The organism is Aeromonas sp. 600774 (genome assembly GCF_049175075.1).
Lineage (GTDB): Bacteria > Pseudomonadota > Gammaproteobacteria > Enterobacterales > Aeromonadaceae > Aeromonas > Aeromonas veronii_A.
The window spans coordinates 1-57,128 of sequence record NZ_JAAKUJ010000020.1; the positions used below are offsets into that span (position 1 = coordinate 1).

The window sequence follows — 57,128 nt, forward strand, 5'->3', positions numbered from 1 at the left end:
TTCTGACCATCTTCCACGTTGCTGGTCGTGCCCTTGAGCTCAACCGCCTTGGCTTCCGCCACCGACAGGTTGCCATCACCAATCGCCGCCAGGTTGATGCCCGGCAGGTCAGTATCCACCTGATAGCCTTCCTTGTCGGTCGCAGTGGCGCTGTTGCCCGCCACGTCGGTGCTGGTCACGCTGGCATCGATGGTGCGGTCGCCATCGGTCGCCAGGTCGCTGCCCGCCACCAGGATGGTGAAGCGGCCATCGGCATCCACAGGACCGGTGAACGATTTACCGTTGACGGTCAGGGTGACGATGTCCCCTGCCTTGAACTCGCCCGTCACGGTGCCGCTGACCGGGATCTGCTGACCCGCTTCGGCGGCGTTGATGACGTCGTCGGCGGTGATGTCGGCATCTAGGGTGATGGCCAGGTCAGGGGCCTTGCTATCAACACTACCATCGTCGGTAGAGGTACCTGTGTTGCCGGCCGGATCGGTGATGCTGGCCGTCACCTTATAGCTGCCTTCGGCCAGCGGAGTAGTGACATCTACGCTGTAGCTGCCACCAGGTTGTACCGTGGCGGTCAAATTTTGCTGGTTACCATTGGCATCGGTCACGACCAGAGTGACCGTGCTGCCAGCAGGTGCATCCGTAGTACCCGTGATGGTCGGGGTGGTGTCATTGGTATTGTCAGGTGCATCAACAGTAATCACTGGAGCGGTTACATCCACACTGCCATCATCAGTTGCACTGCCGGTATTCCCCGCAGGATCGGTCACTGTGGCGGTGACGGTATAAGAACCCTCGGCCAATGGGGTGACCACATCCACGGTGAAGGTGCCATTAGGTGTGACAATAGCGGTCAGGGTCTGCTGATTGCCGTTAGCATCGGTCACCACCAGGGTCACCGTGCTGCCAGCAGGCGCATCCGTGGTTCCGGTCAGGGTCGGTGTGGTGTCATTAGTGTTATCTGGCGCAACAACGGAAATGGTGGGTGGAGTCAGGTCAAATACTTCATCCTCGCCAGCAGCACCAAGCGGTGGCTCGCCATTGGTGTTGTAAGTGGTATCGAAGGTCGCTTCGGCAATGGTTGCGGAGCCGGTACGGTCGATGGTGACAAAACCGCCGTTGCCACTGGCTCCGGCGACACCACCAACCCCGCCACCACCGGCAGCAGGTGCACCGCCTGCGGCGGAGGCTTCAAAGGCCCGGGTCGGGTCAGCGCCACCCAAAATGGCTTCTTGCAGGGCACTGATATCATCGGGTGTGCCTGCGGCACTGTTTTGCGCCAGCTGGGAAGCATCTTCCTCTTCGGCAGGCTCACTCTGTTCGCTGGCCGGTTGCACATTGAAAGAGTGTCCGCCGCCCATGAAACTGGCGCCATCCGGCGACATGATCACCGCCCCTTTCGGCAGCACATCCCCTTCCACCAGCAACTTGCGGCTACCATCTGCAGCCACCTGATAAACTTGACCTTTGAGCTGGGTGACGGTTACGCCCTGTTCCAGAGTAACGGAATTGGTAATCATGTTCTCTCCTGAATCCTGATTTGCATGCAAAAAGCCACAGCCTACTCTGCACAGAGAGAGAGCAAATAACCAGTTCGAAAATTCGAAAGAATAGACTGATTTGAGGCTGGACCGTTCAGCCAGGCTGAAGGGTGGCGAGGGGATTACCGAAAAATAAAAACTAAAATTATCAATACATTACATTATCATGACAGGAGCATGACAAGGCATGCTCCTGTCCGGTTTAACCCTATGCACCGGCCCAGAGGATGATGGCCAGCAGTTGCGGCGAGATGATCCGCAAGAACATCACCAGCGGGTAGACAGTGGCATAGGAGAGCGCACTGGCACCACTGGTCGGGTGCATGGCGTTGGCAAAGGCCAGCGCGGGAGGATCTGTCATGGAGCCGGCCAGCAAGCCGCACAGGGTCAGATAGTTCATCTTGCCATAGAGACGTGCCAGCACCCCGACCACCAGCAAGGGGATCAGGGTAATGGCTGCCCCATAGAGCATCCAGGAGGGGCCATCACCGTTGATCAGGGTATCAACGAAACCCGCCCCCGACTTGAAGCCGACCACCGCCAGAAACAGCACGATGCCGATCTCCCGCAGCGCCAGGTTGGCACTGGGGGGCATGAACCAGTAGAGCTTGCCGATGCTGCCGATCCGCGACAGGATCAGCGCCACCACCAGCGGCCCACCCGCCAAGCCGAGCTTGAGCGCGGCCGGGAAGCCCGGCAGATAGAAGGGGATGGAGCCAAGCAGCACGCCAAGACCGATCCCGATAAATACCGGCAACATCTGCACCTGTTGCAGTTTTTGCTGCACGTTGCCGACCACATTGGTCACCGCTTCGATGGCATCGAGGCGCCCAACCAGGTTGAGAATATCGCCAAACTGCAGGCTGGTCTGGCTGGTCGGCACCAGTTCGATACCGGCCCGGTTGAGGCGCGAGATCACCACGTCATAGCGCTGTTTGATGTCAAGATCGCGGATCTTCTTGCCCAGCACCTGCTCGTTGGTCACCACGACCCGCTCCACCCTCAGGTCGGTACCGCGAGTCGATAGGGAAGTGTCGACCTCTTCACCCAGCACCAGCAACACCTTGTGCAGTGCATGGCGCTCACCAACTAGGTGCAGCAGGTCGCCCAGCTCGATACGGGAATCAGGGCGCGGCACCATCAGCTCGTCGCCACGCTTGAGGCGTGAGCAGATGACATCAGACTCGTCGAGACTCGGGATCTCGCTCAGCATCAAGCCATGCATGTTGGGGTTGCGTACCGCGATGTTGATGGTCTGCAAGCTCTCCTTGGTTTTACCTGTCTGCAACTCGAACTGGGCGGCTTCATCGTCGATCTTGATGCGAAAGAAGACCCTGACCAGCCACATGGTGAGCAAAATGCCGCAGATGCCGAATGGATAGGCCACTGCGTATCCCATCCCCATCAGCCCGGTTGAACCATGGGGAGCTCCCAGCTCCGCCAGGATCTGCTGACCCGCACCAAGAGATGGGGTATTGGTCACGGCACCGGAGAAGACCCCGAGGATCACCGGTAGCGGCACATCAAACAGTTGATGAAGTGCCGCCGCAACGATGCACCCCAGGATAACCAGCAAAGCAGCAAAGGCATTGAGCTTGAGTCCGGAGCTGCGCAATGACGAGAAAAAACCGGGGCCGACCTGAATGCCGATGGTATAGACAAACAGGATCAGGCCAAACTCTTGAATAAAATGGAGTGTTTGCTCATCGAGCGCCAGCTCTGACACCCCGGCAAAGTGACCCACTATGATGCCGCCGAACAGCACCCCACCGATCCCTAACCCAACGCCATAGACTCGCCAGTTTCCAAGCCAGAGTCCCAGCACTGCCACCAGCGACAACATGCTGATGGAAAGCGCGATTTCACTCATTTCGTGCATCCTTTGCGAATTGAACTGGCCCTAGCTTGTCAGCAAACGCTGATGCCAACTGTGTGATACCGCACGAATTTATCCTTTTACGCGCCAAAAATACCAATTAAGGGCTAGTTACAAGACGTTAGGCGACGTAGCCGTAAATGGCCATAAAGTGACAAACGCTGCCACCCAGCACAAAGAGATGCCAGATGGCGTGGTTATAGGGGATCTGCTTGGCCACATAGAAGATGACCCCGAGGCTGTAGATAAGGCCGCCAAGCCCGAGCAGCAGCAGCCCCTCACCGGCCAGATGGATATAGAGCTGGTAGATGACCACCAGCGACAACCAGCCCAACATCAGGTAGGTAAAGAGCGACAACTTCTTGAAGCGGTTGATAAATACCAACTTGAACACCACGCCAGCCAGCGCCAGGGCCCAGATCACCACCATCAACCCCTTTGCCAGCGGCGTGTCGAGTGCAACCAGCAGGAAGGGAGTATAAGTACCGGCAATCAGCAGATAGATGGCACAGTGATCAAACACCTTGCACCAGCGTCTGGCCCGCCCTTCCGCCATGCTGTGGTAGAGGGTCGAGGCAAGATAGAGTAGCACCAGACTGCCGCCATAAAGGCTGTAGCTCACCAGCGCCTGCGTACCCTGTCCCCATCCCTTGATGAGCAACAGCACCAGCCCGACAATCCCCAGCAACAATCCCGCACCGTGACTCAGCCGGTTTGCCAGCTCCTCCCGGGGGGAGTAATCCATCACACCACTCATAACATCGACTCCACAATAACTGTGGCTCACTCTACCCAGCACCATTTCGGAGTACAAGTGTTCGCTTAAAAAATGGGGTGGCTGTCACCCGCCCCCCTTTGGTGTATGCTCTGCCGCCGATGCCCGAGACAAGCGGCATAGACACCTAACCCGGTGACCTGGTCTGGAGAACCTGATGAAGTTGACTGAGTTGTTTGCACAAGCGGATCCCGCCTTTGGCGAGGCGATGAACACCTTGCTGGAGAGCTTCCACCACTCCGACGACAGTCAGGCCCCCTATCAGCGCGACCTGTTCACCCACCAGCTCGATCAATCCCGCATGCCTGCAGTCGGCCAACCTATCGAGGAGTATCTGGCACGGCTGGCTACTCTGGTGCCCGGCGCCTCGCACCTCACCTCGCCACGCTACATGGGCCACATGACGGCGCCCCTGCCGGCCTATACCGCCGAGCTGTCGCGCCTGCTGGTGATGCTCAACCAGAATCCGATGAAGATGGAGTCCTCCCGCCTGCTCAGCTTTCTGGAGCGGGAGGTGCTGGCCAAGCTGCACCGCCTCATCTATGGCAGGGACGATGCCTTCTACGGCGAGCAGATGCATGCCAAGGATGCCGCCCTCGGCGTCATGACCAGCGGCGGCACCATCGCCAACGTCACAGCTCTCTGGCTGGCCCGCAACCGCGCCTGCGGCGACAACCTGTTCGCGCTCTATGAGCAAGGCTATCGCGGTGCAGTCATTCTGGGCACCCGGCTGATGCACTACTCCTTCGACAAGGGGATGGATCTGCTGGGACTGGGCGCCCGCAGCGTCTGGCGCCTCGAGACCGACGAGCAGAACCGGCTCAGTCTGGCTGCGCTGGAACAGGCGCTGATCCAGTGCAAAGAGCAGAAATTGAAAGTACTGGCATTGGTCGGCGTGGCAGGCAGTACCGACTTTGGCTCCATCGATCCCCTGCCTGAGCTGGCGGCCATTGCCGAACGAGAGCAGATCCACTTCCACGTGGATGCTGCCTGGGGTGGCCCGACCCTCTTCTCCCCCCGCTATCAAGGTCTGCTAGCCGGAATAGAGCAGGCCGACACCGTCACCCTGGATGGTCACAAGCAACTTCTGGTGCCGCTCGGTACCGGCATGCTGCTCTGCCGCCAGCCCGACCTGATGATGGCGGTCAAGCGGGAGGCGCCCTATGCCATTCGCGCCACCTCGTTCGATCAGGGTCGCTTTACCCTGGAGGGCACCCGCCCGGCCAACGCCCTCTATCTGGATGCCGCCTTCCAGCTCTTCGGCCAGCAAGGCTATGCCGAGCTTATCGAAGCCAACTACGACCGGGCCCGGCTGATGGCCGAGCTTATTACCAGCAATCCGGCCTTCGAGTTGATGTCTGCTCCGGTGATGAACCTGCTCTCCTATCGCTGCATCCCGCCCCATCTGCAGGGCAAGGTGCTGGATGAGACGGCCAATGCGCAGATCAACGACTTCAACGTGTCCCTGCAAAAAGCCCAGCGGGCCGAGGGGCACAGCTTTGTCTCCCGCACCCAACGAGCGGTGGTACGCTACGGTGCCCAACCGCTCACCCTGCTGCGCGCCGTGCTGCTCAACCCTCTGATTGAAGAGCGCCATATCCGCGACCTGCTGGCCGATCAGCAGCGACTGGGGATATCCATTGCACGCCAACTGTTTGGCGACGGCACGGAACCGGCGTAAAAATGAGCGGTCTTATTCATTTGCCGTTGTCCGCCATGCAGGTAGACTGGGCGAAATTTGCAGGCCATCTTTGAGGACTAGGCGCCAGACATGAAGCAATTTATTGAATTTATTCCACTTATCGTTTTCTTCGCGGTCTACAAGTTCTACGACATCTACATGGCTACCGGCGCACTGGTGGTGGTCACCGGTCTGCAGCTCGCCTATAGCTGGATCCGCTATCGCAAAGTCGAGAAGATGCAGCTCTTTACCTTCCTGCTGGTCGGCTTCTTCGGCGGCCTCACCGTCTTCTTCCACGATGACACCTTCATCAAGTGGAAAGTGACCGTCATCAACGTGCTGTTCGCACTGGGTCTGCTCATCAGCCGCTACGGCTTTGGCAAGAATCTGATCAAACAGATGTTGGCCAAGGAACTGCAGGCACCCGATGCAGTCTGGGACAAGGTCAATCTCGGCTGGGTCGGCTTCTTTACCGTCTGTGGCCTGCTCAACCTCTATGTGGCATTCAACATGCCGCAAGAGATGTGGGTCAACTTCAAGGTGTTCGGCCTGCTGGGGATGACGCTGGTCTTTACCCTGCTGAGCGGCGTCTACCTCTACCGCCACATCCCTGCCGAGCAGTTGTCCCAGCAAAAAGACGAACTCAAAAAGTAACCCTCATCAGAAAAGGATTGTCTCATGTGGTATCTCATCTACTCCGAAGATGTCCCCGATAGCCTGCCACTGCGCAAGCAAGTTCGCCCTGCCCATCTGGCTCGCCTGCAAGCCCTGCAGGATGAAGGGCGCCTGCTGACCGCCGGCCCCAACCCGGCTATCGATGCAGAGGATCCGGCCGATGCAGGCTTTACCGGCAGCACTGTCATCGCCGAGTTTGCCTCGCAAGCGGACGCCCAGGCCTGGGCCGATGCCGATCCCTATGTTGTAGCTGGCGTCTATGCCAAAGTGACCATCAAGCCGTTCAAGAAAGTCTTTTAAAACTGCGTCAAATACAAAGAGGCCGGAACGGATGTACAACCCGCTCCGGCCTCTTTTTATTGCGCGATGCTCAGCGCACCAACAAGGTCACGCTCTGGCGACAAACCAGGGATTGAGGATATCGGGCTTGTTGTAGGCAAGGGGTGAGCCATCGAGCTGGGTGACGCTGCCACCCGCCCCCTCCAGCACCGCCTGTGCAGCGCCGGTATCCCACTCGCAGGTAGGTGCGAGGCGCGGATAGAGCTCGGCGCCCCCCTCGGCAATGATGCAGAACTTCAGCGAACTGCCCATGGAAACCAGCTCGATCTCGCCAAAAGGAGCCAAGAAATCGAGGGTTTCCTGCGACAGGTGGTTGCGACTGCCCACCACTCGCCACGCCTCGCCTTCACGATGAGGCCGGGTCTGGATAGGCTCGCGCTTGCCATCGGCGATGCGCCAGGCACCGAGACCCTTTCCGCCATACCAGAGCTTGTCCAGCACAGGGGCATAGACCAGCCCCCAGCGCGGCGCCCCCCCTTCAATCAGCGCGATATTGACGGTGAACTCGCCGTTGCGGGAGACAAACTCCTTGGTGCCGTCGAGGGGATCCACCAGCCAGTAGCGGGACCAGCCGTGGCGTGCAGCCATCACCTCGGGCCCTGACTCCTCCGACAATACGGGAATATCCGGAGTCAGCCGCGCCAACCCCTGAACGATCACCTCATGAGCACCCTTGTCGGCCGCGGTCAGGGGACTCTCGTCGCTCTTGTACTCCACCGCGAAGGGCTGGCTGTAGATAGCCATGATGGCCGCTCCCGCCGCGCGAGCGACAGGTTCAAGTTCAGTGATATCGGGGTGGTACATAACAGGCTCGATCAGTGAGTGAGAAACCCAGTCTATCGCGTTTGTCATCAACCGCTTATAGCTGATTGCACTGGATTATATTGCCCCTGCTTCTCCTGCCCCTTGCCGCCATCGGCCGGTACCAGCAGCACTTCGATACCGGCATTGCGCAAACCGGAAAGGATATCGGCAGGCACGGCATCGTCGGTGATCAGGGTGTGAATACGCAGGGTATCGATGATCTTGTGCAGGCTGCGCCGGCCAAACTTGCTGGAGTCGGTGACCACCACAATCCGCTCGGCTACCTGACACATGCAGCGGTTGAGGCGCGCTTCGTCCTCATGATGGGTGCTGACGCCGCGCTCCAGATCGATGCCATCCACCCCGAGAAACAGCATGTCAAAGTGGTAGTTTTGCAGGGACTGCTCCGCTTGCGCACCGTAGAAGGAGAGCGACTTGCGGCGCAGATGTCCGCCCGTCATCAGCAGCTCCACCCCTTCTGCTTCGAGCAGTTCATTCGCCACATTCATGCCGTTGGTCATCACCAGGATCTCCTGATGTCCCTTCAGATGTCGGGCTACCTCCAGTGTTGTCGTCCCCGAATCGAGGATAAGGCGACAACCTGAGGGCACCAGGGTCGCCGCCAGCGCGCCGATCCGCTGTTTCACGGGAGTATTGAGCACACTCTTGTCGGCAATGGTGCGCTCCGGCACCGTCTGGCCCGGTTCACACAGCAGGGCGCCGCCGTAAGCGCGCACGGCCACCCCCTGCTTCTCCAGAAAGGCCAGATCGTTGCGGATGGTCACGGTAGAGACCTGATAATGAGTCGCCAACTCGTTGACCTGAACGCTGCCATTGCTGCGCAGCTGCTGAATAATCCGCTCCCGCCGCTCGCTGGTTCCGAGCGCACCTTTTTCGCTTGTTTGCATAGTTCTTCTGCCGGAATGCTGTAGTGAAAGATCGCTTTCACTTCGTTACGTTTGCATATTAACGCTCAGCGAAGGTGCCAAATCAAGCCTTCATTACGCTTTATCACCACGCTCTCCATCTTTACCCATCATCTAGGGCCTTTCGATATCTTTCTTTTTGTGATCCCTTTCAAGATCTGACGACTCTTTTGTTTCGTTTTGTTTTCTTCGCCACTACCGTAAAGAAAAGAAATCGAAAGAACCTTTCCATACGCAGCAACCAAGGAACATCAAAATGAAATCCATGCTGGCACTGGTCGAAAGACATAAACAGGGAGAACAGACCGGGATCTGCGCAGTCTGCTCCGCTCACCCGCTGGTGCTGGAGGCCGCGCTGCGGCTGGCCGCCGAAGGGGATGAGCTGCTGCTGGTCGAGGCCACATCCAATCAGGTGGATCAGTTTGGCGGCTATACCGGCATGACCCCCGCCGACTTTCGCGATCGTCTCTACAAGCTGGCGGCACAATGTCACTTTCCGGCACAGCGCCTCATTCTGGGGGGCGACCATCTGGGCCCCAACCGCTGGCAGGGGAAACCGGCCGAGCAGGCCATGGCCCATGCCGAAGATCTCATCGCCAGCTATGTCGTTGCCGGGTTCAAGAAGATCCACCTCGACTGCAGCATGTCCTGTCAGGGCGATCCCGTTCCCCTGACCGATGAGCTGGTCGCAGAGCGAGCCGCACGGCTGGCGCAGATCGCCGAGCAAACCTGTCTGGCCACTTTTGGCGAGAGCGATCTGGTCTATGTGATTGGCACCGAGGTGCCGGTGCCGGGCGGTGCCCATGAAGATCTGGCCGATCTGGCGGTCACCACGCCGGAGGCGGCGCGCCATACCCTCAAGGCCCATCAAGAGGCCTTCAACAAGGCGGGGCTGGCCCATATCTGGCCGAGGGTGATCGGTCTGGTGGTGCAACCCGGCGTCGAGTTTGACCATACCCGCGTCATCGATTACCGGCCCGAAAAAGCGGCCCCTCTTAGCCGGATGATCGAAGCCTATCCCCATATGGTGTTTGAGGCTCACTCCACCGATTACCAGACTCCTGAAGCTTATCGCCAGCTGGTACGCGACCACTTTGCCATTCTCAAAGTCGGTCCCGCCCTCACCTTCGCTCTGCGCGAAGCGCTGTTTGCCCTTGCCGCCATCGAGGAGGAGCTGGTGGTTGCCAAGGCCTGTTCAGGTCTGCGCAAGGTGATGGAAGAGACCATGCTGGAGCGCCCCGACTTCTGGCGCAGCCACTATCAGGGCAGTGCCAACGAGTGCCGGCTGGCCCGTGGTTACAGCTATTCGGATCGCATTCGCTACTACTGGCCCGATAGCCGGGTCGATGAGTGCTACGCCAGATTGCTGGCCAATCTGGCGGCGGAGCCCATCCCGCTCCCCCTGCTGAGCCAGCATCTGCCCTTGCAGTATCGCAAGGTACGTCATGGCTCGCTCTCGGCCAATCCCCATGACCTCATTCTCGATCAGGTGCAGGAGGTGCTGCGGCACTACGCCAGCGCCTGCACTGCGGCCTCTCGCCGCCATTCCCAGCTCGACCCCGTTGTATAAGGAGTTGCAGACATGATCCTTGGTTATCCAGAAGAGATGTTGCGCAGTGCCAATGGCCTGGCGACTGCCCGTGAAATTCGCCAGCAACCCGCCACCTGGCGCGAGACCCTCGCCATGGTCGAGGAGTGCCGTCCAGCATTGACCCGTTTTCTGGCCCCCCTGCTCGCCCGGCAAGAGCTGCGCATTATCCTGACCGGGGCTGGCACCTCCGCCTTTGCCGGTCGGGCGCTCGCCCCCTATCTCTCGGCCCACCTGCATGCCCGGGTCGAGGCGATCGCCACCACGGATATCGTCACCGATCCGGCCGAGTATCTGGCCGAAGATTGCCCGACCCTGCTTATCTCCTTTGCTCGCTCCGGCAACAGCCCCGAGAGCGTGGCGGCGGTCGAACTGGCCAGCCAGCTGCTCAGCCACTGCCACCATCTAGTGCTGACCTGCAACGGTGAAGGGGCGCTCTATCGCCGCTGCCAGCAAGATGCCCACTCTCTGGCCCTGCTGATGCCGCCCCAGACCAATGATCGCAGCTTCGCCATGACCAGCAGCCTGACCAGCATGATGCTGAGCTGTCTGGCTCTCTTTCTGCCAGAGCGGTTCAACCGCCAGCACTGCGAGCAGCTGGTCGCTACCAGCGACGCCATTCTGGAGCAGGTTGTGCAGCGCGTACCGGCCTGGAACGAGCCGTTGCCCGAGCGGGTCATCTATCTTGGCAGCGGCAGTCTGCAAGGGGTGGCGCAAGAGGCGGCACTCAAGCTGCTGGAGCTGACAGCCGGCCGTCTGGTCGCCATGTTCGACTCCCCCACCGGCTTTCGCCACGGTCCGAAATCGGTCGTCAACGAACAGACGCTCATCGTGCTGCTCATCTCCAACGACCCTTACACCCGGCAATACGATCTGGATCTGCTGCGCGAGCTGCGAAGCGATGGCAAGGCCGCCCGGGTGGTCGCCATCGCCGACCAGCGCCATCCCGCCATCGAGGAGGGGGAGTACATCTATTTGCCCGCCACCCTGCATGGCGACGATGCCCAGCTCGCCTTCTGCTACCTGCTCTATGCCCAGTACTACGCCTTCCATACCTCGCTGGGACTGGGGATCAGCCCGGACAATCCCTGCCCCACCGGTCAGGTCAACCGGGTCGTACAGGGGGTCAATATCTATCCGTTCCACCAAGAAGGAGTGCTGTGATGCCCAATATCGTATTGAGCCGGATCGATGAGCGTCTGATCCACGGTCAGGTCGGCGTCCAGTGGGTCGGCTTTGCCGGTGCCAATCTGGTGCTGGTCGCCAACGACGAGGTGGCAGAGGACCCCATCCAGCAGAACCTGATGGAGATGGTGCTGGCCGAAGGCATTGCGGTGCGGTTCTGGCCGCTCCAGAAGGTGATCGACAACATCCACAAGGCGGCAGATCGCCAGAAGATCCTGCTGGTCTGCAAAAACCCGACCGATTTCAACACCCTGGTTCAGGGAGGTGTCCCCATCTCCCGGATCAACGTCGGCAACATGCATTACGCCGACGGCAAGCGTCAAATCCACAAGACCGTATCCGTGGACGAACAGGACATCACCGCATTTCGCGCCCTGCGGGACGCCCGTGTCGAGTGCTATGTCCAGGGCGTGCCGACCGAACCGGCACAGGACATTTTCAATTTGCTCTGATTAAGGACAATTGTGATGGAAATCAGTTTGTTACAAGGTCTGCTGCTTGGCATCCTGGCGTTCTTCGCCGGACTCGACCTGTTCAACGGTCTGACCCACTTCCACCGTCCCGTGGTGCTGGGGCCGCTGGTTGGCCTCATCCTCGGCGACCTGCCTACCGGTATTCTGGTGGGCGGTACTCTGGAGCTGGTCTGGATGGGGTTGGCCCCGCTGGCGGGGGCGCAACCGCCCAACGTCATTATCGGCACCATAGTCGGCGCCACCTTCGCCATCACCACCGGGGTCAAGCCGGATGTGGCGGTAGGGGTTGCCGTTCCCTTCGCCGTTGCCGTGCAGATGGGGATCACCTTCCTCTTCTCGGTGATGTCGGGGGTGATGTCCCGCTGCGATCGCATGGCCGAAGCGGCTGACGTGCGCGGTATCGAGCGGGTCAACTACCTGGCACTGCTGGCGCTGGGCACTTTCTACTTCCTCTGTGCCTTCCTGCCCACCTACTTCGGGGCCGAACATGCCAAGGCGGCCATCGACGTGCTACCTGCCCGCCTCATCGACGGCCTCGGCGTTGCTGGCGGCATCATGCCCGCCATCGGTTTTGCCGTGCTGCTCAAGATCATGATGAAGAACGTCTATATCCCCTACTTCATCCTCGGTTTCGTCGCTGCCGCCTGGCTCCAGTTGCCGGTACTGGCCATCGCCGCCGCCGCGCTGGCCATGGCCCTGATCGACTTCATGCGCACCACCCCCCCGCAAGCTCGTCCTGTTCAGGAGGAAACCGAAGATGGCATCTAACAACACAGCTGCGCGGATCATCTCCAGCGCCGAACCGCACAATACCCGGCCACAATCCGACGATACCTATGAAGATCAGCAGCTTGGCGCAGAGCTGACCAAGCAGGATATCAACCGCTTTGCCTGGCGCTCCCTGCTGCTGCAGGCCTCCTTCAACTATGAACGGATGCAGGCCTCGGGCTGGCTCTATGGCCTGCTGCCGGCACTGCAGAAGATCCACACCAATCCGCGGGATCTCTCTCGGGCGATGAAAGGGCACATGGGCTTCTTCAACACTCACCCCTTCCTGGTCACCTTCGTGATGGGGATCGTGCTGGCGATGGAGCGCTCCAAGCAGAACGTCAATAGCATTCAGAGCACCAAGATCGCAGTCGGCGCACCGCTCGGCGGGATTGGCGATGCCATGTTCTGGCTCACCCTGCTCCCCATCTGTGGTGGCATAGGGGCAGATCTGGCGCTGCAAGGCTCCATCATGGGTGCCGTGGTCTTCTTCCTGCTGTTCAACGTGGTCCACTTCGGCCTGCGTTTTGGTCTGGCGCACTACGCCTACCGCATGGGGGTAGCGGCCATTCCGGTCATCAAGGCCAACACCCGCAAGGTGGGCCATGCCGCATCCATCGTCGGTATGACGGTGATCGGCGCGCTGGTCGCCACCTATGTGCGTCTTGGCACCACGCTGGAGATCACTGCCGGTGATGCAGTCGTCAAACTGCAGGCGGATGTGCTCGACAAGCTGATGCCCGCCTTCCTGCCGCTGCTCTACACCCTGGCGATGTACGCCCTGATCCGCAAAGGCTGGAGCCCGCTGCGCCTCATCGTCATCACGGTGGTACTCGGTATCGTCGGCAAGTTCGCCGGTTTCCTCTAATCCGGAGCCGGCAGCAAGCCGGCCCCCTTTGCAGTAAAGGAACAGACTATGTTGGGCATCATTATTTGTGGTCATGGCGGTTTCGCCAGCGGTCTGGAGCGCGCCATGCTGCAGATCCTCGGCGAACAGAAAGCGGTTATCGCCATCGACTTTCCCGAGAGCTCCACCACCGCCCTGCTGCAGGCACAGTGCGAAGCGGCGCTGGCAGAGGTCGACAAGGGGGATGGCGTGGTCTTCCTGACCGACCTGCTCGGCGGCACCCCGTTTCGGGTCGCCTCTACCCTCTCACTGCACCAGCCAGAGCGGGAGGTCATTACCGGTACCAACTTGCAGCTGCTACTGGAGATGGTGCTGGAGCGCGATGGCCTCAGCGCCCGTGAATTCCGCCGGCAGGCCCTTGATTGCGGCCACCGGGGTCTCACCTCGCTGGCAGATGAGATAGGTAAAGAGCGTCAGGCAGATGCCGCTCTCGTCGAGGAGGGCATCTGATGGCCTCACGGATCCGTGCCCGTCGCCTGCTGACCGAACAGGGTTGGCTGGAACATCAGGAGCTGACCCATGAAGGGGGCATCATCACCGCCATCGCTCCCATCACGGATGGCGATCCGGCGCGGGATGTCGATCTGCTGGTGCCTGCGCTGATCGATGGTCATGTCCACGGCGGTGCAGGTGTCGATGTCATGGATAGCGAGGACAATGCCTTGGCAACCTTGTCGATGGCCAAGGCGACAGAAGGGGTCGGCGCTTTTCTTGCCACCACGGTCACCGCCCCACTCCCCGAGATAGAGCAAGCTCTTGCCCGCATTGCCGATGGCGTTGCCCGTGGCATGCCGGGCGCAGAGCTGCTCGGCTGCTATCTGGAAGGGCCCTACTTCACACCGGACAACAAGGGCGCCCACGATCAGGCGCTGTTTCGGGAGCTGGATATTGCCGAGCTGAACCACCTGCAACAGCTGGCGCGCGGCACCCTGAAGGTGGTCGCGCTGGCACCGGAAAAGCCCAACGCCATCGCGTCCATTCACCATCTTGCCGCAAACGGCGTGCGGGTAATGCTGGGCCACTCGGCGGCGGATCACAATACCACCATGGCGGCGCTGGCAGCGGGCGCCTCCGGGCTGGTGCACTGCTTCAATGGCATGCGCGGCCTGCACCACCGCGAACCCGGCATGGTCGGTGCAGGTCTTGTCCATCCCGCAGCTTGGCTGGAGCTGATCGCCGATGGCAATCATCTCCACCCGAGCGTGCTCAAGCTCTGTCACTGCTGCGCCGGCCAGCGCCTGCTCTTGATCACCGATGCGATGCGCGCCGCCGGTATGCCCGACGGTCACTATCTGCTTGGCAACTATCGGGTCGAGATGAAGAACGGCGTGGTACGCACCGACACCGGCGGTCTGGCGGGCAGCACTCTCACCCTGCTTGGCGCCGTACGCAACATGGTGCAGCTGGCGGATGTGCCGCTCGATGAGGCCATCACAATGGCCTCGCTGGCACCCGCAAAGATGCTCGGCATTGCCGATCGCCTCGGTTCACTGGCAGTTGGCAAACAGGCCAATCTGCTCGCCCTCACCACTGAACTCAATCAACAACACATCTGGGTGGCTGGCCGGGAGATAAATCCGACCAACCTTTCCTCCCTTTTCTCAGGATCTCGCGTCAATCAGGACGCTCAGGAGTCACTATGTATCTGATCTCTTCCCATGAAATGCTCAAAGATGCCCAGCGCCGTGGCTACGCCGTACCGGCTTTCAACATCCACAACCTGGAAACCGTGCAGGTGGTGGCTCGCACCGCCGCTCGCATGCGCTCTCCGGTGATCTTGGCTGGCACCCCGGGCACCTATCGCCATGCCGGGGTCGAATATCTGGTCTCCATCTGTCAGGCAGCTGCTCATGAGTACCGCATCCCGCTGGTGCTGCATCTGGATCACCACGAAGACGAGCAGGACATCCACAACAAGGTCGAAGCGGGCATTCGCTCGGCCATGATCGATGCCTCGCACTTTCCGTTTGAAGAGAACATCGAGAAAGTACGCAGTGTGGTCACTTTCTGCCATCGCATGGGCGCCAGCGTTGAAGCGGAACTGGGCCAGCTGGGTGGTCAGGAAGATGACCTCATTGTCGATGCCGCAAATGCCAAATTTACCGATCCGCTGAAGGCTGCCGAGTTTGTCCGCCGTACCGGTATCGACTCGCTGGCCGTGGCCATCGGTACCGCACACGGCCTCTACAAGGAGGAGCCCCGTCTGGACTTTGCACGCCTCGCCGCCATTCGCGAGCAGGTAGATATTCCGCTGGTGCTGCACGGCGCCTCCGGCGTACCGGAGGCCGATGTGCGCCGCTGCATCGAACTCGGGATCTGCAAGGTCAACGTTGCGACCGAACTGAAGATAGCCTTCGCCGATGCAATGAAAGCCTTCCTTGGCTCTCATCCGGATGCCAGCGACCCGCGCCAGTATCTGGTACCCGCCATGGCCGCCATGGAGGAAGTTGTCGAGGCGAAAATCCGTATGTGCATGAGTAATAACAAGATTTGATAACAATAAAATTACGGTAACAGGTCTGGGAGATAATAATGATGGCTCGCGCATCCTTGCGAAATAAGGTATGGGAATTTGCCCAGAGTTTGGGGAAAACATTCATGTTTCCCGTCTCTTTGATGGCATTCATGGGACTACTGCTGGGGGTGGGGTCATCCATTACCAGCCCCTCCACCATAGATAATTTTCCTTTTCTTGGTGGAGAATATACCCAGCTCGTCTTCAATCTGGTGGCAACCGTAGGCAGCTTCGGCTTCACCTATCTGCCCATCATGTTTGCCATCGGTATTCCGATGGGATTGACCGAAAAGAACAAGGGTGTCGCGGCCTATTCCGGTTTCGTCGGCTATATGGCGATGAATATCGGGATCAACTTCTATCTCGCCAGTACCAGCCAACTGGCTTCGCCGGAAAATATCAAACTGGCGGGGCAAGCCATGGTGATGGGGGTTCAGACCCTCTCCATGGGTGTGCTGGGTGGCATAGTGTCGGGGATCGTAACCTACTTCATCCATCGCCGTTTTTATAACCTCAAACTGCACGACGCCTTCTCGTTCTTCAGCGGCCTGCGCTCCGTGCCCATCATCACCGTGCTGGTCATGTCGCTGATAGGTCTCGCCATGCCGCTCTTCTGGCACTATGTGGCGCTCGGTATTACTGCGGTCGGCAACATGATCATCTCTGCCGGCTCTTTTGGTGCCTTCCTCTACGGAGTGGCCATCAACCTGCTCAAACCGCTCGGTCTGCACCACATCATGCTGGCCATGGTGCGCTTTACCCCGGCAGGCGGTACCGAGCTGGTCAATGGCGAAACCATTTCCGGCGCGCTCAATATCTTCTTCGCCCAGTTGAAAGCGGGTGAACCTATCAGCCCGGCAGCAACCGCCTTCCTGTCGCAAGGGTTTATGCCGACCTTTATATTCGGTCTGCCTGCTGCAGCGTTGGCCATGTATATGGCAGCCACGCCCGGCAATCGAACCAGAATCAAGAGCCTGATTATCTCCGGGGTACTGGTCTCTATCGTGACCGGTATTTCCGAGCCCATCGAATTCCTGTTCCTGTTTGTCGCGCCGGTACTCTATCTGTTCCATGTCTTTATGACCGGCGCCGCGCTCTTTGTGGTGGCCATGTGTGGCGTCACCATCGGCAATACCGATGGCAGTGCACTCGACCTGCTTATTTTCGGCATCATGCAGGGCTGGCAAACCAAGTGGTATCTGATAATTCCCATTGGCCTTATCTGGTCTGCCATCTATTTCACCGTCTTCTACTGGTACATCAAGAAATATGACATCAAGACCCCCGGCAGGGATGAGGTCGATGATATCCAGATTGCGAAACACGACCCGGCCGTGATCCTGAGTGCCCTCGGTGGCAAGGAGAATATCGTCAGCCTGGACAACTGCGTCACACGGCTGAGACTGGTGGTACACGATATGGGCAAGCTGCAGGAGAAGATCCTGAAACAGGCTGGCGCCCTCTCCGTCGTCAAGATCGACGAGCACAGCGTGCAGGTCATCATTGGCGCTCAGGTTCAAACCGTGAAGGATAATCTCGATGCTCTCCTGTAAAGATCGGGAGGCCCTGCGCCTCCCAACCCCCTCTGCCGACTTGCAATCCTCCCGTTTCGACGAGCTGGCAGATCGCATCAGCGACAAATGCCGCAAGTGGGATATGAAAGTGATCGAGAGCCGCTTTGGCCCCGTTCCCGCCGACAGCATTCCCATGTGGATTGCCGATATGGATTTCAAATCGCCGCCGGCTGTGGCTCGCAAGTTCAGCGAAATCATCAGCTGGGGCACCTTCAGCTACACCCACTGCATCGATGATTTCTACGAGGCGGTCATCAACTTCCAGGCCCGCCACCACAAGGTCGCGGTGGAACGGGAGTGGATCACCCTCTCCTATGGTACCGTCTCCACCCTGCACTACACGGTGCAGGCATTCTGCCAGCCGGGTGACAGCATCATCATGAACACCCCTGTCTATGATCCCTTTGCCAAGGCGGCCGAAAGGCAGGGGGTCAAGGTTGTCGCCAACCCGTTAGCCCTGAACAAAGGACGATACCGGATCGATCTGGCGAAGCTGGAGGAGCAGATCATTAGCCACAAGCCCAAAATCTATTTTCTCTGCTCGCCCCATAACCCGTCGGGCAGGATCTGGAGTCAGGCCGAGCTGGAAGCCGTTGCCGACATCTGCCTGCGCCATCAGGTGTTGATGATGGTCGATGAAGTGCATGCAGAGCACATCATCCATGGCGAGTTCGTCTCCTTTCTGGCACTGGAGGAGCGTTACTGCAACAACATGATGCTGATGAGCTCGCCCAACAAGGCATTCAATCTGGGCGGATTGAAAACCTCCTACAGCATCATTCCAAATCCGCAGATAAGAAACCGCTTCAGAGCGCGCCTTGAGCAGAACTCCATCACCTCTCCCAATGTGTTCGGGCTCTGGGGAATTATCACCGCCTATAACGAGTGCGATGCATGGCTGGCCGAATTGAATCTCTATCTGAGAGAGAACTACGCCCTGCTGGCGCGCTACTTCAGGGAGAATCTGCCCGACTTCCAAGTCATGCCGATGGATGCCTCCTATCTGGTCTGGGTCAATACCAAAGGGAGCGGAATGAGCGCAAGCGAGGTGACCCGCAGGTGGGCAGTCGAAGCGGGGGTCATCATCGAAGATGGCTCCCACTACGTCAGCGATGGCGAAGAGTATGTGCGGATCAACATAGGCACCTCCCGCCAGCTGCTCGGCGAGGCGCTGCAACGTCTGGGAAGATGGGCGCAGCAGCAGGTCTGACGACTGCGATATTCCCATCGGCAGAAACAACAAAAGGGACGCCATGGAGTCCCTTTTGTTTCATATGGCCACTGTGCGTTGCCAGTGCCCGAAGCATCAGATCCCCTGACGAGCTTCCTGCATCAGCAGGCGCATGTCGCTCACGGCTTTGGCCAAACCATCGAAGGCGGCGCGGCCGATGATGGCGTGGCCGATGTTGAGCTCATAGAGCTCGGGGATGGCGGCGATGGCCTTGACGTTGTGGTAGTGCAGGCCGTGACCGGCATTGACCTTCAAGCCCTTGCCAGCGGCATAGGAGGCGCCGGCGGCGATACGCTTGAACTCGGCGTTGCGCTCAGCATCGGTGGTGGCATCGGCGTAACGGCCGGTATGGATCTCGATAAAGGGGGCGCCACTCTCGGCAGCCGCATCGATCTGGATGGGATCGGCGTCGATAAAGAGGGATACCTGGGTACCCACAGCAGAGAGGCGGGCAACGGCGTCAGTCACCTTGTCCAGCTGACCGGCCACGTCCAGACCGCCCTCGGTGGTCACTTCGGTGCGCTTCTCCGGCACCAGACAGACGAAGTGGGGCTTGATGCGGCAGGCGATGCCGATCATCTCTTCGGTCACCGCCATCTCCAGGTTCATTCTGGTCTGGATAGTCTGGCGCAGGATCTCCACATCGCGGTCGGTGATGTGGCGGCGATCTTCACGCAGATGCACGGTAATGCCATCGGCCCCGGCCTGCTCGGCCACGAACGCGGCCTGTACCGGATCCGGATACTGGGTGCCACGGGCGTTGCGCAGGGTGGCGATATGGTCGATGTTCACACCCAGATAGATTTCACTCATTGAGAACTCCTTGAAAGGCTTCATCTGTTGACTGCGCGGTCAGCGAATCACACCGCGCCAATATCCGTATGTCTGTAATCTGTGTCAGCCTTGCATACTGGCTTTGCGTTTTAAAAACAGCTCCCGGCTCTTTAGCTGGCGCTTGCCCAGATAGGGTTGCAGTGCCAATCGGCTGAAACGTTTGGCCGCCTGCAGCAAGGGAGGTGTATCGAAACGTCCCTCGGCAAAGGCGAGCAGGTGGGCACCGAGAAACAGGGTACGGGGATCCGGCGCCCGCTCGCAAGCAACAAAGCCCAATTCACGCTCGAAGCCATAGAGCAAGTTCGGCTCGATGGGCGACTCGTCGTCCGCCGTGTATTCGAAATCCACCGCATAGCCGAGCGCCTGCAACAGCAGGAACTCGAAGCGACGCAGCGGCAGCTCCGGCGTCTCGCCATCGGCCAGCGCCATGATGGCACGGGCATAGGCATCGAATACTTCGGGGAACGGGGTGTGCGCTTCCAGCAGGTAGTAAACCAGCTCGTTGAGATAGAGGCCGTAGAAGAGGCGATCGCCACCGAGTCGCAGGGAGTGATCCGGGCATTCGACCTGGGTGAGATTCTTGAGATCCCCCTTGCCTCGCCAGGCGATGGTGAGCAGGGTAAAGGGCTGCAACAGCCCCTTGAGAGGGGAGCGTGGCCCGCGAGAACCGCGAGCCACCAGGGTAAATCGGCCACTATCCTGGGTGAAGACCTCGACCAGCTGGCTGGTCTCCCGATAGGGCCGACTGTGGATGACGAAAGCCGGGGTCAGCAATCAGTCGTCGCCATACCCGAGGCTACGCAGGGCGCGCTCATCATCAGCCCAGCCCGACTTGACCTTGACCCACAGCTCGAGGTGCACCTTGTTCTGGAACAGACGTTCCATGTCGAGGCGCGCCTCGGTGCCGATGGTCTTGATCTTCTCGCCCTTGTTGCCGATGACCATCTTCTTCTGGCCATCGCGCTCGACCAGGATCAGGCCGTGGATATGGTAGAGGCCGTTCTCTTCCACCTTGAAGCGCTCTATCTCCACCGTCACCGAGTAGGGCAGCTCCTCACCGGTGAAGCGCATCAGCTTCTCGCGGATGATTTCGGAGGCCATAAAGCGGGAGGAGCGGTCGGTCACGTAATCTTCCGGGAAGAAGTGGACGTTTTCCGGCAGCAGATCCTTGGCCCACTCGCGGATCTTCTCCACGTTGGTGCCCTTTTCGGCACTGATGGGCAGAATATGGGCGAAGTTCATCTGTTGTCCCAGCCACTCGAGGTGGGGCAGCAGATCTTCTTTCTCCTTGACGTTGTCGATCTTGTTGACCGCCAGCACCACAGGGCACTTGAGATTGCGCAACTTGCCCAACACCATCTCGTCGTCTTTGGTCCAGTGGGTACCGTCGACCATGAACACCACCATGGCCACATCACCCAGCGAACTGGTGGCGGCACGGTTCATCAGGCGGTTGATGGCCCGTTTCTCTTCAATGTGCAGACCCGGGGTATCTACATAGATGGTCTGGTAGTTATCCTCGGTGTCGATCCCCAAAATCCGGTGACGGGTGGTCTGGGGCTTCTTCGAGGTGATGCTGACCTTCTGGCCAAGCAGCTTGTTGAGCAGGGTGGACTTGCCCACGTTGGGGCGGCCCACGATGGCGACAAAGCCGCAATAGGTGGTATCTGTCATGACAGTTTTTCCAATGCTTGCTGCGCCGCGGCCTGTTCGGCCTTGCGACGGCTGGTGCCGACCCCGACGAGGGGACCATCCAGACCTTCCACGTCACACTGGACGGTGAACTCCTGGTTGTGGGCCTCGCCCTTGACGTTGGTCACGGTGTAGGTCGGCAGGGATTTGCGGCTTCCCTGCAAAATTTCTTGCAGACGGGTCTTGGGATCTTTCTGCTCGATGCCCGGCTTGATCTCTTCCAGGCGGCTGGCATACCAGCTCAGCAGCAGTGTCCGCACCGTCTCAAGATTGGTATCCAGATAGACGGCACCGATCACCGCCTCGACCGTGTCGGCCAGGATGGATTCGCGGCGAAAACCGCCGCTCTTGAGTTCGCCGGGACCGAGGATCAAGTGATCCCCGAGGTCGAACTCCCGGCCCAGTTCGGCCAGGGTCTTCTCGCGCACCAGGGTGGCGCGCATCCGGCTGAGATCCCCTTCCGCCGCTTGCGGGAAGCGGTGGAACAGATCGTCGGCAATCACCAGACTCAAAATCGAGTCACCCAGAAATTCCAGTCGTTCATTGTGACGAGAGCCGGCGCTGCGGTGAGTCAGCGCCCGGGTCAGCAGTTCCAGATCCGCAAAGACATGCCCGAGACGGGACTGCAGTCTGTTCATCTTGATATTCATTTACTTGATTCCGCCAATGCGGTTGAAGCGCACACCTGTCGGTACCCAACTTGGCAGCAGGGAGCCTTCTTCGCGCTCGAATTCAAAACTTATCCAGATAGCGACCGCCTTGCCGACCAGATTCTGCTCGGGCACAAAGCCCCAGAAGCGGCTGTCGGTGCTGTTGTCGCGGTTGTCGCCCATCACGAAATACTGGCCTTCCGGTACGACCCATTCGTCGGGGTAGGTGCCGGGCTGGCGATAGTAACGGCCAACCATATCGGGCATCAGCGGATTGCGCAGGGTCTCGTGGGAGACATCACCCAACTGCTCGGTATAGCGGTCAAGGGGGATCCCCATCTGGGTAAATTCGCCTCTTTGTTCAAACTTGACGTCGAGCTTCTTGAAGCCCGGGCACGTTTTCCCTTCCTGCTCTTCGCACTTGGGCCGGATCATCAGCTCCTTGTTGCGATAGATGACCCGATCACCCGGCATGCCGACCACCCGCTTGATGTAGTCAACGCGCGGTTCAAGGGGATACTTGAACACCACCACATCGCCGCGCTTGGGCTCACCGGTCTCGAGGAACTTGGTGTTGGTCACCGGGTCCCGCAGACCATAGGCAAATTTTTCCACCAGGATGAAGTCGCCCACCAGCAGGGTGGGCATCATGGAACCTGACGGGATCTGGAACGGTTCAAAAATGAACGAACGCAGGATCAGCACAAAGGTGATGACCGGGAAGACCCCGGCGGTCTGCTCAATCCAGACCGGCACGGGGGCGACCTTGGCCAGGGTCTTCTCATCCAGGTGGGCACCGCCATGGGCACGAGCCACGGCAATCTTGGCGGCGCGCTGCTTGGACCAAATCATCTTGTCCAGACACCAGATAACACCGGTGATCGCGCAGACCACCACCAGGATCAGGGAAAACGTGCTTGCCATCTATTAATCCTTTCCGACGTGGAGAATCGCGAGGAAGGCTTCCTGCGGCACGTCGACACGGCCGAGGGACTTCATCCGCTTCTTACCTTCTTTCTGCTTGTTCAGCAGTTTCTTCTTACGACTCACGTCACCACCGTAGCACTTGGCGGTTACGTCTTTACGCAGAGCCTTGACGGTGCTGCGTGCGATGATCTGGTTGCCGATGGCCGCCTGAATGGCGATATCGAACATCTGGCGCGGGATCAGCTCGCGCATCTTCTCCACCACCTGACGACCGCGATACTGGGCGTTGTCCTTGTGGGTGATGATGGCCAGGGCATCGACGCGCTCACCGTTGATCATGATGTCCAGACGGACCATGTCGGAGGTTTCGAAACGCTTGAAGCCGTAGTCCAGCGAGGCGTAACCGCGACTGGTGGACTTCAGACGGTCGAAGAAGTCGAGCACCACTTCCGCCATCGGGATTTCATAGGTCAGTGCCACCTGTTTGCCGTGATAGACCATGTTGGTCTGCACGCCACGCTTCTCGATACAGAGGGTGATCACGTTGCCCATGTACTCCTGCGGCAGCAGGATATGACACTCGGCGATCGGCTCGCGCATCTCCTTGATGCTGGTGATGGCAGGCATCTGGGCCGGGCTGTCGATATGGATGGTGGAGCCGTCGGTCAGCTCGATCTCGTAGACTACGGTCGGCGCCGTGGTGATCAGATCCAGATCGTATTCACGCTCCAGACGCTCCTGAATGATCTCCATGTGCAGCATGCCGAGGAAGCCACAACGGAAGCCGAAGCCCAGCGCAGTGGAGCTCTCCGGTTCGAAGAACAGGGAGGCATCGTTCAGGGAGAGCTTGTCGAGGGCGTCACGGAACGACTCGTAGTCATCGCTGGAGATGGGGAACAGACCCGCATAAACCTGCGGCTTCACCTTCTTGAAGCCAGCCAGCGCCTTGTCGGCACCATTCTTGGCCTGAGTCAGGGTATCGCCCACCGGCGCGCCGTGGATGTCCTTGATACCGCAGACAACCCAACCTACCTCGCCACAGCCCAGCCCCTGGGTATCCACCTGCTTGGGCGTGAAGATACCGATACGATCGACACCCCACACCTGACCGGTGCTCATCACCTTGATCTTGTCGTTCTTCTTCAGGGAACCGTTCTTGATCCGCACCAAAGAGACAACGCCCAGATAGGAGTCGAACCAGGAGTCGATGATCAGCGCCTGCAGCGGGGCATCTGGGTCACCTTCCGGCGCCGGGATCTTGGCGACGATCTCTTCCAGCACTAGGTCAACACCCAGGCCGGTCTTGGCGGAGCAGCGCACCGCATCGACCGCGTCGATACCGACGATGTCTTCGATCTCCTCGGCAACCCGCTCGGGTTCTGCAGCCGGCAGGTCAATCTTGTTCAGCACCGGCACCACTTCCAGATCCATTTCCATGGCGGTATAGCAGTTGGCCAGAGTCTGTGCCTCAACCCCCTGGCCGGCATCCACCACCAGCAGCGCCCCTTCACAGGCCGCCAAAGAGCGGGAGACCTCGTAGGAGAAATCCACGTGGCCCGGGGTGTCGATAAAGTTCAGCTGGTAGGTGTTACCGTCTTGTGCCTGGTAGTTCAGGGTCACACTCTGTGCTTTGATGGTAATGCCGCGCTCGCGCTCCAGATCCATGGAGTCAAGCACCTGAGCCTGCATCTCGCGGTCGGACAAGCCACCGCAAGTCTGGATCAGACGGTCCGACAGGGTCGATTTACCGTGGTCGATGTGCGCAATAATCGAAAAGTTACGAATGTGTTTCATCGAGCAAGAGTCACTCAAAATTAGTTAAGGTCAGTTATGGAGGCGCGATTTTACTGGATAACCCGGCTGACGGCCATTCTTTAGTCGCCAGCGCCAGTGAAATAGCGCCTGTTCGGTCAGGGGAGGATGCGGACAGGGACTACCACGCCGAGCATCTGCGGGCCGTAGCGCCCCTGATCCAGGCGGTTGGAAAAGTAACGAACCAGTAAAAAGCCCAGCACGCCCCCCAGCAGGCAGCAGAGAATGGTGATCCCCTCCCCGCCCGAGAGCAGCGGCGCCAGCCAGAGCTGCCCCAGCAAGGCGCCGGCCAACAGACAGAACAGCGGCAGCACATAGACCAGCGCAGCCCCGCGCAGCAGACTCTCCTGCGGGATACCGAGCCTCACTTGTTGGCCAACCCGCACCTCGGCGGTCAGCCTGACTCGCAAGCGGGGAGCTTTCAGGGGAAACGCCTTGGCCACGGTGCCGGTACCGCAGTTGGATTGCTGCTGACAACCACTGCAGGCGGAGCGACGCTCGCACTCCACCCAGGCATGGTCACCCTCAATGGCCACCACGGTCGCCAGCTCTTCACTCATCTCATTCACGGCAACACCTCGGGTTCACACAATCAGGGGATCTGACCACGACTCGCCACGCTCGGCAAGCGGGAAACAACCCCGCATCCCCCGTTACTGCACCGCTTCGTTGCGAGCCAGCGGCTGGACCGACTCGGCGATGCGCTTGGCGGTCTCGGCAGGCACCTCGCCGACCACGGTGATCTCGACCCCCACCTCATTGACATAGCTCACCAGCGAGGTCGCCCCTTGGCGGATCAGCTGCTGGCGCACCGCCTGCTTGGGATCGACCCGGGAGACATAGACCGAGAGATCCACCAGCCCGTCGGAGAGCATCATGTAATCCACCGGCATACTGGTGGTCACCAGCTGGTGCCGGTCTTGCGACAGCACCTTGAAGCCATCGGGCAACCAGGTGATCTGCCAGTTCAACTGCTGTTGCGGTGCTGGATAGGCATCCTCCAGTGCAAGCGCAGGAGGCTGCTTGCTGTTTGCCAGCCTAACCAACCAGGGGGACGGTTTCTGTTGCAATTGCAAATCAACTCCCAGCACCTGCTCCACCAAACTGCCCTCCCGCTCCACCATATCGACTCGCAGCAACAGGTGACTACGCTCGTCAATCCAGAGTACAAAACCATATTTGTCAGCTTCTTTGGGCACTAATCTGACGACTTGAGTGACCTCGCCAGCCACCCGGCTACGGCCAGCCAGCACAGGATCATAACTCTCCAGCACCTGTGCCAGCGGCATCTTTACCAACGTCGACCAGATACCGGGGAAGCGGGCATCCTTCAAGGTGTAGGGGTCATGGCTGTTCTCGAAAAAGGTGAACTCGTTCTGACGCTGGAGATACTCGATGGCCTTGCCGTCAAGGTAACTGAGGTGGGCTACCTCCTTACCATCAATCACGGCATGGCTGATCCGGATCGGCTCAAGACGCCCCTGACGGGCCTTGACCATAGACAACTCGAAATTCTGTTGCTGCACGGCACTCTGCATCTGCTGCAACAAGGCCTCGGCCGACTTGTCGTCGGCCGAGGCCTTGGCGCTGATCAGCAGGAGAGAGGCCAGCAAAATACGGCTGTACTGGCGCACGTTTATATCCCTGACAACTTGTTATTGTTGGATCTGTCTGTCTTGCAACAGGCGCTGCTGTAACTGGTGATCACGCAGGAAGGCGTTGATACGTTCACGCTGCTCCTGCATCTGCTGTTCGGTCATTCCCTGTTGCGGCCGAACGCGGTTACCCTCTTGCGGATAGTGGACGCTCACTGGCGCAGCACTGCCACCGATAGGTATGGTATTGAGCACAGGGTTGTTCGGTACGCCGTCCTGACCCTGGTACTGTTGCACCCCGAAAATCACGGCCGCGGCCACAGAGGCTGCGATGGCATATTGTCCCAGCTGCTGGCCGACCCGACGAAACAGGGGCACCACATTGTTGGAATCTGTCTTGATCGGTGCAACGACCGGTTGTACCACCGACGCAGTCTCAACCGGCTTGGGTGCCAGTATGGTGGGCTCATCTTCCAGTGCAGCCATGATGCTGTCACTGAGATCCAGTTGCAGATTGACCGGCAGGTCACCCCGCATGGCATCGCCGATCAGGTGGTAACGACCCCAGGTAGCTTGCAAGTCGGAGTCCATCTCCAGCTCGTTCAGTACCTCTGCGTCACTCAGGTCACCATCCATCAGGGCAGAGATTTGCTCTTTATTTGCCATAAGTTAACCCGTCTTTCCCCAGTTAATTCTCGATCAGAGGTTGCAGCTTTTTATCGATTGCTTCCCTCGCCCGGAAGATACGGGATCTGACCGTACCCACAGGGCAATCCATGATTTCGGCAATCTCTTCATAGCTCAGCCCTTCCAGTTCGCGAAGGGTGATCGCTGTCCTCAGGTCTTCCGGCAATGCCTCTATGGCTGAAAACACGGTGCGTTTGATCTCGTCAGTCAGCGCCAGGTTTTCGGGGGTTGAGACCTCTTGCAAGGCTTCACCACCGCCATAAGACTCCGCTTCGTCAGCCTCCACATCACTGCTGGGCGGCCTGCGCCCCTGGGAGGTCAGATAATTCTTCGCCGTGTTCACGGCAATTCGGTACAACCAGGTGTAAAAAGCACTCTCGCCACGGAATGTCGGCAATGCCCGGTAGGCTTTTATGAAGGCCTCTTGTGCCACATCGGGCACATCGCCGGGATTGTTGACATACCTGGCAACCAGGTTGACCACCTTTTGCTGGTATTTTTTTACCAACAGGTTGAAAGCTGCTTTATCGCCGCGCTGGACCCGTTCAACCAGTTGTTCGTCCAGTAGATTCTGGTCGCTCATCAGAGCCGTAAAACCCCCATCAGGTTATCGTTCTTCTTTTCCGGCCCTTCCTAAGCGCACAAGTTCAGACAGGGAGAATCAGAGAAAGTTCGCTTCAATTGAAAAAAATGTGATGCAGGCTGCATCCTCGCCCTCGCTTGGGCTACCATGGTGCCAGTTCTTAATCCAGGCCAATGATACTTATGAAAGCAAGTGTTGAATACCTTTGCGATGTACTGATCATTGGCAGCGGTGCCGCTGGTTTGTCCCTCGCGTTGCGATTGGCAGACCACGCCAAAGTCCTGGTTCTGAGCAAGGGGCCCATCAGTGAAGGGGCCACTTTCTATGCGCAAGGAGGCATTGCTGCCGTTTTCGACGAAACCGACAGCATCGAATCCCACGTGAGCGACACACTCAACGCCGGGGCAGGGTTGTGTGACCCGGCCGTGGTCGAGTTCACCGCCCGCCACGCCCGCGAGTCCATCCAGTGGCTCATTCAGCAGGGGGTCCCCTTCGATCAGGAGGAGAACGCCGAGGGCGAGTCCCAATACCACCTCACCCGGGAAGGGGGCCACAGCCATCGCCGCATCTTCCACGCGGCGGATGCCACCGGCAAGGCGGTACAGCTCACCTTGATCGATCAGGTGCACGCTCACCCCAACATCCAGCTGATGGAGCGCTTCAACGCGGTCGACCTCATCACCACCCGCAAGCTCGGCCTGCCGGGCAACAAGGTGCTGGGCGCCTACGTCTGGAACCGCAACGCCGAGCAGGTCGAGGTGATCCGCGCCCGCTTCGTGGCACTGGCCACCGGCGGTGCTTCCAAGGTCTACCAGTACACCTCCAACCCCGATGTGAGCTCTGGCGATGGCATCGCCATGGCGTGGCGGGCCGGCTGCCGGGTGGCGAACCTGGAGTTCAACCAGTTCCACCCCACCAGCCTGTTCCACCCGGATGATCCCAACTTCCTGCTGACCGAAGCACTGCGTGGCGAGGGGGCCTATCTGCGCCGCCCGGACGGCAGCCGCTTTATGCCGGAGTTTGACGAGCGGGCCGAACTGGCGCCACGCGATATCGTCGCTCGCGCCATCGACCACGAGATGAAGCGGCTCGGGGCGGATTGCATGTATCTGGATATCAGCCACAAACCGGCCGATTTCATCATCAAGCACTTCCCGACCATTTATGAGCGCTGCCTTGCGGTCGGTATCGACATCACCAAGGAACCGATGCCCATCGTCCCAGCCGCCCACTACACCTGTGGCGGAGTGATGATCGACAGCAACGGCCAGACCGATATTCCCGGCCTCTACGCCATCGGTGAAGTGACCTACACCGGGCTGCACGGTGCCAACCGCATGGCCTCCAACTCCCTGCTGGAATGCGTGGTCTATGCCCATCAGGCGGGGGCCGACATTCTGGCCAAGCTGCCGATGAGTGTGGAGCCGCCGCGCCTGCCGGTGTGGGACGAGAGCAAGGTGGAAGATTCCGACGAACTGGTGGTGATCCAGCACAACTGGCACGAGCTGCGGTTGATGATGTGGGACTACGTGGGGATAGTGCGTACCAACAAACGCCTGGCCCGCGCCAAGCGCCGCATCGACCTGCTCAAGCAGGAGGTGCAGGAGTACTACGCCAACTTCCGCGTCTCCAACAACCTGCTGGAGCTGCGCAACCTGCTGCAGGTGGCCGAGCTTATCGTCAACTGCGCTCTGCAGCGCAAGGAGTCCCGCGGCCTGCACTACAACCTGGATTATCCGGATATGCTGCCGGACTCCAAACCGACCGTGCTGACCCCGGAGCGGGATTAATCCCCTTCCCGCAAAGCGTTACAGCAATCAGTGACCCCGCCCCGGCGGGGTCACTTGTTTTCAACCGCTTTTCAGCCACAAAAAGAGTGCCGCCAACCACATGGCAGCAGCTTATCGCGATAAATCAGCGCATGGTCATCACGGGAAGCAGGGGTCAGCGCCGGGATGGCAGAAAGTGGATGGCTCGCGCCAGCAGGCGGTAATGTTCGGGGGGAAGGGCGTCGGAGAAGAGCCACAGTTGTCGTGGCGACACGGCTCCACTCTCTTGCGGCTCGGGGCAAAGCGCCAGCCTGAGCACACCGGGCAGAATGCGGCTTTTCTTGCCGAGCTGATAGCGACGCCCTTGCCACTGCAGCCAATGGCCATCCCAAACAAGCTCCAAAGGAGACTCAACGAGCGTCCGCCAGCTCAGCCAAAGCGCCACCAGCCAGATGGGCAGCAACAGCGCCCACTGCCAACCGGTAATCAGGCCAGCCACCGGCCAGAGCAACAACAGAAAGAGGGCCACCAACAGATATCGCTGATGGCGGGAGGGGTGAACCGTCATGATCACCCGCTCCACGGTATTACCCCTGGCGATCGTGACGAGCCTGATTACGCTCCAGGATCATCTTGATCATCGTGGCGAAAGCTGGATCACTCGGGATGGCATGACCCATGGTCCAACGGAACAAGTCCGGATCATCGCTCTCCAGCAAGCGGATAAAGGTCTGCTGATCGGCTTCGCTCAGGGAGTCGAACTCGTGTTCGAAAAAGGGCATAAAAACAACATCCAGCTCGAGCATGCCACGGCGGCAGGCCCATTTCAGACGGGATTTTTCAACTGGGCTCAACATGGAACTCTCCTTACAAAGACCCGAGGATGGTACCAGCTGGATTTTCCGGCTGACAAACATTAGTTACGTCTTTACCATGCAGGTCACATACTTTCTCTCTGGAATACCATCGTGAGCCTGCAACCCCCTGTATTTCCTGCCGAGCCGACCCGCTTCGCCCTGACCAAGATAGCCATCACCCGACTGAGTGGTCAGGATCGCGTCAAATATCTGCAAGGTCAGGTCACCTGCGACGTCAACGCCCTGCAACCGGGGCAGAGCACGCTGGGTGGTCACTGTGATCCCAAGGGCAAACTGTGGAGCGATTTTCGCCTGCTCTGCCTTGAAGAGAGCCTGCTGCTGCTGACCAGCCCCTCGGTGCTGGAGCGCCAGCTGCCGGAGCTGAAGAAATTTGCCGTCTTCTCCAAGGTCGAGATCGCCGCCGACGAACGCCACGCCACCGGCCTGGCTGGCAAGGGTACCGATGCGTGGATCGCCGCGCAGTTTGGTCTGGAGCAAAGCGGCCTTATCGCTGGCGGCATGGCGGTGAAGATCGAACAGGATCGCTGGCTGCTGGTGAGCAGTGAGCAAGTCGATGCGCTGCCGGCGGGTGACGAATCCCTCTGGTGGGGTCTCGAGATCAAGGCCGGCCTGCCGCACATGGAGGCGGTGCATCAGGGCGAGTTCATCCCGCAGATGCTCAACCTGCAGGCGCTCGACGGCATCTGCTTCAACAAGGGCTGCTACATGGGGCAGGAGACGGTGGCTCGCGCCAAATATCGCGGCGCCAACAACCGCGCCCTGTTCCTGCTGGCGGGCACTACCGGCGAGCAGGTCGCCAGCGGCGATACCCTTGAGCTGCAACTGGGTGACAACTGGCGCCGTAGCGGCATGGTGCTCAACGCCTGGCAACAGGCCGGGCAGGTGTGGCTCACCGCCGTGCTACCAAAAGATACCGAGGCTGACGCCCAATTCCGCCTCAAGCAGGACGAAGGCTCCCGCCTCACCCTGCAACCCCTGCCTTACGCCCTGACCGAGTAAGGTCGGCTAGCGAGGCACCCGCGCCAGCAGTGCCTCCTTCAGCCAGCGCCCCGCCTGCCCCAGCGGGCGGGCGCGATGCCACTGCAACTCCAGCGCCAGCGCGTGGCTGGCGATAAAGTCCGGCTCCAGCACCACCACTTCACCCCGCTTCAGCGGCTGATGCAGCAGAAATTCCGGAATGGCGGACCAGCCAAGACCCCGTTTGACCAGCTCCAGCACCCCGAGATCCCCCTCGACCCACCACACCTGAGCCGAGATGCGAAAACGCTGGCGCTCGCTCCCTTCCCGTCGGCCGGTCACCATCAGCTGGCGTGCCCCCTGCAGATCGACCTCCCGCAGCGGCTGCTTGCGGGCCAGCGGATGATCCGGTGACACCACCAGCGGCATGGTCACCTCCCCCAGCGAATGGGCGACAATCTCTCTCTGGGGATGCACCTTCTGATAACTGATGCCGAGCTGGGCCCGGCCGGTCACCAGCATCTCGGTCACATCCTCCATCAGCGGGAAGAGCAGCTCCAGCTCCACTGTCGGGTAACGAGTGGCGAACGCCTCCAGCAGGGTGCCGAGCCAGGGGAGGTGGGAGTCATCATCGATGGCCAGGGTGAGGCGCGTCTCCACCCCGGCCGCCAGCTCTCCGGCAATGGATTGCAACCGTTCACTCTGCGCCAGCAGGATCCCCGCCTCCTGCACCATGCGGGCCCCCGCCTCCGTCAGCTGCGGATAGCGGCCGCTGCGGTCAAACAGGGTGAGCGCCAGATCGATCTCCAGATTGGCGATAGCGCTGCTCACTACCGACTGTGCCTTGCCCAGCTTGCGGGCGGCAGCGGAAAACGAGCCGGTTTCGGCGGCCGCCAGCAAGATCCTCAGTTGTTCCAGTGATGGTGTCATCTTGTTGCCCTCCGGCAAACCCTCTCACCCATCTATTTTAGCGATGGATACCAACATGAATCTATCGCGAAAGTTCTATAGATTAACCTGCAATTCGTGAATGAACCTGATTGAGAGAGTGACTTATGCGTACCCGTAACGATCGCCTGCGCCATGCCATTGGCTTTGAATTCATTGGCCTGCTGATTGCCGCCCCGCTGGCCAGCTGGGTTACCGGGGTCGGGCTCAACCATATGGGCCCGCTGGCACTGTTCTTCTCGGTGCTGGCCACCGTCTGGAACTACATCTACAACATCGGGGTCGACAAGCTGCTGCTCAAATATCAGGGCCATACCCACAAAACACTGTGGCAACGGGTGCTGCATACCTTCGGCTTTGAGGGCGGTCTGCTGATCGTCGCGCTGCCGGTCATGTCCTGGTGGCTGAGCGTCAGCATGCTGGAGGCGCTGGTGCTGGATCTGGGCTTCGTCGTCTTCTACCTGATCTATGCCTTCGTCTACAACTGGGGCTATGACAAGGTGTTCCCCATCCCCCGCGAAGTGCCGCACGGCATACCACAAGAGGTGCGCTAAGGCACGAATCAGTTGGATTGAAACCGAGAAGTGAAGGTCAACAAGGGAAGGCAACAGAAGAAACGACACGGCCCCATCATGGCAGACATGATGGGGCCGCAAGAGGGGTCAGCGCTGGCAGGCCGGCTGATTCAGAGGTAAGGATTCAGGCCTGCCCGTCGCTCAAGCCCGGGCCTTGAGCTCTTCGCCGCTCTCGTCAGTTGCGACAGCCTCTTCAGGCTGCGCCTGAGCGGCCTGCAGCGCTTCCAGCTCGCTCTGATAATCGCTCAGGATCTGCTGGGCAACAGCCATATCTCCCTTGTGTTTGCGCTCGAACAGATGGTGCTGCACCACGCCGTTGAGATACTCCACCGTGATGGACTGATCAAGGGTTCCCATCAACTCCTCTTTCTCCAGCTCGGCATTGATTTCATCGGCGGTAGTGCGCAACAGCCCGGCCAATTGAACCAACATGCGGCGCTCACCTTCGCGCAGCAGGCTCAACATGCGGTTTCTCTGCTGCTCATTCTGTTGGGTCATACATATCCTTACGTCAATAGGGAACAAGCCCGCCCATTCTGCCCTGTCCCCATGACAGCGTCTATCTCATGCCCCCCACAAATTTTTAGCGCTGGCTCACAAATGGCTACAGATGCTATTTGAAGCGGCTCTGGGGTATAGTAGCCGCTGATTTTAGGGCGCTTTTTACCTTCATCCGCATAGACAAGGGATGACACGGCAAGGGCGCCTACCCGGTTTACCCCAACGAGGTGAAGATCCGCTTTATGACCGACGCCATTGTGGTGCTCTGCACCTGCCCAGATCAAACCAGTGCCGACCTTCTCTGCGAACAGCTGCTGAACCAGCGACTGGCCGCCTGCATCAATCAACTGCCGGGCGTCACCTCCGTCTATCGCTGGCAAGGCAAGGTGGAGCGCACCACCGAGATCCAGCTCATCATCAAATCCCGCCAGCCACTCTTTGCCGAGCTGCAGGTATGTATTCAAGCCAATCACCCCTATGAGGTTCCCGAGCTGCTGGCCCTGCCGGTGAGTGCCGGACTACCTGCCTATCTGGACTGGCTGAATGAGGAGACCTCATGACGCTCACCCGCCTGCTCTCTCCTCTGCTGCTCTGTGCCCTGTTGATGACAACAGTGGGCAGCTCCCCGGCCCACGCCAGCGGCTCCGATCTGCTCAGCTCGCTGGGCATTGAGGCCAATGCCAAGCCCAAATTTTTGCAGGTCGATGAGGCCTTTCAGATCGAAAGCGAACAGCGCGGCGATCAGCTGCTGCTGACCCTCCACATCGCCGACGATTACTACCTCTATCGCCACAGCCTGCGTTTCAAGGGGAACAACCTCAGCTTCAGCGAGCCGACCCTGCCAGAGGGGACCGAGCATGAGGATGACTTCTTCGGCAAGACCCGGGTCTACTACCAGCAGGTGAGCATCGCGGTGCCGCTAAAGGAGGTGGGGGAAAACGCCACCCTGCGGGTGCGCTATCAGGGCTGTACCGACGGCCTCTGCTACCCGCCGACTGACAAGCTGATCGATGTGGCCCCGCTGGTCACGGCAACCACAGCATCCACTGCTGAAACGGCACAAAGCGTCGCACCGGTTAGCCAGCAGGATCAGCTCGCCGCCGCCCTCGGCAATCAGGGTTTCTGGCTCAGCATCGTCGCCTTCTTCGCGCTGGGGCTGGGGCTCGCCTTCACCCCCTGCGTATTCCCCATGTACCCAATCCTGACCGGCATCATCGCCGGTGCCGGCCATCGCCTCTCCACCGGCCGCGCCTTCCTGCTCTCCATGGTCTATGTGCAGGGGATGGCGGTCACCTACACCCTGCTGGGGCTGGTAGTGGCCTCGGCAGGTCTTAAATTCCAGGCGGCGCTGCAACACCCCTATGTGCTGATCGGCCTCTCGGTGATGTTCGTGCTGCTGGCCCTCTCCATGTTCGGGCTCTACACCTTGCAACTGCCGAGCAGTTTGCAAACCCGTCTATCCGGCCTCTCCAACCGCCAGCAGGGCGGCTCGGTGGCCGGGGTCGCCATTATGGGAATGATCTCCGGGCTGGTCTGCTCCCCCTGCACCACGGCGCCGCTCTCGGGGGCGCTGATCTACGTGGCCCAGAGCGGCGATCTCTGGCTCGGTGCTGCGGCGCTCTATGCCCTCTCGCTCGGGATGGGGCTGCCGCTGCTGCTGCTCGGCACCTCGGGCGGCAAGCTGCTGCCCAAGGCGGGCGCCTGGATGGATGTGATCAAGCAGCTGTTTGGCTTCGCCCTGCTGGCGGTACCCATCCTGCTGCTGTCACGGCTCTGGAGTGATCAGGTCACCACCCTCGCCTGGCTTGGCTGGGGACTGCTGCTATGCGGCTATCTCTATCACCACAACCAGCACCAACCCCACTCGGTGGCCAAAAGCGTACGCGGTTTCGTGCTGTTGCTGGCGATGATCAGTGCCGTGGTGGTGGGCAAGGATCTGCTGCAACCGGCCGCCCCTGCTGCCGTCACGGCTGATGCCAGTCAAACGGCGCCGCAGTTTGTCCGCATCAAGACCCTGGATGATCTCAAGGTGCAGCTGGCCGCCGCCCGCGGCAAGCCGGTTCTGCTCGACCTCTACGCCGACTGGTGCGTCGCCTGCAAGGAGTTTGAACACAAGACCTTCAGCGACCCCGCGGTGCGGGAGCGCTTCAGCCAAATGGTGCTGCTGCAGGCGGATGTCACCGCCAACGACGATGCCGATATCGAACTGCTCAACAGCCTCAATGTACTGGGGCTGCCGACCCTCATCTTCTTCGACCGCGAGGGCAAGGAGCTGACAGGCCAGCGGGTCACCGGTTTTATGGGGCCGACCGAGTTTCTGGGCAAACTTGATCAGCTACGCTGACCAACGGCGCCCCTGTCGACAGGCAGGGGCCGCCTCATGCGTTACGCACTGATTTTTCTGGCAATCCCTTGTATATGACCGGCAGCATGGCAGAATTTGCCCTTCGATTGTCTCGCCCGTCCGGAGTTTTGATGAAAAAGTGGTTCATCCCCCTGCTAGCCCTCTGGCTTTATGGCTGCAGTGCAGGGCCCGGTGAAGAGGATATCCGGAGCCAAGTTACCGCTAAGTTGCTGGCCGAGACAGACGCCAACCTGTTCGATATCAGCGACTTCACCATCCTCGGCAAGGAGGAGCGGATGGAGGGGGTCTATCTGGTCAAGGTAAGTTACCAGCTCCACTTCAAGCAGGGACTCGATCAGTTGCAGGTGTTGCACGACGAGGATCTGGTCTACGACCGGGTTGGCCCCTTCCAGCAGGAGATGGGGCTGATGGAGCTCGAGCGCAAATATGGCGAGTTCGAGGCGGGCCAGGTGCTGCCACAAGAGGCCGAGGTGTGGATGATGAAGGACGAACAGGGGTGGCGGCTGGCGGAACCGGCCCAATAAAGCGCTTTCCGCCCCTTATGCTCTGCAACGGCGAGGCTGCCGTTGCCAACCAGCTCAAACCTGGGTATCGACCCGATACCCTTTTCGCTCTGCAGGTTCGTTCGGCAGCTTGCTGGCCAACCCTGACAGCACCTCCTTGAGGGTTACCCCTCTCTCTGCCGCACCGCTGCTCTCCAGCAGCTTGGTCAGCTGGCTCTGCAAGGGATTGACCGCTTCGATCTCGGCTCCTTGCTCGCTCTCTTTTTCCTGTCCGCCCTGTTGCTCCAGCGTCTCCAGCAGGCGCTCCAGATCCCGCTTGAGCGGGTTTTCGCTGCTGTCGGCGATGGCGAGTTTGCGCTGTTCCTGCTCTTGCCGCTGTTGTTGCTGCAATGCCAGCTGTTGCTCCTGCTGCTGTTGCAGGGAGCCCATCATGGTGTTGATGAACGCTTCCAGCGAATCCCTGATTGAAACAGTGCCACCGCCGCTGCTCTCCCCTTGGGATGACAGCCCTAGCTCATCCAGCACAGCGCCAAGGTCGCGCACTAGGCTGTCACTGCCCGTTGATGGTGAAGTTGCAGCCCGCTCCTGTGCCTGCACAGCGGGAGAACCCTGCCGTTGCGACAGCGGGCTCAGCCCGCCTGACGCGACTACATTTATCTCCATCTTGGTCCTCCTCCCCCCGTCTTCGGCCCTTTCTCGGCGAATATTGCGGCAATCTGACAACACCTTGGCAGATAACCGCTCTCACACCTAAAAGATAGCGCCAATCGGACGAGATTGGCGCGAATGCATCTTTTGGTCTATCGGGCGGAACGATAGTGCCAACCCGCTATAAACAAGGGCTGGCAAGGGGGCTTCGTTCAGCCAGCACTGCACAGGCTGACAATCAGAGTCAGAGGATATCCTTCATCCGGTGCCACAGCATACCCAAAGCCAGCAACGGAGAGCGCAGCGCCGGGCCGCCGGGGAAGGTGATATGGGGCACGCTGGCAAAGAGATCGAAACCCCGGCTCTCGCCGCAGATCGCCTCGGCCACCAGCTTGCCCGCCATATGAGTGGCGTTGAGGCCGTGACCCGAATAGGCCTGGGCGTAGAGCACGTTGGGGTGTTCCTTCAAGCGACCAATCTGCGGCAGCCGGTTGGCGCCGATCCCGATCATGCCGCCCCACTGAAACTCGATGGCGGTGCCAGCCAGCTCGGGGAATACCCGCAACAACTTGGGCAACATAAAGGCCTTGATATCCTTCGGGTCTCGCCCCGAATAGTTGCAAGCGCCGCCAAACAGCAGGCGACCGTCGGCTGAGAGGCGGTAGTAGTCGAGCGCCACGTTCTGATCGCATACCGCCATGTTTTGCGGCAGCAGGTGCTGGCGCAAGCGGCGATCGAGCACCTCGGTGGCGAGGATATAGGAGCCGGCCGGCAGCACCCGCCCCCCCAGCTCCGGATTGAGGTCGTTGAGATAGGCGTTGCAGCCGATCACCAGATAATCGGCAGTGACCCGGCCGTGGGCGGTGGTCACCTCCACCTGCTTGCCGTACTCGATATGGGTCACTCTGGAGTGTTCAAACAGGGAGACCCCGAGGCTGGCGGCGGCACGTGCCTCGCCGAGCGCCAGATTGAGGGGATGGAGATGGCCGGAGCCCATGTCGATGAGGCCGCCGATATAGCGATCCGACCCCACCACGCTATGGATATCTTCACGCGGCACCAGCTTCAACTCGTGCTCATACCCCAGACTCGCCAGATGGTCGAGCTCCTCTTCGAAGCCGGCCAGATGACGCTGACGGGTCGCGAGGTCGCAGTAGCCCCAGGTAAGATCGCAGTCGATATTGAAGCGTTCGACCCGCTCGCGCACCAGCTGCACCGCCTCCAGCCCCATCAGGTCGAGTTCGCGCACCCCATCCTCACCAATCCAGCGGGCAAACTGGCTGGTATCGTGGCCGATACCGCGAATAAGCTGACCGCCGTTGCGCCCCGACGCCCCCCAGCCGATGCGGTTGGCCTCCAGCAGCACCACCTTGTAGCCCGCATCAGCCAGATTGATGGCGGTGTTGAGGCCAGTAAAACCGCCGCCGATAATGCAGACGTCAGCCTTGTGCTCCCCCTCCAGCTCGGGCCACTGTTGCGGGTCGTTACGGGTGGCCGCGTAGTAGGAGGCGACGTGCTCCTGATATCCGTTGTGCTTTCCTGCCTGCATACTCAGCATCCTGCCTTGGTTGCAAATTGTTTAATAAAATAAGCAAAGTTGTTTCGATAATACCCAGTTCCTCCTCCACTCACCAACCTGTGCGGATCACAGAAATGCAAAAGGCGCCCCGAAGGGCGCCTTTTCATGCAATCAAGGTGCTGTAACGAATTACAGTACGTCGATGGCGTTCAGGTCGGAGAATGCTTTCTCCAGACGAGCGATCATGGAAGTCTGGCCTTCACGCAGCCATACGCGCGGATCGTAGTACTTCTTGTTCGGCTTGTCGGCGCCTTCCGGGTTGCCCAGCTGGCCTTGCAGGTAAGCTTCGTTCTTCTTGTAGAAGTTCAGCAGACCTTCCCAAGTTGCCCACTGGGTGTCGGTGTCGATGTTCATCTTCACTACGCCGTAGGAGATGGACTCGCGGATCTCTTCCAGAGTGGAACCTGAACCACCGTGGAATACGAAGTCCAGAGACTTGGCTGGAACGCCGAACTTCTCGGAAACGTACTTCTGGGAAGCGTCCAGAATGGACGGGGTCAGTTTGACGTTACCCGGCTTGTATACACCGTGTACGTTGCCGAAGGAGGCTGCGATGGTGAAACGCGGGCTGATCTTGGACAGACGCTCGTAAGCGTAGGCAACATCTTCCGGCTGGGTGTACAGAGCGGACTGATCCATGTGGCTGTTGTCGACGCCGTCTTCTTCGCCACCGGTGCAACCCAGTTCCAGCTCCAGAGTCATGTTCATCTTGGCCATGCGGGTCAGGTACTCGCAGCAGATGTCGATGTTCTCTTCCAGAGACTCTTCGGACAGATCCAGCATGTGGGAGGAGAACAGCGGCTTGCCGGTTTCAGCAAAGTGCTTCTCGCCCGCTTCCAGCAGACCGTCGATCCACGGCAGCAGCTTCTTGGCAGCGTGGTCGGTGTGCAGGATTACCGGCACGCCGTAGGCTTCGGCAACAGCGTGAACGTGCTTGGCACCAGAGATGGCACCCAGGATGGCAGCTTTCTGACCTTCCAGCTTCAGACCCTTACCGGCGGTGAACACGGCACCACCGTTGGAGAACTGAACGATAACCGGCGCTTTAACCTTGGCGGCAGCTTCCAGTACGGCGTTAACGGAGTCGGTACCAACGCAGTTTACGGCCGGCAGAGCAAAGCCGTTCTCTTTAGCGATGGCGAACACTTTCTGAACGTCATCACCAGTGATCACGCCGGGTTTTACGAAGTCGAAAATTTTCTTAGACATGTTTAATCGTCCTGTCTCGTATGCCGTTAATAAAAAATGGGGGGTTCATCATGAACCGGCACAGCGGGCACATGATAAACGAAACGGGAGGCTTTTGCCCCCCGTTCCGGGTCAATTAGGCTTTAGCGCGCTGTTCCAGAATCGCAACAGCCGGCAGTACCTTGCCTTCTACGAACTCCAGGAAGGCGCCGCCGCCAGTGGAGATGTAGGAGACTTTGTCAGCGATGCCGAACTTGTCGATGGCAGCCAGGGTGTCACCACCGCCAGCGATGGAGAAGGCCGGAGAAGCAGCGATGGCTTCAGCGATAACCTTGGTGCCTTCAGCGAACTGGTCGAACTCGAACACACCAACCGGGCCGTTCCACAGGATGGTCTTGGCGTTCATGATGATGTCAGCCAGAGCCTTGGCAGAATCCGGGCCGATGTCGAAGATCATGTCGCCGTCGGTCACATCGTTAACAGACTTGATGGTGGCCGGAGTGGACTCGGAGAACTCGGCACCTACCACCACGTCGGTGGTCACAGGAATGTTGGTCTCGGCAGCCAGTTTCTTGGCGGTGTCGATCAGGTCGTGCTCGCACAGGGACTTGCCGACGTTGTGACCGGCAGCAGCGATGAAGGTGTTGGCGATGCCACCACCGACAACCAGCTGGTCAGCGATTTTGGAGAGGGATTCCAGAACGGTCAGCTTGGTGGAGACCTTGGAGCCGCCAACGATGGCAACCATCGGGCGCTCGGGCTTCAGCATGGCTTTGCCCAGCGCTTCCAGTTCACCAGCCAGCAGCGGGCCGGCACAAGCGACCGGAGCGAACTGAGCCACACCGTAGGTGGAGCCTTCGGCGCGGTGAGCAGTACCGAACGCATCCATTACAAAGACGTCACACAGGGCGGCGTATTTTTTGGCCAGCTCTTCGGTGTTCTTCTTCTCGCCTTTGTTGAAGCGGCAGTTTTCCAGCACAACCAGCTCACCGGCAGCGACTTCTACGCCATCCAGGTAATCCTTGGCCAGGCGAACCGGGCAGGACAGAGCGTCTTTCAGATAGTTGACAACCGGAGCCAGGGAGAATTCTTCGTTGTATTCACCCTCGGTCGGACGACCCAGGTGGGAGGTGATCATCAGCTTGGCGCCTTTTTCCAGAGCCAGCTTGATGGTCGGCAGAGTCGCAACGATACGTGCATCGGAGGTGACCTTGCCGTCTTTTACCGGCACGTTCAGGTCAGCACGGATCAGAACGCGTTTACCCGCCAGATCCAGGTCAGTCATCTTGATAACAGACATATTCAGTCCTCTATATTTTCAGGTAATGTTAAAAACAGTAACCTATTCGCCCGGGGCAGGCTCAGCCTGCGGCCATCATGGCCCGGGTGGTATCCAGCATCCGGTTTGCGAAGCCCCATTCGTTATCGCACCACATCAACATCTTGACGAGGTTGGCATCGCTCACCCGGGTCTGAGTACCATCAATGATGCAGGAGTGTGCATCATGATTGAAGTCTACGGAGACCAGAGGTTCTTCCGTGTAATCCAGAATACCGTGTAATGTACCTCTGGATGCCCGTTGCAGGGCTTGATTTACGTCACTAACTGTCACTTTTTTACGAACAGTAATACTGAGATCCATCGCTGTTACATTGATGGTCGGCACCCGCACCGCGATCGCCTCGAACTTGCCGGCGAAGTGGGGCAGGATACGCTCCAGCCCCTTTGCCAGCTTGGTATCCACCGGAATGATGGACTGACTGGCAGCGCGGGTTCGGCGCAAGTCACTGTGGTAGGCATCGATGACTTGCTGATCATGCATGGCCGAATGAATTGTCGTAATAGTACCACAATTTATCTCGAATTCTCGATGCAATGTTTCAATCACCGGCACCACGCAGTTGGTGGTACAGGAGGCGTTGGAGACGATCCGCTCGCACCCCGTCAGCACCTGATGGTTGACCCCGTAGACCACGGTGGCATCCACATCCGCATCCGCCGGGTGGGAGAAGAGCACCTTACCCGCCCCCGCCGCCAGATGCAGCTCGGCATCGGCCCGCGAGCCGAATACCCCGGTGCAATCGAGCACCACATCGACTCCCAGCGCCCGCCACGGCAGCTTTGACGGATCCCGCTCGGCAAACAGGGAGATGAGATCCTCCCCCACCAGCATGCTGTTACCCGCCAGTTGCACCGGATGGTGGAAGCGACCGTGACTGGTATCGTAACGGGTCAGGTGCACCATGGCCTCGGGGGCCGCCAGCTCGTTGATGGCGACGATCTTGATGGTCTTGTCGCGCCCGCTTTCATAGAGGGCTCGCAACACGTTGCGACCGATCCGCCCGTAACCATTGATGGCAATCTTGATCATCGAGAATCCGTTTCCTTGAACCAGCAACAGGGCGGCGCACCGGCCCCCCGGGAGACCCGGCTACGACAGCAGGGCCTCCTTGAATTCACCGCGGGCCAGCAGTGCGGCCCCGAATACCCCGGCACTGTCGCCAAGGGCAGGAGCAATAATGGGGGCACTGAAACGGGGATTAAAGAGGAAGGGCAAAATTGTCTGCCGTCCGGCGCTGTAAAGGCTCTGCACATTGCCCACCCCGCCGCCGATGACGATCACGTCCGGGTCGAGAATGTTGACGACGTTGGCCAGCGCCTGACCAAACAGCAGATGCAGCCGGTCGATGGTGAGCTTGGCCACATGATCATGGGCGGTGGCAGCCGCGATTTGCGCCAGCGAGAGACGACGCTTGGCCTTGGCCTCGTACCAGGCCTCCAGCGCCGGCCCACTGATCAGGGTCTCGACGCAGCCGCGTTTGCCGCAGTAGCACTCGGGACCATCGGGGGAGAGCACATTGTGACCCCACTCGCCGGCGATGCCATGATGACCGTTGAGAATGCGGCCGTTGATGACGATGCCGGAGCCGACCCCGGTGCCCATGATGATGCCGAACACCACTTTCGCATCGGGGTGGTGCTGGCGCACCGCCCCCAGATGAGTTTCTGCCAGCGCGAAGCAGTTGGCGTCGTTGGCGATCAGCACCGGCACGCCCAGCTTGCGCTCCAGATCTTCCTTGAACGGCTTGCCATTGAGCTCGGTGGTGTTGCAGTTCTTCATCAGGCCGGTCTGTGGATCCCGCGCCCCCGGCGTGCCCATGCCGATGACGGTTGGGCGCTGGCCAATCTTCGCGGCACACTCAGCTACCAGCTTGGCGATCTGGCCGATCATGTGCTCATAACCGCCAGCCCGCTCGGTGGGAATGCGGTGGCGCAGCAGCACCTCATCGCCATCCAGCACCACGCATTCACACTTGGTACCGCCAAGATCGATACCCCAATCCAGTGACTTGCTGCTCATCTTGCCTCCTGCACTGGCGCCACGCACTCGTCGTCGCGACGCCTTTTAAAATGTAAAACGGGGCCTGACGGCCCCGGATTTCAATCAGTTTCTCTTCGCTCGCCCCGGCCTTAGCGGCCGTGGTACTGGGCGGAGAGCTCGTGTACCGCGTTGACGAACACACCAGCGTGTTCCGGGTTCACATCCTGATGGATGCCGTGGCCGAGGTTGAAGACATGGCCATTACCGTGACCGAAACCGGCCAGAATGGAGGCGACCTCTTCACGGATGCGAGCCGGGGTGGCGTAGAGCATGGAGGGATCCATGTTGCCCTGCAGCGCCACCTTGTCACCGACCCGACGCTTGGCGTCGGCGATATCGGTGGTCCAGTCCAGACCCAGCGCATCGCAACCAGTGGCGGCGATCTGCTCCAGCCACTGACCGCCGTTCTTGGTGAACAGGGTGACCGGCACGCGGCGACCGTCGTGCTCGCGGATCAGGCCATCGACAATCTTGTGCATGTACTGCAGGGAGAAGTCGCGGTAATCGCGCGGGGTGAGCACGCCGCCCCAGGTGTCGAACACCATGACAGCCTGTGCACCCGCCTTGATCTGGGCGTTGAGGTAAGCAATCACGCTGTCGGCCAGCTTGTCGAGCAGCAGGTGCAGGGTTTGCGGCTCTGCGTACATCATCTGCTTGATCTTGGTGAATGCCTTGGAGCTGCCCCCCTCCACCATGTAGGTGGCCAGGGTCCATGGGCTGCCGGAGAAGCCGATCAGCGGCACTTCGCCCTTCAGCTCGCGGCGGATGGTGCGCACCGCGTTCATCACGTAGCCCAGCTCATCTTCCGGATCCGGAATGGGCAGCGCCTGCACGTCGGCCATGGAGGTGATCGGACGCTCGAAACGCGGGCCTTCACCCTGCTCGAAGTAGAGACCCAGCCCCATGGCATCGGGCACGGTCAGGATGTCGGAGAAGAGGATGGCGGCATCGAGCGGGTAGCGGCGCAGCGGCTGCAGGGTGACTTCACAGGCCAGCTCGGCATTGCGGCACAGGGACATGAAATCCCCCGCCTGGGCGCGAGTCGCCTTGTATTCCGGCAGATAGCGCCCTGCCTGGCGCATCATCCATACCGGCGTCATGTCTACATCCTGACGCAGCAAAGCGCGCAGGTATCGATCGTTCTTCAGCTCTTTCATCCCAGTTCCTGAATTCATATCACGCATAAAATGGCGGTCATAATACCACTTTGCCCAGTCAAGCGGACTGCCCAAAACGTGGCAAATGGGTGATCGGTTGCAAAGATGTGAAGGGGCGCAAACCAGAGCGCCCCGTTTTTATAAAGAAGTGCAAAAAGGTTGGCGAAAAGATAAGCGCCGTTACCCCTCGCCAGCCAGTGACAACTCGATCAGCCGCCGGGCAATGGTGCCGTGGGGCGGCAAGCGCGGCAGCCGGTCGGCGGCAAAGAAAGCGGCGGCCACCAGTTCGTCATCCTGCACCTTGATCTCGCCGCTCTCGTAGTCGGCGGTAAAGCCCATCATCAGGCTGTGGGGGAAGGGCCAGGGCTGGCTCGCCACATAGCGCACATTGCGCACCCGGATGCCGCTCTCCTCGAACACCTCCCGTGCCACGCACTGCTCGAGGTTCTCTCCTGCCTCCACAAAGCCAGCCAGCACGGTATACATGGGATCGTCCGCCTGATAGTGACGGCGATGGGCTGCCAGCAGGATCTCCGGCCCCTTGCGCACCGCCACTATGATGCAGGGGGAGATACGCGGATAGACGCTGTGGCCGTGGTGGCACACCTGCGCCCACTCCCCCGCCTTCGGGGTCATGGGGGCGCCGCACTCGCCGCAGAAACGGTGGGTGCGGCGGAAGGTGGCGAGCTGCCAGGCGCGGCCCGCGAGGCGAAAGCCCTCCTCGTCCCCCGCCACCATCAGCTGGCGTAGCGGACTCATGGCGCTCGTGTCGGCCTCATCACCCAGATCCAGCAGATAGCAGGGCAGCCCCTGCCACTCATCAAAACGCTCGAAACGGGCAGCGGCCAGCGCTGCGGGCAGGCACGCTTTACTTCCTTGTGGCACCTCTCCCTGCTGATCGAGCAGTACCAGATGATCGCCCCCCAGCACGAACCAGCGGGCTTGTTCGGTTAATGACATCAGATGACCACTCTCACTTAAGTCCAATTACACAAAGTCCAGTTAAACAGAACCCTGACCACGGCTGGCCGAGCAAAGGGCAAACGCCGCGCGAATGGCTCCCATCTTACGACCAGCACGGGTCGCTGACGACCCCGCCGAGGCCGATTGTTCCATTCGTAAAAAACGGATGGTGCAAATAAAGAGGCCGCCCGAAGGCGGCCCGCTGTTATCCGGCATCCCGTATCCAGCCTCTATCGACGCGGATCAGGCATCGCCCATCGCCAGCAGGGTGGCGTTGCCACCCACAGCCGTAGTGTTGATGGTGCGGGTCTTTTCAGTGACGAAACGGCTCAGGTAGTGCGGGCCGCCCGCCTTGGGGCCGGTACCGGAGAGCCCTTGGCCGCCGAATGGCTGCACCCCGACCATGGCGCCGATCTGGTTGCGGTTGATGTAGACGTTGCCCACGTTGATGCGGCTCGCCAGCTCCTCCGCGTGGGATTCATTGCGGCTGTGGATCCCGAGCGTGAGGCCATAACCGGTGCCGTTGATGTCGCTGATCACCTTGTCCAGATCCCGGGTGGCGTAGCGCACTACGTGCAGGATGGGGCCGAACTGTTCCTTGGCCAGCTCGCGGATGGAGCCAATCTCCAACGCGGTCGGCTGGACGAAGTGTCCCTCCATGGTCGCAGCGGGCATCGGCGCCTGCGCAATCAGGCGAGCGCGCGACATCATGTAGGCGAGGTGAGCATCGAGACCGGCCTTGGCATCGGCATCGATGACCGGGCCGACGTCAGTGTTGTGCTCGGCCGGGTTGCCCACTTTGAGCTCCTGCATGGCGCCGGTGAGGATCTCCAGCACCCGCTCGGCGATCTCCTCCTGCAGGTAGAGCACCCGCAGGGCCGAGCAGCGCTGACCGGCGCTCTGGAAGGCGGCGCTCACCACGTCGCGCACCACCTGCTCCGGCAGGGCAGTGGAGTCAACAATCATGGCGTTTTGGCCACCAGTCTCGGCGATAAGCGGCAGGATGGCGCCATCGCGCTGGGCCAGGGTCATGTTGATGAGCTTGGCAGTCTCGGTGGAGCCGGTGAAGCAGACGCCGCCGATGCGCGGATCGGCTGTCAACTTGGCACCGACGGTGGCACCGTCACCGGGCAGCAGTTGCAGCACGTCGCCCGGAATACCGGCCTGATGGGCCAGCGTCACCGCCAGATGGGCGATAAGGCCGGTCTGCTCCGCCGGTTTGGCGATAACGGTGTTGCCGGTGGCCAGCGCAGCAGCGACCTGGCCGAGGAAAATCGCCAGCGGGAAGTTCCACGGGCTGATGCAGACAAACACCCCGCGCCCCTGCAGGAACAGCTCGTTCTGCTCGCCGGTGTAACCGGGCAGCAGGGTCGCCTGTCCCATCAGGCTGCGGGCCTGCACCGCGTAGTAGCGGCAGAAATCCACCGCTTCACGCACCTCGTCGATGCCATCTTGCAGCAGCTTGCCCGCCTCGCGGGTACAGAGGGAGACAAACTGCTCGCGGTTCGCTTCCAGCAGATCCGCCAGCTTCTCCAGCGCGGCAGCACGCTCGCTTACCGGGGTGTCACGCCAGCGCGGGAAGGCAGCGTGGGCGGATGCCAAGGCCTGCTCCACCGCCTGCTCGTCGGCCCAGTGGATCTTGCCGACGGTGAGACTCACATCCTGCGGGCTCAGCACGGTGCGTGCCTCGCTGCGTTTGAGGGTCTCGCCATCGACGATGGGGCCCGCCAGCCACTGCTTGCTCTCCAGCTCTTTCAGGCGGGCGAAGAAGGGGCGCTGGATGGAGAGGATGTTCATGTTGACGCCACTGGAGTTCTTGCGGTCGGTGAAGAGGTTCACCGGCTGCGGAATCCGGTCGTTGGCAAAGCCGGAGTAGCGCTTGAGGGTGCGCAGCGGATGCTCGGCCAGCGAATCCACCGGGGTGTTGGGGTCCACCAGCTTGTGAACGAAGGAGGTGTTGGCCCCGTTCTCCAGCAGGCGGCGCACCAGATAGGGCAGCAGATCCTTGTGGGCGCCGACCGGCGCATAGATGCGGCAGTGCAGACCGGGATTGTCGTTCAGCACGGCGTTGTGCAGCTCCTCCCCCATGCCGTGCAGACGCTGGAATTCAAACTGGCGATCACCGGCCATCTCCAGAATGCTGACCACGGTATTGGCATTGTGGGTGGCAAACTGGGGGGCGATAAAGCCGCGAGTCGGCTCGCTCAGCAGGTAGCGGGCGCAGGCGAGGTAGGAGATATCGGTGCCCGCCTTGCGGGTAAAGAGCGGGTAGCCGGGCAGGCCCGCCTGCTGGGCATATTTCAGTTCGCTGTCCCAGTAGGCGCCTTTTACCAGTCGCACCGGAATGAGGTCACCCTGCTCGCGGGCCAGCGCGGTGAGCCAGCAGAGTACCGGCAGGGCGCGCTTGGAGTAGGCCTGCACCACCATGCCGAGCTTACCCCAGCCACGGTTGGCATCGGAGCGGTAGAGCTGCTCGAACAGATCCAGCGACAGCTCGAGTCTGTCCATCTCCTCGGCGTCGATGCTGATGGCCACATCCTTGTCGCGGGCGAGACGCACCAGCCCCACCAGCCGCTCGCACATTTCGCCGAGTACCCGTTCGCGGTTGGCCACGTCATAGCGTGGATGGAGTGCCGAGAGCTTGATGGAGATGGAGGGGGCCGGGCCGCCGTCGCTGATCCGCTCGTTGCCCACCGCCTCGATGGCGTTGCGGTAATCGGTCAGATACTTGTCGGCATCCTGCATGGTCAGCGCCGATTCACCCAGCATGTCGTAGGTGTGGGTGTAGCCCAGCTCGCGGGATTTGCGGCTCGCCTTGAGCGCCTCTTTCATGTCGCGCCCCAGCACGAACTGCTTGCCCATGATCTTCATGGCGGCGTACATGGCGGAGCGCACCACCGGCTCGCCCAGCTTGTTGACCATGCGCCCCAGCAGGTTGGCCGGGTTGCCGTCGAGCTTTTTGTCGAGCTTGATAATCTTGCCGGTCAGCATCAGCCCCCAGGTGGAGGCGTTGACCAGAGTAGAGTCGCTCTTGCGGAAATGAGATGACCAGTTGGCGCCGGAGAGCTTGTCCTTGATCAGGGCGTCAGCGGTCTCGGCATCGGGAATGCGCAGCAGCGCCTCGGCCAGACACATCAGGATGATCCCCTCTTGGGTATCCAGGCTGTACTCCTGCAGGAAGGCATCGATACCGTCGCCAGAGCCGCTCTCCTTGCGCACCTTGGTCACCAGAGTACGGGCACGCTGGGTCACCTGCTCCAGCGAGGCGCCATCTCCCGGCAGCATGGCCGACAGTTCGGCCAGATAGGCATTTTCATCCACCACGTAGTTTTGGGTGATGGCTTCGCGCAGGGCGGCCAGATCGGAGGGGATATAGTCAGCGGCAAGCACTTGAGTAGCTTTGAACATATGGGGTCTTCCTGTACGCCCTAAGGCTGATATCGACAAAGGCGGTCGCACCGCCGAAACGCCGACAATGTATACAATATCCTCCCCTATATGAAATGAATTTGTTGCCACTCCTTAACAAAGATCGCTAATTCACCTCATTTATTCCCTTTTGAAGCCGGCCTACCAGTAAACATGAGGGTCATCTGACTTCATTTTGTATACGATCTGCCACCGCCCGTCCTGTCGCAAAGCAGCCACGCATCCCACCCAATACCGGATGTCCCAATGCGCCCAAAAAAAGAAGGGCCGCCACGGCGACCCTTCTCAGCAATTCAGTCAGCCAGAAGCTGTCAGTTCATCCAGCGATCGCCACGGCTGCGACGGCGGGGCAGCATGGGCAACAGGATGCCGAGCAGGATCCCCGCCCCCACCATGGCGCCACCACGGATAAACCAGTCCATCTGCATGTCGTGCTCCTGGTTGTCGTAGCTCTGGGTCAGGGCATCGTTCTGCTCTTTGAGATTGTTCATCTCTTCACCCTGGCTGGCCAGCTGAGCCTTGAGGGCGGCGATCTCCTTGCTCTGGGCCGCGATCTGGCCATCCTTCTCGGTGAAGCGTTTTTCGTTGTCACCGTTGAGATTTTGCAGGCGCGCCTTGAGCTCATCCCGCTCCTTTTCTACCTGAGGGAGCCGCTCGCGCAAGCTGGGCTCACTCTGCAGTTCATTGCTTTTTATCCACCCTTCGCGACCACGCCCGTCCACCACCTGGGTGAATCCGGCATCGCCGTTCACCGCCTTCACCTCCAGCGGTTCACCAGCCTTGACGCTACCGAGAATCCGGTACTGGGTACCCGGACCATTGTGGATATAGGTAAAGATGTTGTCTGAAACATAACGTGTGTCGGCCAGTGCCTGTTGGGCACACAAGCAGATCAAAATCCCGAGAAGGGCGCGCATGGTCGATCGGTTCTCTTTTTCTGGTTTGGACAAGAGGTTGAATGTTAAGCCGCCAGCAGGTTAAAGGACAAGCAAAGAAAAATCTGCGCCCCCGGATAAATAGCACAGAGTGGCGAGCTACCTCGCCACTTGCCCACCCGCACCCTCACTTGCTTTTTAACTCCCGCACCTCGCTGCGCAGGGCGCGGATCTCCCGCAGCAACTCCTCTTGCTGGTTGTTGTAGTGATGACGCCACTTGTCGGTTTCGCTCTCCTTGGCCGGTTGCAAAAAGATGCTGGCCATAAAACCACTGATGGCACCAAACAGACCGACCCCGAACAGGATCAGCAGGCTGGCAACAAAACGCCCTTCCTCTGTTTTGGGCACCAGATCCCCGTAACCGACTGTGGAGAGGGTCACCAGCGTCCACCAGAATGCGTCATAAGGTGTCTCAATCTGGCTGCCGGGCTGACCAGACTCAATCCAGTACATGACACCGGATCCCAACCCCAGCAGCAGGAAAAAGAGGAATAGGATGCCGGAGAGGGTTGTCTCGTTTCGCTCGCGACGGAACATGGCCCAGAGATCCGGGTTCTCCTTGAACAGTTGATAGACCCGCCAAAGCTGCAGCAAACGGGCCCAACGCAGCTGCTCCACCATCGGCAAACTGCCTGGTAGATAGATCCAGTTGGTCTTGAAGAAGGATTTTCGATCAGGGGCCCGAAGCCAACCATAAGCGAAATGGGCAAGGAAGAAGTAACAGATCAGGCTGTCCAGGTCATAGAAGAGCTGCAGGGTTTGGGGAGTGAGGGTTGCCTGCCCCCACCAGCGGGCCGTCACCAGCACAACCGAGATAATCGACAGAAATGCCATCAGCAGATCCATCGCCCGCAGATGAGTTAAGTGATGTCGCATACATTTTCCAACTTTAAGCACAGTGCAAATTAATAAAAGAGAAGATAATGCCGATAGTCCTGAGGGCAAAGGAAAAAGCGATTTTCAAAGGAGATTTCACGATGCAGTTAAACCTGCTAGAGAAGCGGATGAGCAACATTCGGCTGGTGCCAAAAGTAGTGTTGCTGATGGTGTTCAGTACCATTTTGCTACTGACCAAACTCTGGTTTGATGCCAACAATCTGGAGTCAACTCTGCTCAGCGAAGGGCTTGATCCCGCCAAGGCAGATGCGATCTCCAATCGCTTGCTCTGGACCGGCCTGATGGAGACCACCATCATGGGGCTGCTGTTCGTAATCCTGCTGCTCACCGGCTCTCGCCTGATGGTCAAGCAGGTGCACTATCTGGTGGGCCTGCTGGAGCGCTTCGCCAAGCGGGACCTCAGCCACAAAGTACTGCTCAAGTCTCGTGACGAGTTCGGTGATATCGCCAAGGCGGTCTCCCACTCGCAGGAAAACCTCAAAGCAGTGTTTGGCAACCAGCGCGCCGCCTGCAAGGAGCTCAACGACATCGCCTCTCAGGTCACTCTCTGCATGGAAGAGGCCAACGAAGCGATCAACGAAGAGTTCACCCAGATTGAGCAACTGGCAAGCGCCATGAGCCAGATGGTCGGCGCCATTCGCGAAGTGGCCACCCATGCGGATCAAGCCTCTCACGCCACCGCCGAAACCAGCCAGCTGGCCGAGGAGGGGAGCCGCTGCGTTACCGAGACCGTCAACACCATCGACACCCTCTCCGGCAATATCCAGCGCTCCGCTACCGTGGTCAATCAGGTGGAGCAAGGGGTCGAGCGCATTGGCTCGGTAGTCGACACCATTCGCGGCATCTCGGAGCAGACCAACCTACTGGCACTGAACGCCGCCATCGAAGCGGCCCGCGCCGGTGAAGCGGGTCGTGGCTTTGCCGTAGTGGCCTCCGAGGTGCGCGAGCTGGCTAACCGCGCCCAGGCCGCCACCGTCGAGATCCAGAAGATGATCGAACAACTGCAGGGCAATGCAGCTCAGGCCGCCGAACTGATGGCCCATAGCGTGCGCCAGGCCGACAAAGGAGTGGAACAGGTGACCCAGGCCGGTACCCAGCTCGCCACCATAGTGCAGCGGGTACAGGGTGTCGCCGACATGAACCGCCACATCGCCGCCGCCTCCGAGCAGCAGAGCTCGGTCGCCGAAGAGATGCGCGGCAATCTGGAGCAGGTCAGGCAGATCGCTGAAGGCTCCGTCGTGGTACTGCGCGAACTGCAAGAAGCCTCCGAGCTGGTCGAACAACACAGCAAGGAGCTCGACAGCCAGATCCAGTCCTTCAAGCTGGCCTGACAGCTCGTCCAGGTCGGGCATGACCACCATGGTGCCCCACCGCAGCTCCCGGCCATAAAAAAATCCGAAACCAGTGGTTTCGGATTTTTGCTATTCAGCATGTGGCAGAACGGGGGCTCCCCTCGCCTGCTATATCGGCAGCACTTACTCGGCAGCCATACGGGCTTCGATGTAAGCAAGCGCACGGTCGATACGAGCAAGTACACGCTCTTTGCCGACCAGTGCCATTACGGCGTCGATGGCAGGGGATTGGCCCAGACCGGTGACGGCCACGCGCAGCGGCATACCAACCTTGCCCATACCCTGACCCAGCTCGGCGGCAGTCGCTTCAATCAGCTCGTGCAGCGCTTCGGTAGTCCAGCTATCCAGTGAAGCCAGCTTGGTCTTGGCCAGAGCCAGCGGCTCGGCAGCCACACCACGCAGGTGCTTCTTGGCGGCCGCTTCGTCGATCGCCTCAAAATCTTCGAACAGGTAGCGGCTCTGGGCGGCCATCTCGACCAGGGTGTTGCAGCGCTCGGCCAGCAGGGTGACCACGTCGGCCAGCGCCGGGCCATTGCTGGTGTCGATCTTCTGGTTTTCCATGTGCCATGCCAGATGCTTGGCAACATAAGTCGGATCCAGGCTGCGCATGTAGTGGTTGTTCAGCCACAGCAGTTTGTCGGTGTTGAAGGCAGAGGCAGACTTGGAGATGGCATCCAGGCTGAACAGCTTGATCATCTCTTCCAGGCTGAAGATCTCCTGATCGCCGTGGGACCAGCCCAAACGCACCAGATAGTTCAGCAGCGCTTCCGGCAGGTAGCCGTCATCGCGGTACTGCATCACGGAGACTGCACCGTGGCGCTTGGAGAGCTTGGCGCCATCGTCACCCAGGATCATGGATACGTGGGCAAACTCAGGTACCGGCGCGTTCAGCGCCTTGTAGATGTTGATCTGGCGCGGGGTATTGTTGATGTGGTCTTCACCACGCACCACGTGGGTGATCTCCATATCCCAGTCATCGACCACTACGCAGAAGTTGTAGGTCGGCGCGCCGTCGGTACGGCGGATAATCAGATCGTCCAGCTCGGTGTTGGCGAACTCGATGCGGCCACGGACGTGGTCATCGAACACCACGGAACCTTCGGTCGGGTTGCGGAAGCGAATCACGTGCGGCGCATCGGCCGGGTGATCGTGGGCGTGGTCGCGGCACTTGCCGTCGTAACGTGGCTTCTCGCCGTTGGCCATCTGGCCTTCGCGCAGTGCTTCCAGACGCTCTTTGGAGCAGTAGCACTTGTAGGCGCGGCCATCGGCCAGCATCTCGTCGATCAGACCGTTGTAGCGATCGAAGCGCTTGGTCTGGTAGTAGGGGCCCTCATCCCAGTTCAGCTCCAGCCATTCCATGCCCTCAATGATGGCGTCGATCGCCTCCTGAGTGGAACGTTCCAGGTCGGTATCCTCAATACGCAGCACGAACTCACCGCCCTGGTTCTTTGCAAACAACCAGGAATAGAGTGCGGTACGGGCACCGCCGACATGCAAAAAGCCGGTCGGGCTGGGAGCAAAACGGGTTTTGACTTTCATCTTTAAGCCTTGTGTAGAGGGCCTTGGGCCAATTCGTTAGAAAAAACCGTCGCATTTTAGCACCGACAAAGACGGATGGGAAAACCATGAAGTGGCAACAGGGCCTGGTAGCGGGGAAAATTTGACCCTTCTCACCTGCCCATCAATCTTTGAAGGGGATCGCAAAACAAAATCCCCATTTCCGATTTGCTATGGGAAGTGTTGGAGAGCTGCCTCCTCCGGCCGATATCCAAATAACGCTCACCAACAAGGAAGAGACGATGCAGTTCCGTTCGATCCAAAACCGCATTCTAGTGATGGCCGGGATTGCCATGACCACCGCCCTGGTCATCCTGATCCTGCTCAACCAATACTCCGGCCAACAGACCCAACAACTGACCATCAGCTCCAGCCGTGAAGCGCTGCAGCAGGAGGCTTGGCAGAAGGTCAGCGCCAATGCCCGCGCCGAGGCGGCCACCATCACCCAACTGCTGCAAAAGGGGCTCTCCTATACCCAACAGATGGCCAGCGCCCTCGCCCTGCAACAGCAGGGCAAACTGCCGCTGGATCGCCAGCAGGCCACCGACCTGCTCAAGGCACAACTGGCGCTGGAGCCGCAACTCTATGGCGCCTTTGCCGGCTTTGAGCCCAACGGTTTCGACGGTCAGGATGCCAGTTTTGCTGGCCAGAGTGCGCTGGGCAGTGACGACAAGGGGCGCTTCGTGCCCTACTTCTATCGCGACAAGGATCAAATCGGTACCGATCTACTGCTCTCCATTGAAAAAACCGACCCAGACGAATTCGGCAATCCCGCCAACGACTACTACGCCTGCCCGAAACGGGAAGGGCGCTCTTGTCTGATCGATCCCTTCAAGGTGGATATCAACGGTCAGCAGGTGCTGGTGAGCACCATCACCACCCCCATCATGGTGAATGGCCAGTTCCGCGGCATCGCAGCCCTCGACCTGGCGGTGGACTCCATCAGTCGTCAGGCCAAGAGCCTCAACAGCAATATCTATGACGGCAAGGGCGAAACCCTGATCGTCAGCGCCGCCGGTGTCATCACCGGCACCAGCGGTGATGCCAGCCTGCTCGGCAGCAGCGCAAGTAAGGTGCTGGGCAACCAGTGGCAGCAGTACCTGAAACCGGAAGTGCAACGTCAGGAGCTGGACGAATCATTCCGTATTTCCGTTCCCATCATGGTGCCGGGAATGAGCCGCAACTGGGCCATCATCGTCACCCTGCCCTACAAGGTGGTACTGGCAGGGGCCGATCAACTGGAGAGCCAGCTCAATGAGATGAACCAGGCAGCGGTGACCCAGCAGCTGGTCGGTGCCTTTATCGTACTGGTGCTGGCGCTGGCCACCATGCTGGTGATTGCCCGCAGTATCACTGGCCCCATCCGTCAGATGGTCAGCCTGGTGGATGACATTGCCGATGGTGAAGGGGATCTCACCAAGCGCCTCGCAACCCGCTCTGTCGACGAGCTGGGGGATCTCGCCAAGGGCATCAACCGCTTTATCGACAAGTTGCAAGGGCTGCTCGGGGATGTGCTCAAGACTGCCAGCGAGGTGAACCGTTACGCCGGTGACACCGACCGCATCGCCGGTCAGACCGACAACAACCTGCAGCACCATCAGGCGGAGATGGAGCAGATGCTGACCGCGGTGCAGGAGATGTCCTACGTCAGTCAGGAGGTCGCCACCCACGCCAACAACACCGCCGACTCGGCCAAACAGGCGCAAAGCGCCGCCGATCAGGGCAAGGAGCGCTTCCAGCAGGTGATCCAGTCGATGCACAAGGTCGCGGCAGAAGCCGGTAAAGGGGCCGAAGTGGTGGAAGGGCTGGCCCACGACAGCGCCCAGATCACCAGCATCCTCACCGTCATTCAGGGGATTGCCGACCAGACCAACCTGCTGGCCCTCAACGCCGCCATCGAGGCTGCCCGGGCCGGCGAGCAGGGGCGCGGTTTCGCGGTGGTCGCCGATGAGGTGCGCAAACTGGCTGGCAATACCCAGCAGGCGGTACAGAACACCCAGGAGCTAATCGAGAAGATCCGCCTGAGCTCCACCAATGCAGTCAACGCCATCACCCAGAGCCAGCAGTTGACCCATCAAGCGGTGGGCGAGGCGGATCTGGCGGAAGAGGCGCTCGGTAGCATCTACCAGGCCATCTCCACCATCAACGACATGACCTATCAGATCGCCTCCGCCGCCGAAGAGCAGAGCTCGGTCTCCGAGACCGTCTCCGGCAACCTCTCAAAAACCAACGCACTGGCCAACGACATTGCTCAGGATGCGACCGAAACGGCCAAAGCCAGTCAGGCATTGCGTCAGGCGGCCGACAAATTGCAGCAATTATTGGGTCAATTTCGTCTCAGCTGATAATTTTCCGCCTCAGGACTCTCCCCCTCGGGGGCGAGTCCGTTTACCATAGGCGACGAATTTGCCTGATGGCAGGCAATGTAGTGAGAGGTAAATGCCGTGCCCACCCCGGACCGTCGCCCACGAGGCCATAACAGACGAGCCCAGCAGCGTCGCCAAGACGAATCACAAGGATCCCTGCTCCATCGCATCAATGCCGCGACCCTGTCCCTGCGCCAACGTTTTGGCCAAGGGATGAGCAACCTCGGCCAACGTCGCCAGGATGCCAAAGCAGGCAAATTCAAGCTGTCCAGCCCGCTGCCCCGCAAAAACACCATAGGTCTGCTGATCCTGATCCCGCTCTGGTTGCTGGTGCTGGCCTGGGAGCCGGCACCATCCGCCCCCAAGGCAGCCCCTTCCGGCTCGCTGGAAGTGCCGCTGGCCGTGCCTGCTCAAGCGCTAACTGTCGGCAGTGGCGCAGCAGGCAGTGCCCCCGCGGCTGCCAAGCCGGTCGAAGAGAAGGTCAACGGCACTTGGCTGCAACACGATGTGCAGGCGGGTGAGACCCTCTACTCCATCTGGCGCAAATTCGAGTTGCCGGGTGCCGAGCTGAGCCGCCTGATCGCCATCGAGGGGCCGGATCGTCCCCTGACCCGCCTGCAATCGGGCCGCTCTATCTTCATCCTGGTGGACGACACCCGCCGCATCCAGCGGGTGGAGGTTCGCTCCTACGGTCAGGCAGTCTACCGCTACGACCGGCAGGGCGAAGGGTTCGCCCTCAAGGAATAACAACACGGGAGGCGCTGGCCTTCCGTTTTTTTTCAGCCAAATATCTTCAAATAAGCTACTGACTTCACAATATTTTTAGCTTGTTCAAAAAACGAAAGGGGTCAAATTGACAAGGATCGGCGCTAACGTACAATCGTTTGTGCTTTAGACAGGGATTGTTCTACGTGCTACTGGGACAAAGAGACGTGGTCAGTCATGAGCCAACCCCTGCTTGCAAGGCAAATGCAGCCCAGCACGGGCTTAGTTTCATTTTGTTATTGATAGGATTTAGCACATGTCTGACATTCGCACCGGCCAGGTAAAATGGTTCAACGAAACCAAGGGTTTTGGCTTTATTGAACAATCCCAGGGTCCGGACGTATTCGTTCACTTCTCCTCCATCCAGAGCACCGGTTTCAAAACCCTGGCTGAAGGTCAAAAAGTCCAGTTCACTGTGACCCAGGGCAAAAAAGGCCCTCAGGCTGAAAACGTTACTCTGGTCTAAGCCCGCGCCAGTGAATCATGCAGGAGGAGCCAAGGCCCCTCCTCTTTTTTGCCCGCAATTCTCGCCCCCCACCACCTGTCACAACCGCTTGCCTCGTACAATCCGCACCATGAGCCCACATCCCCTTCCTGTTGGCAGGAGGTGGTAGAGACGCGCCTAGTAAACGCCAGATACGACAAAGCATCGCAACGCGATGTGAAGGGCAATTCAAAGGGATTATGAAAACTTCGAAGAGAGATTGGAGCGGGAAACGAGACTCGAACTCGCGACCCCGACCTTGGCAAGGTCGTGCTCTACCAACTGAGCTATTCCCG

At 59.7% G+C, this 57,128-nt stretch carries 54 protein-coding genes; 23 read left to right on the forward strand and 31 right to left on the reverse strand.

Features of this window, described 5'->3' with window-relative positions:
• The 3 genes from G5171_RS19050 to trhA form a co-directional block, all read right to left on the reverse strand.
• Positions 1 to 1,514 (reverse strand): retention module-containing protein (locus G5171_RS19050; protein WP_421251529.1); only part of this gene is annotated, 1,514 nt, incomplete at its 3' end.
• A gap of 229 nt (positions 1,515 to 1,743) precedes the next feature.
• Positions 1,744 to 3,405 (reverse strand): putative transporter, encoded by a 1,662-nt coding sequence (locus G5171_RS19055; RefSeq protein WP_216952965.1) that lies wholly within the window; start codon positions 3,403 to 3,405, stop codon positions 1,744 to 1,746.
• Between the two features lie 127 nt (positions 3,406 to 3,532).
• Positions 3,533 to 4,168: a PAQR family membrane homeostasis protein TrhA gene (gene trhA, locus G5171_RS19060; protein WP_005335337.1), complete on the reverse strand. Its 636-nt coding sequence runs from the start codon at positions 4,166 to 4,168 to the stop codon at positions 3,533 to 3,535.
• A gap of 175 nt (positions 4,169 to 4,343) precedes the next feature.
• Here trhA and G5171_RS19065 point away from each other — a divergent pair, with 175 nt between their 5' ends.
• The 3 genes from G5171_RS19065 to G5171_RS19075 all read left to right on the forward strand — a co-directional run bounded on the left by G5171_RS19065 (position 4,344) and on the right by G5171_RS19075 (position 6,842).
• Positions 4,344 to 5,867: an aminotransferase class V-fold PLP-dependent enzyme gene (locus G5171_RS19065; RefSeq protein WP_421260599.1), complete on the forward strand. Its 1,524-nt coding sequence runs from the start codon at positions 4,344 to 4,346 to the stop codon at positions 5,865 to 5,867.
• A gap of 90 nt (positions 5,868 to 5,957) precedes the next feature.
• Entirely contained in the window at positions 5,958 to 6,521 is a 564-nt protein-coding gene (locus G5171_RS19070) for a septation protein A (protein WP_216952963.1), read from the forward strand.
• Between the two features lie 24 nt (positions 6,522 to 6,545).
• A complete protein-coding gene (locus G5171_RS19075; RefSeq protein ID WP_421260600.1) occupies positions 6,546 to 6,842 on the forward strand; it encodes a YciI family protein in 297 nt (98 codons plus the stop codon).
• Between the two features lie 87 nt (positions 6,843 to 6,929).
• On the opposite strand, the gene cysQ is transcribed toward G5171_RS19075, so the two are convergent.
• Positions 6,930 to 7,685, reverse strand: coding sequence for a 3'(2'),5'-bisphosphate nucleotidase CysQ (cysQ, locus tag G5171_RS19080; protein WP_421260601.1), 756 nt, complete (start codon positions 7,683 to 7,685; stop codon positions 6,930 to 6,932).
• Between the two features lie 47 nt (positions 7,686 to 7,732).
• Positions 7,733 to 8,593, reverse strand: a complete 861-nt coding sequence (locus G5171_RS19085; RefSeq protein WP_421260602.1) for a DeoR family transcriptional regulator — start codon at positions 8,591 to 8,593, stop codon at positions 7,733 to 7,735.
• A 274-nt stretch (positions 8,594 to 8,867) separates the two neighbouring features.
• Between G5171_RS19085 and kbaZ the strand changes: the two genes are divergently transcribed.
• The 10 genes from kbaZ (at position 8,868) to G5171_RS19135 (ending at position 18,831) form a co-directional block, all read left to right on the forward strand.
• Positions 8,868 to 10,181, forward strand: a complete 1,314-nt coding sequence (gene kbaZ / locus G5171_RS19090) for a tagatose-bisphosphate aldolase subunit KbaZ (protein WP_421260603.1) — start codon at positions 8,868 to 8,870, stop codon at positions 10,179 to 10,181.
• Positions 10,182 to 10,193: 12 nt separating this feature from the next.
• Entirely contained in the window at positions 10,194 to 11,363 is a 1,170-nt protein-coding gene (locus G5171_RS19095; RefSeq protein ID WP_421260604.1) for an SIS domain-containing protein, read from the forward strand.
• On the forward strand, positions 11,363 to 11,836 hold the full coding sequence (gene agaV / locus G5171_RS19100; RefSeq protein ID WP_005335358.1) for a PTS N-acetylgalactosamine transporter subunit IIB: 474 nt from the start codon (positions 11,363 to 11,365) through the stop codon (positions 11,834 to 11,836). Before G5171_RS19095 ends, agaV begins: the two co-directional genes overlap by 1 nt.
• Positions 11,837 to 11,851: 15 nt before the next feature.
• Positions 11,852 to 12,625, forward strand: coding sequence for a PTS N-acetylgalactosamine transporter subunit IIC (gene agaW / locus G5171_RS19105; protein WP_005340903.1), 774 nt, complete (start codon positions 11,852 to 11,854; stop codon positions 12,623 to 12,625).
• Positions 12,615 to 13,493 carry a PTS N-acetylgalactosamine transporter subunit IID gene (gene agaE / locus G5171_RS19110; RefSeq protein ID WP_005354370.1) on the forward strand — a complete coding sequence of 293 codons (879 nt, stop codon included), beginning with the start codon at positions 12,615 to 12,617 and terminating at the stop codon, positions 13,491 to 13,493. The genes agaW and agaE overlap by 11 nt, the downstream gene beginning before the upstream one ends.
• Before the next feature lie 48 nt (positions 13,494 to 13,541).
• On the forward strand, positions 13,542 to 13,982 hold the full coding sequence (gene agaF, locus G5171_RS19115; RefSeq protein WP_236368401.1) for a PTS galactosamine/N-acetylgalactosamine transporter subunit IIA: 441 nt from the start codon (positions 13,542 to 13,544) through the stop codon (positions 13,980 to 13,982).
• Positions 13,982 to 15,181, forward strand: coding sequence for an N-acetylglucosamine-6-phosphate deacetylase (gene nagA, locus G5171_RS19120; protein ID WP_421260605.1), 1,200 nt, complete (start codon positions 13,982 to 13,984; stop codon positions 15,179 to 15,181). Before agaF ends, nagA begins: the two co-directional genes overlap by 1 nt.
• Complete coding sequence (locus G5171_RS19125) at positions 15,172 to 16,026, forward strand: tagatose bisphosphate family class II aldolase (RefSeq protein WP_421210083.1); 855 nt, start codon at positions 15,172 to 15,174, stop codon at positions 16,024 to 16,026. Before nagA ends, G5171_RS19125 begins: the two co-directional genes overlap by 10 nt.
• A 104-nt stretch (positions 16,027 to 16,130) precedes the next feature.
• Positions 16,131 to 17,600, forward strand: coding sequence for a maltose/glucose-specific PTS transporter subunit IIBC (gene malX / locus G5171_RS19130; protein WP_232354435.1), 1,470 nt, complete (start codon positions 16,131 to 16,133; stop codon positions 17,598 to 17,600).
• The gene (locus G5171_RS19135) at positions 17,587 to 18,831 is read left to right on the forward strand and encodes a MalY/PatB family protein (protein WP_323928053.1); all 1,245 of its coding nucleotides are present in this window, start codon (positions 17,587 to 17,589) and stop codon (positions 18,829 to 18,831) included. Before malX ends, G5171_RS19135 begins: the two co-directional genes overlap by 14 nt.
• A gap of 96 nt (positions 18,832 to 18,927) precedes the next feature.
• Here G5171_RS19135 and pdxJ read toward each other — a convergent pair whose 3' ends face one another.
• From pdxJ to rpoE, 10 genes are all read right to left on the reverse strand, one after another.
• Positions 18,928 to 19,665, reverse strand: a complete 738-nt coding sequence (gene pdxJ / locus G5171_RS19140; protein ID WP_421260606.1) for a pyridoxine 5'-phosphate synthase — start codon at positions 19,663 to 19,665, stop codon at positions 18,928 to 18,930.
• An 84-nt stretch (positions 19,666 to 19,749) separates the two neighbouring features.
• Positions 19,750 to 20,460 carry a DNA repair protein RecO gene (recO, locus tag G5171_RS19145; RefSeq protein WP_216950233.1) on the reverse strand — a complete coding sequence of 237 codons (711 nt, stop codon included), beginning with the start codon at positions 20,458 to 20,460 and terminating at the stop codon, positions 19,750 to 19,752.
• The gene (gene era, locus G5171_RS19150; RefSeq protein ID WP_005335393.1) at positions 20,461 to 21,360 is read right to left on the reverse strand and encodes a GTPase Era; all 900 of its coding nucleotides are present in this window, start codon (positions 21,358 to 21,360) and stop codon (positions 20,461 to 20,463) included.
• Entirely contained in the window at positions 21,357 to 22,028 is a 672-nt protein-coding gene (rnc, locus tag G5171_RS19155; protein WP_005335394.1) for a ribonuclease III, read from the reverse strand. The genes era and rnc overlap by 4 nt, the downstream gene beginning before the upstream one ends.
• On the reverse strand, positions 22,029 to 22,952 hold the full coding sequence (gene lepB, locus G5171_RS19160) for a signal peptidase I (RefSeq protein WP_005335395.1): 924 nt from the start codon (positions 22,950 to 22,952) through the stop codon (positions 22,029 to 22,031).
• Positions 22,953 to 22,955: 3 nt separating this feature from the next.
• On the reverse strand, positions 22,956 to 24,749 hold the full coding sequence (gene lepA / locus G5171_RS19165; protein ID WP_005335396.1) for a translation elongation factor 4: 1,794 nt from the start codon (positions 24,747 to 24,749) through the stop codon (positions 22,956 to 22,958).
• 116 nt (positions 24,750 to 24,865) lie between these two features.
• Positions 24,866 to 25,327, reverse strand: coding sequence for a SoxR reducing system RseC family protein (locus G5171_RS19170; protein ID WP_040068038.1), 462 nt, complete (start codon positions 25,325 to 25,327; stop codon positions 24,866 to 24,868).
• 93 nt (positions 25,328 to 25,420) lie between these two features.
• Positions 25,421 to 26,401 (reverse strand): MucB/RseB C-terminal domain-containing protein, encoded by a 981-nt coding sequence (locus tag G5171_RS19175; protein WP_005340930.1) that lies wholly within the window; start codon positions 26,399 to 26,401, stop codon positions 25,421 to 25,423.
• Between the two features lie 21 nt (positions 26,402 to 26,422).
• Positions 26,423 to 27,028, reverse strand: coding sequence for a sigma-E factor negative regulatory protein (locus G5171_RS19180; RefSeq protein WP_005340931.1), 606 nt, complete (start codon positions 27,026 to 27,028; stop codon positions 26,423 to 26,425).
• 22 nt (positions 27,029 to 27,050) lie between these two features.
• Entirely contained in the window at positions 27,051 to 27,632 is a 582-nt protein-coding gene (gene rpoE / locus G5171_RS19185) for an RNA polymerase sigma factor RpoE (protein WP_042062096.1), read from the reverse strand.
• 182 nt (positions 27,633 to 27,814) lie between these two features.
• Between rpoE and nadB the strand changes: the two genes are divergently transcribed.
• Positions 27,815 to 29,422: an L-aspartate oxidase gene (gene nadB / locus G5171_RS19190; protein ID WP_421260607.1), complete on the forward strand. Its 1,608-nt coding sequence runs from the start codon at positions 27,815 to 27,817 to the stop codon at positions 29,420 to 29,422.
• Between the two features lie 154 nt (positions 29,423 to 29,576).
• Here nadB and G5171_RS19195 read toward each other — a convergent pair whose 3' ends face one another.
• Positions 29,577 to 29,969 (reverse strand): protein YgfX, encoded by a 393-nt coding sequence (locus G5171_RS19195; protein WP_421260608.1) that lies wholly within the window; start codon positions 29,967 to 29,969, stop codon positions 29,577 to 29,579.
• 19 nt (positions 29,970 to 29,988) lie between these two features.
• Entirely contained in the window at positions 29,989 to 30,258 is a 270-nt protein-coding gene (locus tag G5171_RS19200) for a succinate dehydrogenase assembly factor 2 (RefSeq protein WP_236348725.1), read from the reverse strand.
• 111 nt (positions 30,259 to 30,369) lie between these two features.
• Here G5171_RS19200 and ygfZ point away from each other — a divergent pair, with 111 nt between their 5' ends.
• Positions 30,370 to 31,278 carry a tRNA-modifying protein YgfZ gene (gene ygfZ / locus G5171_RS19205; protein ID WP_337073325.1) on the forward strand — a complete coding sequence of 303 codons (909 nt, stop codon included), beginning with the start codon at positions 30,370 to 30,372 and terminating at the stop codon, positions 31,276 to 31,278.
• A 6-nt stretch (positions 31,279 to 31,284) separates the two neighbouring features.
• Here ygfZ and G5171_RS19210 read toward each other — a convergent pair whose 3' ends face one another.
• A complete protein-coding gene (locus tag G5171_RS19210) occupies positions 31,285 to 32,166 on the reverse strand; it encodes a LysR family transcriptional regulator (RefSeq protein ID WP_021229472.1) in 882 nt (293 codons plus the stop codon).
• A 125-nt stretch (positions 32,167 to 32,291) separates the two neighbouring features.
• On the opposite strand from G5171_RS19210, the gene G5171_RS19215 reads away from it, so the two are divergent.
• Entirely contained in the window at positions 32,292 to 32,738 is a 447-nt protein-coding gene (locus tag G5171_RS19215; RefSeq protein WP_216980202.1) for a PACE efflux transporter, read from the forward strand.
• A 162-nt stretch (positions 32,739 to 32,900) separates the two neighbouring features.
• On the opposite strand, the gene G5171_RS19220 is transcribed toward G5171_RS19215, so the two are convergent.
• The gene (locus G5171_RS19220) at positions 32,901 to 33,257 is read right to left on the reverse strand and encodes a hypothetical protein (protein ID WP_421260609.1); all 357 of its coding nucleotides are present in this window, start codon (positions 33,255 to 33,257) and stop codon (positions 32,901 to 32,903) included.
• A 245-nt stretch (positions 33,258 to 33,502) separates the two neighbouring features.
• On the opposite strand from G5171_RS19220, the gene cutA reads away from it, so the two are divergent.
• From cutA to G5171_RS19235, 3 genes are all read left to right on the forward strand, one after another.
• The gene (cutA, locus tag G5171_RS19225) at positions 33,503 to 33,820 is read left to right on the forward strand and encodes a divalent-cation tolerance protein CutA (protein WP_216980200.1); all 318 of its coding nucleotides are present in this window, start codon (positions 33,503 to 33,505) and stop codon (positions 33,818 to 33,820) included.
• A complete protein-coding gene (locus G5171_RS19230; protein ID WP_421260610.1) occupies positions 33,817 to 35,604 on the forward strand; it encodes a protein-disulfide reductase DsbD in 1,788 nt (595 codons plus the stop codon). Before cutA ends, G5171_RS19230 begins: the two co-directional genes overlap by 4 nt.
• Before the next feature lie 131 nt (positions 35,605 to 35,735).
• Entirely contained in the window at positions 35,736 to 36,149 is a 414-nt protein-coding gene (locus G5171_RS19235) for a hypothetical protein (RefSeq protein ID WP_058058537.1), read from the forward strand.
• Between the two features lie 54 nt (positions 36,150 to 36,203).
• Here G5171_RS19235 and G5171_RS19240 read toward each other — a convergent pair whose 3' ends face one another.
• The 11 genes from G5171_RS19240 to G5171_RS19290 form a co-directional block, all read right to left on the reverse strand.
• Complete coding sequence (locus G5171_RS19240; protein ID WP_337073331.1) at positions 36,204 to 36,791, reverse strand: hypothetical protein; 588 nt, start codon at positions 36,789 to 36,791, stop codon at positions 36,204 to 36,206.
• A 229-nt stretch (positions 36,792 to 37,020) separates the two neighbouring features.
• A complete protein-coding gene (locus G5171_RS19245) occupies positions 37,021 to 38,325 on the reverse strand; it encodes an NAD(P)/FAD-dependent oxidoreductase (RefSeq protein ID WP_421245014.1) in 1,305 nt (434 codons plus the stop codon).
• Positions 38,326 to 38,484: 159 nt separating this feature from the next.
• Positions 38,485 to 39,564 carry a class II fructose-bisphosphate aldolase gene (fbaA, locus tag G5171_RS19250; RefSeq protein WP_005340963.1) on the reverse strand — a complete coding sequence of 360 codons (1,080 nt, stop codon included), beginning with the start codon at positions 39,562 to 39,564 and terminating at the stop codon, positions 38,485 to 38,487.
• A gap of 115 nt (positions 39,565 to 39,679) precedes the next feature.
• Positions 39,680 to 40,843: a phosphoglycerate kinase gene (locus G5171_RS19255; protein WP_005340965.1), complete on the reverse strand. Its 1,164-nt coding sequence runs from the start codon at positions 40,841 to 40,843 to the stop codon at positions 39,680 to 39,682.
• Between the two features lie 61 nt (positions 40,844 to 40,904).
• Entirely contained in the window at positions 40,905 to 41,915 is a 1,011-nt protein-coding gene (gene epd / locus G5171_RS19260; protein WP_421245013.1) for an erythrose-4-phosphate dehydrogenase, read from the reverse strand.
• Between the two features lie 60 nt (positions 41,916 to 41,975).
• Positions 41,976 to 42,905, reverse strand: a complete 930-nt coding sequence (locus G5171_RS19265; protein WP_421245012.1) for an ROK family protein — start codon at positions 42,903 to 42,905, stop codon at positions 41,976 to 41,978.
• Between the two features lie 110 nt (positions 42,906 to 43,015).
• On the reverse strand, positions 43,016 to 44,083 hold the full coding sequence (gene hemE, locus G5171_RS19270; RefSeq protein WP_005335440.1) for a uroporphyrinogen decarboxylase: 1,068 nt from the start codon (positions 44,081 to 44,083) through the stop codon (positions 43,016 to 43,018).
• A gap of 180 nt (positions 44,084 to 44,263) precedes the next feature.
• Positions 44,264 to 45,043 (reverse strand): NAD(+) diphosphatase, encoded by a 780-nt coding sequence (gene nudC / locus G5171_RS19275; RefSeq protein WP_421245011.1) that lies wholly within the window; start codon positions 45,041 to 45,043, stop codon positions 44,264 to 44,266.
• Between the two features lie 246 nt (positions 45,044 to 45,289).
• Positions 45,290 to 48,454 (reverse strand): bifunctional proline dehydrogenase/L-glutamate gamma-semialdehyde dehydrogenase PutA, encoded by a 3,165-nt coding sequence (gene putA / locus G5171_RS19280; protein ID WP_042053897.1) that lies wholly within the window; start codon positions 48,452 to 48,454, stop codon positions 45,290 to 45,292.
• Positions 48,455 to 48,786: 332 nt separating this feature from the next.
• Positions 48,787 to 49,392 (reverse strand): TIGR04211 family SH3 domain-containing protein, encoded by a 606-nt coding sequence (locus G5171_RS19285; RefSeq protein WP_005340977.1) that lies wholly within the window; start codon positions 49,390 to 49,392, stop codon positions 48,787 to 48,789.
• A 145-nt stretch (positions 49,393 to 49,537) separates the two neighbouring features.
• Positions 49,538 to 50,287 (reverse strand): potassium channel family protein, encoded by a 750-nt coding sequence (locus G5171_RS19290; RefSeq protein ID WP_005340978.1) that lies wholly within the window; start codon positions 50,285 to 50,287, stop codon positions 49,538 to 49,540.
• A gap of 101 nt (positions 50,288 to 50,388) precedes the next feature.
• On the opposite strand from G5171_RS19290, the gene G5171_RS19295 reads away from it, so the two are divergent.
• Positions 50,389 to 51,639, forward strand: coding sequence for a methyl-accepting chemotaxis protein (locus tag G5171_RS19295; protein ID WP_005340980.1), 1,251 nt, complete (start codon positions 50,389 to 50,391; stop codon positions 51,637 to 51,639).
• Positions 51,640 to 51,783: 144 nt separating this feature from the next.
• Here the strand turns inward: G5171_RS19295 and gltX are convergent, their stop codons facing one another.
• Complete coding sequence (gene gltX / locus G5171_RS19300; protein WP_337073335.1) at positions 51,784 to 53,199, reverse strand: glutamate--tRNA ligase; 1,416 nt, start codon at positions 53,197 to 53,199, stop codon at positions 51,784 to 51,786.
• A gap of 260 nt (positions 53,200 to 53,459) precedes the next feature.
• On the opposite strand from gltX, the gene G5171_RS19305 reads away from it, so the two are divergent.
• The 3 genes from G5171_RS19305 to G5171_RS19315 all read left to right on the forward strand — a co-directional run bounded on the left by G5171_RS19305 (position 53,460) and on the right by G5171_RS19315 (position 56,814).
• Positions 53,460 to 55,562, forward strand: coding sequence for a methyl-accepting chemotaxis protein (locus G5171_RS19305; protein ID WP_421260611.1), 2,103 nt, complete (start codon positions 53,460 to 53,462; stop codon positions 55,560 to 55,562).
• A 99-nt stretch (positions 55,563 to 55,661) separates the two neighbouring features.
• Complete coding sequence (locus G5171_RS19310; protein WP_421260612.1) at positions 55,662 to 56,330, forward strand: LysM-like peptidoglycan-binding domain-containing protein; 669 nt, start codon at positions 55,662 to 55,664, stop codon at positions 56,328 to 56,330.
• A 274-nt stretch (positions 56,331 to 56,604) separates the two neighbouring features.
• Positions 56,605 to 56,814, forward strand: a complete 210-nt coding sequence (locus tag G5171_RS19315; protein WP_005338972.1) for a cold-shock protein — start codon at positions 56,605 to 56,607, stop codon at positions 56,812 to 56,814.
• The last annotated feature ends 314 nt before the right edge of the window (positions 56,815 to 57,128 follow it).

Coding starts and splice junctions, on each gene's coding strand:
- G5171_RS19055 (WP_216952965.1), bottom strand. CDS start 3,405: ATGAGTGAAATCGCGCTTTCCATCAGCATGTTGTCGCTGGTGGCAGTG.
- trhA (WP_005335337.1), bottom strand. CDS start 4,168: ATGAGTGGTGTGATGGATTACTCCCCCCGGGAGGAGCTGGCAAACCGG.
- G5171_RS19065 (WP_421260599.1), top strand. CDS start 4,344: ATGAAGTTGACTGAGTTGTTTGCACAAGCGGATCCCGCCTTTGGCGAG.
- G5171_RS19070 (WP_216952963.1), top strand. CDS start 5,958: ATGAAGCAATTTATTGAATTTATTCCACTTATCGTTTTCTTCGCGGTC.
- G5171_RS19075 (WP_421260600.1), top strand. CDS start 6,546: ATGTGGTATCTCATCTACTCCGAAGATGTCCCCGATAGCCTGCCACTG.
- cysQ (WP_421260601.1), bottom strand. CDS start 7,685: ATGTACCACCCCGATATCACTGAACTTGAACCTGTCGCTCGCGCGGCG.
- G5171_RS19085 (WP_421260602.1), bottom strand. CDS start 8,593: ATGCAAACAAGCGAAAAAGGTGCGCTCGGAACCAGCGAGCGGCGGGAG.
- kbaZ (WP_421260603.1), top strand. CDS start 8,868: ATGAAATCCATGCTGGCACTGGTCGAAAGACATAAACAGGGAGAACAG.
- G5171_RS19095 (WP_421260604.1), top strand. CDS start 10,194: ATGATCCTTGGTTATCCAGAAGAGATGTTGCGCAGTGCCAATGGCCTG.
- agaV (WP_005335358.1), top strand. CDS start 11,363: ATGCCCAATATCGTATTGAGCCGGATCGATGAGCGTCTGATCCACGGT.
- agaW (WP_005340903.1), top strand. CDS start 11,852: ATGGAAATCAGTTTGTTACAAGGTCTGCTGCTTGGCATCCTGGCGTTC.
- agaE (WP_005354370.1), top strand. CDS start 12,615: ATGGCATCTAACAACACAGCTGCGCGGATCATCTCCAGCGCCGAACCG.
- agaF (WP_236368401.1), top strand. CDS start 13,542: ATGTTGGGCATCATTATTTGTGGTCATGGCGGTTTCGCCAGCGGTCTG.
- nagA (WP_421260605.1), top strand. CDS start 13,982: ATGGCCTCACGGATCCGTGCCCGTCGCCTGCTGACCGAACAGGGTTGG.
- G5171_RS19125 (WP_421210083.1), top strand. CDS start 15,172: ATGTATCTGATCTCTTCCCATGAAATGCTCAAAGATGCCCAGCGCCGT.
- malX (WP_232354435.1), top strand. CDS start 16,131: ATGTTTCCCGTCTCTTTGATGGCATTCATGGGACTACTGCTGGGGGTG.
- G5171_RS19135 (WP_323928053.1), top strand. CDS start 17,587: ATGCTCTCCTGTAAAGATCGGGAGGCCCTGCGCCTCCCAACCCCCTCT.
- pdxJ (WP_421260606.1), bottom strand. CDS start 19,665: ATGAGTGAAATCTATCTGGGTGTGAACATCGACCATATCGCCACCCTG.
- era (WP_005335393.1), bottom strand. CDS start 21,360: ATGACAGATACCACCTATTGCGGCTTTGTCGCCATCGTGGGCCGCCCC.
- rnc (WP_005335394.1), bottom strand. CDS start 22,028: ATGAATATCAAGATGAACAGACTGCAGTCCCGTCTCGGGCATGTCTTT.
- lepB (WP_005335395.1), bottom strand. CDS start 22,952: ATGGCAAGCACGTTTTCCCTGATCCTGGTGGTGGTCTGCGCGATCACC.
- lepA (WP_005335396.1), bottom strand. CDS start 24,749: ATGAAACACATTCGTAACTTTTCGATTATTGCGCACATCGACCACGGT.
- G5171_RS19170 (WP_040068038.1), bottom strand. CDS start 25,327: ATGAGTGAAGAGCTGGCGACCGTGGTGGCCATTGAGGGTGACCATGCC.
- G5171_RS19180 (WP_005340931.1), bottom strand. CDS start 27,028: ATGGCAAATAAAGAGCAAATCTCTGCCCTGATGGATGGTGACCTGAGT.
- rpoE (WP_042062096.1), bottom strand. CDS start 27,632: ATGAGCGACCAGAATCTACTGGACGAACAACTGGTTGAACGGGTCCAG.
- nadB (WP_421260607.1), top strand. CDS start 27,815: ATGAAAGCAAGTGTTGAATACCTTTGCGATGTACTGATCATTGGCAGC.
- G5171_RS19195 (WP_421260608.1), bottom strand. CDS start 29,969: ATGACGGTTCACCCCTCCCGCCATCAGCGATATCTGTTGGTGGCCCTC.
- G5171_RS19200 (WP_236348725.1), bottom strand. CDS start 30,258: ATGTTGAGCCCAGTTGAAAAATCCCGTCTGAAATGGGCCTGCCGCCGT.
- G5171_RS19210 (WP_021229472.1), bottom strand. CDS start 32,166: ATGACACCATCACTGGAACAACTGAGGATCTTGCTGGCGGCCGCCGAA.
- G5171_RS19215 (WP_216980202.1), top strand. CDS start 32,292: ATGCGTACCCGTAACGATCGCCTGCGCCATGCCATTGGCTTTGAATTC.
- G5171_RS19220 (WP_421260609.1), bottom strand. CDS start 33,257: ATGACCCAACAGAATGAGCAGCAGAGAAACCGCATGTTGAGCCTGCTG.
- cutA (WP_216980200.1), top strand. CDS start 33,503: ATGACCGACGCCATTGTGGTGCTCTGCACCTGCCCAGATCAAACCAGT.
- G5171_RS19230 (WP_421260610.1), top strand. CDS start 33,817: ATGACGCTCACCCGCCTGCTCTCTCCTCTGCTGCTCTGTGCCCTGTTG.
- G5171_RS19235 (WP_058058537.1), top strand. CDS start 35,736: ATGAAAAAGTGGTTCATCCCCCTGCTAGCCCTCTGGCTTTATGGCTGC.
- G5171_RS19240 (WP_337073331.1), bottom strand. CDS start 36,791: ATGGAGATAAATGTAGTCGCGTCAGGCGGGCTGAGCCCGCTGTCGCAA.
- G5171_RS19245 (WP_421245014.1), bottom strand. CDS start 38,325: ATGCAGGCAGGAAAGCACAACGGATATCAGGAGCACGTCGCCTCCTAC.
- fbaA (WP_005340963.1), bottom strand. CDS start 39,564: ATGTCTAAGAAAATTTTCGACTTCGTAAAACCCGGCGTGATCACTGGT.
- G5171_RS19255 (WP_005340965.1), bottom strand. CDS start 40,843: ATGTCTGTTATCAAGATGACTGACCTGGATCTGGCGGGTAAACGCGTT.
- epd (WP_421245013.1), bottom strand. CDS start 41,915: ATGATCAAGATTGCCATCAATGGTTACGGGCGGATCGGTCGCAACGTG.
- G5171_RS19265 (WP_421245012.1), bottom strand. CDS start 42,905: ATGAGCAGCAAGTCACTGGATTGGGGTATCGATCTTGGCGGTACCAAG.
- hemE (WP_005335440.1), bottom strand. CDS start 44,083: ATGAAAGAGCTGAAGAACGATCGATACCTGCGCGCTTTGCTGCGTCAG.
- nudC (WP_421245011.1), bottom strand. CDS start 45,043: ATGTCATTAACCGAACAAGCCCGCTGGTTCGTGCTGGGGGGCGATCAT.
- putA (WP_042053897.1), bottom strand. CDS start 48,454: ATGTTCAAAGCTACTCAAGTGCTTGCCGCTGACTATATCCCCTCCGAT.
- G5171_RS19285 (WP_005340977.1), bottom strand. CDS start 49,392: ATGCGCGCCCTTCTCGGGATTTTGATCTGCTTGTGTGCCCAACAGGCA.
- G5171_RS19290 (WP_005340978.1), bottom strand. CDS start 50,287: ATGCGACATCACTTAACTCATCTGCGGGCGATGGATCTGCTGATGGCA.
- G5171_RS19295 (WP_005340980.1), top strand. CDS start 50,389: ATGCAGTTAAACCTGCTAGAGAAGCGGATGAGCAACATTCGGCTGGTG.
- gltX (WP_337073335.1), bottom strand. CDS start 53,199: ATGAAAGTCAAAACCCGTTTTGCTCCCAGCCCGACCGGCTTTTTGCAT.
- G5171_RS19305 (WP_421260611.1), top strand. CDS start 53,460: ATGCAGTTCCGTTCGATCCAAAACCGCATTCTAGTGATGGCCGGGATT.
- G5171_RS19315 (WP_005338972.1), top strand. CDS start 56,605: ATGTCTGACATTCGCACCGGCCAGGTAAAATGGTTCAACGAAACCAAG.